Here is a 57,671-nt window from a genome sequence, read left to right as displayed (position 1 = left end):
CGCCCGCAATTGCCCGTCGGCCGCGGGCTGCGCCGTCCAGCGCAGTTTGGCGGGAGCTTTGAGGGTGGAGGTGAGCGTCCATTCGATGTGCGGGCACAGCGCGGCCGGCGACGAGTGGATGTAGACGACACCCGACGTCGCGTCGGCGAACTGACTCGATGCGCGCACCACTAACACCTCCGGCTTCGACGGGGACGTCTTCCCCAACGACCCTCCGAGCCGGCGTTGCCCGAGTTTACTGGAGTGCCCGGTGTTACGGGTGTTACTTATTCGACGTGTCGCGAGTCCGCGCGTGTCCGATGTGGCAACCAGGCAGATCCGCGCGATGCCTAGCCGAACTCGGCGATGACGGCATCGCTGAGAGTCGGCCACGCCACACGGGCCCAGTCACCGAAATTCTCATCCGCCAGCGCGAGACACGCCATACCGACGGCCGGATCGACCCACAGGAACGTGCCCGACTGCCCGAAATGCCCATAGGTGCGAGGCGAATTCGCGCCTCCGGTCCAGTGCGGGGACTTGTGGTCGCGGATTTCGAACCCGAGCCCCCAGTCGTTGGGACGCTGCGAGCCGTAGCCGGGAAGAATTCCATTGCGATCCGGGAATTGCACTGCGCTTGCTTCGCCGAGCAATTCCGCACTCACCAAACGCGGGTTCAGCAATTCCTCAGCGAAGCGCAGCAGATCTGCTACCGAGGACCGTGCGGCATGTCCGGCCGCACCGGCCAGCACCGACGAGCGCATGCCCAGCGGCTCGAAGACCGCCTCGTGCAGGTAGCGGTCGAACGCGATCCCGGACTGCTCGGCCACGAAGTCGGCCAGCACCTCGAAACCAGCGCTCGAATAGATCCTCCGCGCCCCAGGCCGCGCCACCACCTGCGTGGTGTCGAACGCATACCCCGAGGTGTGCGCCAGCAGATGCCGCACCGTAGACCCCTCCGGCCCGGCGGGCTGATCGAGTTCGACGGCCCCCTCCTCCACCGCCACCAGAACCGCGTACGCCACAAGCGGTTTGGTCACCGAGGCGAGCGCGAACACCCGATCCGCATCCCCTTCCCGGTCCACCACCCCCTTGCCGTTCACGACCACACCCGCGGCCGCATGCCGGACCGGCCACTGTCGAATCTGCTCCAGCGCTCGCACCCTTCGAGCCTACGAGTTCCACACCGGCGCGGGGGCGCACGGGTGCGGATTCAGTGTCGCTCGTGCGCCGCGTCGTGGTGTCGGGCCAGCAGGGAACGCCGGCGCGCGAGGGTGGCGATCTCGTCGTCGAGGCGAGCGAGGCCGTCCCGGATGACCGCGCGGGAGTGGTCGCAGTGGGCGAAGCCGGTCTCGGTGACGCAGGGCAGCAGGGCGTGGATGGCGGCGGTGTTCAGACCCGCGTCCAGGAGTTCGCGAATACGCGCCACCCGGGCGACGGCGGTCTCGGGGTAGACGCGGTAGCCGTTGGCATCCCGGCGGGCGACCAGCAGCCCCTGCTCCTCGTAGTAGCGCAGCAGCCGGGGGCTCACGCCGGTGGCGCGCGACAGTTCTCCGATCAGCACGTCGGCCCGCCGTGGGTGCGGCGCGGTGGTTCCGAGTGCTGTGTTCCCGAACACCGTGGCTTGACCCTCACATCCATGTCAATCCCTAACGTCGCCGCCATGACGACGATTCCACTCACCACCACCGTGACCGGCTCCGGACCCGCCATCGTGCTCGCGCACGGTGCCAGCGGCGGCATCGAGGCCAATTTCGGATCGCTGATCCCTTTGCTCGCGACCGACCACATGGTCATCGGGTCGGACTACCCGGACGACGACACCCCGTTGGAACTCGACGCGCTGGCCGATGCACTGGTCGCCGCGGCCGTCGAGGCCGGAGCCGAGGAGTTCGCGATCATCGGCTATTCGCTCGGGACCGCGGTGGCCGTGCGGGCGGCGATACGGCATCCGGAGCGGGTGCGCGGGCTGGTGCTGGCCGCCGGATTCGCCCGCGCCGACCATCGGACGGTGCTCACCATGCACCAGTGGCGGCAGACCCTGGCCGCCGGGGATACGGCGGCCTTCGCGCGGATCGCGCTGCTGGGTGGATTCGCCGCCGACTTCGTCAATTCACTCTCCCCCGAACAGCTCTCGGCCGTGCTCGAGCAGACCGCCGCGGGGGTACCGGGAGGCACCGCCGCCCAGGCTGACCTGGTGACGCGGGTGGACACCACCGCCGACCTCCCCCGCGTCCGGGTGCCCACACTGTCCATCGGCGCGCGCGACGATCTGCTGATCGATCCGGCGGGCGCACGCCGATTGGCCGCCGACATTCCCGGAGCGGAGTACCTCGAAGTGCCCGCCGGTCACGTGCTCATGGTGGAGCGGCCCGATGCCTGGCACAGTGCCGTACTCGACTTCGTGCGGCACCGGATCCCGGTGCGCGCCTGAGATTCTCGTCGGCGCGCCTGAGATCGTCGTCGCGACTACGGCCGCGCGACGGTCGAGTCGGGGGTGGCAGCGGCCGTCAGCCGGGAGCGGGGGCGGCCGTAGCCGAAGTAGACGAACAGGCCGAAGGCGGTCCACAGGGTGAATGCCAGCCAGGTGACGCCGGGTAGGCGCAGCAGCAGCCAGGCGCACATGCCGACGCCGAGGACCGGGACCAGCGGCACCAGGGTCCGGAAGGTGCGGGGCAGGTCGGGCTTGGTGCGGCGCAGCACCAGCACGCCGATGTTGACCAGGCCGAAGGAGACCAGGGTGCCGATATTGGTGGCATTCACCAGTTCTCCGAGCGGAACCAGTGCGGCCAGCACCGACACCACCCCGCCGACGATGAGGATATTGAGGGTCGGCACCCGCTTGCCGCCGACCCGCGACAGCACCCGCGGCATGAGCCCGTCGCGGGACATGGAGACCAGGATGCGGGTCTGCCCGTAGAGCACGGTCAGCACCACCGAGGCGATGGCGATCACCGCACCGGCCGCCAGCACGGTCGCGGGCCAGCCCGCACCGGTCACCCGCTCCAGCACGGTGGCCAGCGAGGCCCCCGAACCGCTCACCTCGTCCACTCCGACCGCGCCGACCGCGGTCAGCGCCACCAGCACGTACACCACGGTGACGATGCCGAGTGAGATCACGATGGCGCGCGGCAGATCCCGCTGCGGATTCTTGGCCTCCTCACCGGCGGTCGAGGCGGCGTCGAAACCGATGAAGGAGAAGAACACCATGGACGCCGCCGAGGTGATGCCCGCGATCCCGGCCGGAGCGAAGGGCGCGAGATTGCCGGAGTCGAAGGCCGTGATCGCGACGACCACGAAGAAGACCAGCACGGCGATCTTGAGCAGCGTGGTGAAGGTGGTGACGCGGGCGCTCTCCTTGATGCCGTCCAGCAACACGGCGGTGGCGATCAGCACCACGACCGCGGCGGGCAGGTTCACGATCCCGCCCTCGCTGGGCGCGGCGGCCAGCGCGTCGGGAATCCGCCAGCCGATGGTGCCCGCGAGGAATTCGTTCAGATACGCACCCCAGCCGACCGCGACGGCCGCCACCGAGACGCCGTACTCCAGCAGCAGGCACCAGCCGCACACCCAGGCGACGATCTCGCCGAGGGTGGCGTAGGTGTAGGAGTAGGCCGAACCCGAGACCGGCACCGCACCGGCCAGCTCCGCATACGACAGCGCCGAGAACAGCGCCGCCAGCGCGGCGAGCGCGAAGGACACCACCACGGCCGGTCCCGCCAGCGGTGCGGCCTCCCCCAGCACGACGAAGATGCCGGTGCCCAGTGTCGCGCCGACCGACAGCGCGATGAGCGAGATCAGCCCGAGACTGCGCCGCAGCTGAGAGTGCTCGCCGTCGGCGGCCAGCTGTTCGACGGGTTTGGTGCGCAGCAACGATGCGGTGAATCGACTGAGTCCGGGCACGTGCCGCCACGCTACCCGGTGATAACCGGCCGGTTACCATCGGTTGCACCATGAGTGAGATTCCCCAGATCCACGGCGAGGTGGACACCGGCTTCGGCCCCGTCGCCGACGCCTTTCGGCGCAACTTCACCCGGCACGGCGAGATCGGGGCGGCGGTGGCCGTGTACGCCGGTGACCGACCGGTGGTGGATCTGTGGGCGGGGTATCGGGATCGCCGGCGCTCGGTGCCGTGGGAGCGCGACACCATGGCCCCGGTGTTCTCCTCCACCAAGGGCATGGCGGCCTTCGTCATCGCCGCGGCGGTCTCGCGGGGATGGCTCGACTACGAGACGCCGGTGGCCGAGTACTGGCCGGAGTTCGCCGCGCACGGCAAGGAGTCCATCACCGTCCGGCAGCTGATCGACCACCAGGCCGGGCTGGCGGCGCTGGACCGCACGGTGCGGCTGCGGGAGCTGGACGACCTCGATCGGCTGGCGGGGATCCTGGCGGAGCAGAAACCGTTGTGGCGGCCCGGAACCCGGCACGGCTACCACCCGATCACGGCCGGTCTCTACCAGACGGAGCTGATCCGCCGGGTGGATCCGCGCGGGCGCACCCTGGGCCGGGTCTTCGCCGAGGACTTCGCCGCGCCACTGGGTCTGGACTTCCACATCGGGCTGCCCGAGCAGGTGTCGATGGACGGCATCGCGACGCTGTCGGGCACCCGCGGCCTGGACGTGCTGCGCTACGAACGCGATCTGCCGGTGCGCATCGGCATTCAGCTGGCGGTGCAGCGCGGCCTGTCGTATCGGGCGCTGAGCAGCCCCCGCACCGGCGCTCCGGAGCGCGCGGCCCGCCGGGAGTTCCTGTCCAAGGAACTGCCCGGTTCCAGCGGTGTCGGCACCGCCCGCTCGCTGGCCCGCGTGTACGGTGCGGCGGCCGCCCGCACCGGCGAGCTCCCGATCGACCCGGACCTCATCGACCGGCTCGGCGCCGCCGACACCGCCGACGACGTACCGGCCGACGACCTGATCCTGCTCACCCGCAGCCGCTACCACCTCGGCTTCCGGAAGTCTTGCGGCGCTTTCCGTTTCGGCACCGACAAGCGCGCCTACGGCACCACCGGCCTCGGCGGCTCGTTCGGATTCGCCGATCCGGCGACGGGTCTCGGCTTCGGCTACGCCATGAACCGGCTCGGCCTGGCGGTGCTCGACGACGCGCGCGCCCGCAATCTGCGCACGGCGCTGCGGGCCTGCGTCGCCTGATTCCGGCTCAGGCGCGCACGTCGTGGACGTGGTGGACCAGGTCGTGCAGGAAGTAGCGACCCAGGGTGTCGACGGTGAACTGGGAGCCGTTGCTGCGGCGGGCCACCCGCGCGCGCTGGTCGGCGGGCACGGATTCGTAGGCGCGGGCCGCTGATTCGGCGGCGGCACCGAGTTCGGCGGCGACGGCGGCGGGGCTCTGGGTCGCGTAATCGTCAGCCTCGGCGGTGATGTCCTGATCCCAGTTGGCGAACATCGGAATGCCCGCGTCGACGGTGACGCTCGGGTCGTAACCGGAGATGACCGGGCCGGGGACGGCGGCCGCCGCCAGTGTGATGCCGAGGCGGTGGGTCATGATGCGGCACACGTCGCGCACATGGGCGGCGTATTCCAGGGTGGACCAGGTCGATTCGTCCGGGCGGACCCGGACGTCCGGGCGTTCGAGCGCCGCGGCGAAGCGGTCGGCGCTCTCCCGCACCAGGCCCGGAACGGCCTCGTAGGGGGTGGCGGCGGGGTCGAATCCACAGTCGGCGCAGGCGCGTTCGAGGACCCAGGTCCAGTCCTTGGTATCGGGAACGATCGGCATGCCGAAAACTTATCCTGGCAAAAGTTTTTCGGCCACTAATTTCCTGCCACCTGTCGGCAAGATTCCGACAGCGCGGCTCACTCCATCAGCCGGTGCGCCTTCTCGAACAGTTCCAGGGTGATGGCGTGCAGGAAATCGCCGACCTGCTTGGGCGCCTTCCCGGCGAAGGCACGGGCGTGGGTGCCCTCCAGCACGATGCCGAGCTTGAAGCAGGCCAGCACCGTGTACCAGGTGACGTCGCTCAGGTCGCGGTCGGAGAACCGGCCGTAGTGGGCGGTCATCTCCTCCGGCGTAGGCAGGCCGCCGACCGCGCCCAGGCTGCCGACCAGGGCCGCGCCCGTGGTGCCGGGTTCGGGGCGGGTCGCGATCTGCCAGCCCAGGTCCAGCAGCGGGTCGCCGATCGTGGACATCTCCCAGTCGACCATGGCCACCACGTCGGGGCCGTCGAAGGAGAACATCATGTTGGCGAGGTGGCAGTCGCCGTGCAGGATGCCGGGCCGCCACCGGGCGGGACGGTTGCGGTCGAGCCAGTCCCCGACGCGCTCCACGCCCGGGATCTCCGGCCCCGGGTAGCCCGCATTGGCGCTGTAGGAGTCGAGCTCCTTCAGCCAGCGCGGCACCTGACGTTCCAGGAAACCCTCCGGCTTGCCGTAGTCGCTCAGCCCGAGCGCCTCATGGTCGAGGGAGCCGAGGCGGGCGATGGCCTCCACCGCCGACAGACCCATCTGCCGCCGCACCTCGGGATCACCCGCGTGCAGCTCGGGCAGTTCGTTCTGCGGGTTGAAGCCGACGACCGGCTCCATGAGGTAGAAGGACGCGCCGAGCACGGAGTCGTCGGGGCAGGCGGCGATCACCCGGGGCGCGCGGATGCCGGTGCCGTCGAGCGCACCGAGAATGCGCGATTCGCGATTGATGACGGAATTGCTGGCCGCTCGCAGATGCTTGGGACCGCGCCGCAGCACATAGTCGCGGCCGCCGCGACGGAAGCGCAGCATGATGTTCTGGGTGCCGCCGCCGAGCGGTCGCACATCCTCGAATTCCCCGCCGGGCAAGCCCTGCTCATCCATCCACTTCCCGATGATCGCGAAGTCGACGACATCTCGATCCACTGCGACCGGCTGCACTTCAGACATGCCCCACATTGTGCCGCAGCCGTCCAGCACAACTGAAGGCATATGCCAGCAGAAGTGGCGGTGGCCATGTTCACGCAGGTCGAAGTGCGGAGTTCGATACCCGGCGGCGTAGTCTGCCAGGCAAATGCGCACGCTCCTGATCGACAACTACGACTCGTTCACCTACAACCTGTATCAGCTGATCAGTGAGGTGAACGGGATCGAACCCGTGGTCGTGCGCAACGACGAGGTCGACGATCCGGCCGAACTGGACCTGGAATCCTTCGACAACATCATCATCTCCCCCGGACCGGGCCGACCGGATGTGCCGCGCGACGTCGGCGTCTCGACGGCGCTCATCGCCCGCAGCGAGCTACCGCTGCTGGGTGTTTGCCTGGGCCACCAGGGCATTGTGATCGCGGCGGGCGGGGTGGTGACGAGGGCTCCCGAACCCCGGCACGGCTATCCCGATCGCGTCACTCACGACGGGCGGGATCTGTTCGCGGGCGTACCGCAGGACTTCACGGCCGTGCGGTACCACTCGCTGTGCGCGGCGCGGCCGCTGCCGGAAGCCCTCGAGGTCACGGCGACCACGCCGGACGGGGTGATCATGGGGGTGCGGCATCGCGGCCGGCCGCAGTGGGGGGTGCAGTTCCACCCGGAGTCCGTCGCGAGTGAGTACGGGCGCGCGCTGCTGCGGAACTTCGCGCGGCTGACGGAGGCGGCCGGCGTCCGTGCCCCCGGCCGGGGCCAAGTCGCGAGCCCCGGCGCGGCACGGTCCGGCTCCGATCGTCGACTCGGCGGACACACCGCTGCTTTCGGCTCGCGCGCGGCGGCCGCATCGGAAGACCACGACGTCGTGTCCCCGGAAAACCGTGCCGCACAGCGCCTGCCGGAGACGCACGCGGCGACCGTCGAGTACCGGGTCGAGCACACGACCATCGAGCGTGCCCTGGACGCCGAGGCGGTATTCCTGCGGCTGTACCGGGATTCGGAGACCGCGTTCTGGCTCGACAGCGAACATGTGGAGCCCGGGTTGGACCGGTTCTCCTTTCTCGGGGACGCCTCGGGACCGCTGGCCGAGGTGGTGCGCTACCGGGTCGGCTCGGGCAGCGTGGAGGTGGAGTCGGCGGGCGGCCGACGACAGGTCGCGGGCGGGGTGCTGGACTATCTGTCCCGGGAGCTACGTCGTCGCCGCATCGAATTCCCTCCGGTGCCTTTCGATTTCGTCGGAGGCTACGTGGGGTACCTCGGCTACGAGATGAAGGCGGACTGCGGGGCGGCCGCGGCGCACCGCGCGCCCGCCCCGGACGCGCAGTGGGTGTTCGCCGACCGGCTGATCGTCGTCGACCACGAGGCGGGCCGCACCCATCTGCTGGCGCTGGCCGAGCCGGGCGCGGAATCGGTTCGGGCCGCGCGGGATTGGCTCACCGCCACGCGCGCCGTCGTGGCCGCCCTGCCCACCTGGGAGAACCCGCCCACCCTGGACCTGGTCGCGGAGGAGCGGACGGTAGCGCCGCTGCTCACCCGGGGGCGGGAACGGTATCTCGCCGATGTCGCGGCCTGCCGGGAGCAGTTGCGCGCGGGCGAGTCGTACGAGATCTGCATCACCGACAGCGCCTATCTCCCCGCCGATTCCGACGGGCTCGACGTCTACCGCACCCTGCGCCGCGGCAATCCCGCCCCGTACGCGGCCTTCCTGCGCTTCCCGGGACTGGAGGTGGCCTGTTCCTCCCCCGAGCGCTTCCTCAAGATCGACCGCACGCGCACGGTGGAGTCCAAGCCCATCAAGGGCACCGCGCCGCGTGGGCTCACCGCCGCCGAGGACGAGCAGCTGGCGGCGGAACTGGCCAGCAGCCCGAAGACCCGCGCGGAGAACCTCATGATCGTGGATCTACTGCGCAACGATCTGGGCCGGGTGTGCGAGATCGGCACCGTGCACGTGCCCAAGCTGATGGCAGTCGAGACGTATACCACTCTGCACCAGCTGGTTTCGACCGTTCGCGGCACCCTGCGCGCCGACCACGACGTGATCGACTGCGTCCGCGCCTGCTTTCCCGGTGGTTCCATGACCGGGGCACCGAAGCTGCGCACCATGGAGATCATCGACGGCCTCGAGACCGAGGCCCGCGGCGTCTACTCGGGCACCATCGGCTTCCTCGGTCTGGGCGGCACCGCCGATCTGAATATCGTCATCCGCACCGCGGTGCGCCAGCACGGCCGCTGGCGGGTGGGCGCGGGCGGGGCCGTCGTCCTGGACTCCGATCCCGAGGCCGAGTACCACGAGATGGTCTGGAAGGCCGCCGCCGCGCTGCGCGCCCTGCCGGGTATCGGCGTCGCACCGCGCGCACCGCTGCCCTCCGCCTGAGGGCGGCTCGACCGGTCGCGGCGAACTCGCCTACTTCCGCCGGTCGCGACGCGACTTCGGTTCGGGCGGGGCGGGTTCGGCATCCTCGCGGGGAGCACTGAACCGCCCGAGCAGAGAGACGCCGGGAAGTCGGGACAGCCGGGTGAAGACGTCCTCGCCGAACGCGATCATGGCCTCGAGTCGCGGGAGCAGGCGGTCGTAGGCGGCGAAGGCCGGATCGGCCAGTGCGAGCGTCCGGTCGAGACGGTCGATGGTGGCATTGAGCCGGTCGATGGCGGTGGCGAGGTTCTCGATGAGGTCGGGGAGCTGGGCGGCCAGTTGCACGGAGGCCGGCGGGAGGCGCACCGCGGTGTCGAAGGCGGTACCGGCGGTGAGCTGGGCGGCGTCGAGGACCTGGCCCGCGGCGTGCTGGGCCGCTTCCACCGCGGACTGGGCGGCGGCGATGAGGTCGCCGGGGCTGGCGGCGCGCTGCTGGCCCTTGCGGCCGGACCCCTTCGGGTTGCTGCCGGGGTCCTTCGGAGTGGTCATGCCTCCACTGTGCCGGAGCGGCGGCGAAAGTACATGTAAGACCGCCCGGTTCTATTCGGCCGGGTGGTGTGTCGGAGCGACATGGCATAGTTCGATCACGATGAAACTGATCAGGGGTGGCCATGCGCCGGTGCCGACATCGCTTCTGACCGTTGTCCTTTCGTGGCAGTCGGAACACGAGGTGGACGCGCACGCCCTGTTACTCGCCGACGGCGGCCGGGTGCGCTCCGACCGGGACTTCGTCTTCTTCAACGCGCCCCGCCACATATCCCAGGCGGTCACCCTGGACCAGGCGCCCGCCCCCGGCACCGCGCGCCTGTCGGTCTCCCTCCCCCGTACCGAATCCGACGTCACGCGCATCGTCCTCACCGGCTCCGTGGACGCCGACTCCTTCACCGAGATCCCCGGTCTCGTCCTCACCGTCTTCGATCACAGCCGCCCGGTGGCCTGGTTCGAGATCGATGCCGCGGAATCGGTGCGGGCCATGATGTTCGGCGAGTTCTACCGCCGCGACGGGCAGTGGCGTTTCCGCGCCATCGCGCAGGGCTGGGCCAGCGGGCTGGCGGGCATCGTCACCGAATTCGGGGTCGAGGTCGACGATGCCGGGGACGCGCCGGAACGCACGGATGCCGCCGCCGCGGCGCGCCACGAGCTGGCCGGGGCACCCGCGGGGGGCTCCGCGCCGTGGGAGCGGCGGATGCGGCCGGGATTGTCGTTGGAGCGGGAAGCCCGGGAGATTCCACCGCTGCTGCTGCCACCGCCGCATCCGGAGCGAGCGGACTGGCACGTGGATCCGGAGGACCCCGCACGGCTGCGCTGGTGGGACGCGGCGCAGTGGACCAGTTCCGTGCGACCGGTGCCGTCCACCGACGCGCGGCACTGCCCGCGGTGCGGGCGGACGCGGCGCTGGCGGCTGTTCGGGCGGCCCGCCCCGTGCCGGGAGTGCTCGGACCGGATCGAGGAGTATCTCGAGGGCTGGGTGCAGCGAGCCGCACGGGTGCTGCGGACGACCGGGACACACGGTGCGGACTGGGAGGCGCTGTGGACGGCGCTGCGCTATCAGCGCATCGAGCAGGCGCTGGGGCTGGAACGTCTGCGGCCCGTCGGGCACGACCATGTGGAACGCCTGGTCGCGTTCGCCTTCGCCGACGGGGTCATCGAGCAGACCGAGCGCGACGCCTTCGACGCGGCGGTCGGCGAACTGGCCCTGACCGGTCCGCTCATCGAGGATCTGCGGCGGCGTATGCAGCGCGGGCATACGCTGTCCCGGCTGCGGGCCGGGGACCTGCCGGTGGTGCGGGCGGTGGGCCTGCACCTCGATCCGGAGGAGAAGGTGCACCTGGATGTGCCCGCCATCCACATCCGCCAGCTGTCGCGCGGCCCCAGGCACAGCGAGGGCAGGCTGATCTGCAGCAATAAGAAGCTGCGCTTCGTCGGCACCGACACCGGCATCGAAATGCCCTGGGCGCGCGTGGTCTCGGTGATCTCGGAGAACGGTCGCGTGGTGCTGGCCGCGACCTCGGCACGCGGCGGGGCGACCTTCGACGTGGCCGATCCGGACTACACGGCCGCCAGCCTGGAGGGCGCGCTGCGGGTGGCCAAGCGCCTCGCCCTCACCCCGGGGCAGCGCGATACCCGCAGCATCCCCCAGGAGGTCAAGGCGGAGGTGTGGCAGCGCGACGGCGGCAAGTGCGTGGAGTGCGGCGACAGCCACTATCTGGAGTTCGACCACATCATCCCGCTCAGCCGGGGTGGGGCGACCAGTGCGGCGAATCTGCAGATCCTGTGCCGCGCCTGCAATCGCTCCAAGGGCGCTCGTATCTAGTTGTGCTCGGCGGTCCCGGCAACCGCCCGTAACCAACCGGTTGGATCGTTAGACGGTCGCGCCCCATTGCGCTGGCCTCGACGTCATTGGCGAGGCGGTGGTCCTCCGATTCCGGCGGCCACGTCGGCGGTATGCCGAGGAAGCCTGTTCTGTTGTGATGTCCATCCTCATCCACGCACGGATGAGGTCACATCCGGGGAATTACCGAATCCAGCCCGGATATTCAGCCCCGGAGAATACGTAGTACCACCGGTTCGGTACAGAACCGTTCCCGTGCCTCCACCAGCGAGGGCAGCTCGGTGTCCGACAATCCGCCCTCGTCCACCACGGTGCATGTGCTGTCGGTGATGCGGGTGCCGTCGGTGTCCAGGCGCACCCGGGCGGTGACGACGGGGATCAACACGTCGTCCGCGAAGCGCCAGAACCCGACCGACCAGCTCAGCTGGGCGTCGCGGGCGGTGGACGCCACGTAGCCGTCGGCGGTGGTGTCGATGGCGACGCCGGTGAGTTCACCGGCCCGCCGCAGCTCGGTGGCCGCTCCCGACGCGCGATAGACGGCGTAGCGGGTATTCGGCGTGGCGAGGTGGAGCGGGACGATCAGCTCCTCGCGACCGTCACCGTCGATATCGCGCAGGCTCGGATCGGAGGGATGCCGGATATCGTGCTCGGCGAGTGTCTGCGTGGCGGTGCCGTCTGGCCCGGTGACCTCGATGGTCGCGTCGGTCCGCCCGTCCACGGTGGTCCGCCGGACCGTGTAGGCGAGGCCGACCGGATCGCGGGAGCGCAGGCGGCAGTCCGGCGAGTCGGCGGGCACACCGAGGTCGCCGCACGCGGGCGGCCCGTCGGGTGCGGGCGCACGGGAGACCGTCCGCGGCTGCCGCACCTCGGCGACCCCTGAGCGCTCCGAGACCGGTTGGGCCGTATCGGATTCGGCGCAGCCCGCGAGGACGGAGGCGGTCAGGGCGATCAGGTAGCCGACCGCGGAGATCCTCCCCATAGGGCGAGGATAGGGCGTCCCACCATCGCACCGAGCGATATCGCCCCGACCCGCGCGGGGGCAGCACCGCGCGGCACAACATGACATCATGTGCACAACTGCGCACTCATTGGCTTATAGTGGGCGGCGTGATGGAGGTTCTACGGCACCGGCGATTCCGCCGGCTGTTCACCGCCCAGGTGGTGGCGCTGATCGGTACCGGCCTGCTCACGGTGGCCCTCGGCCTGCTGGCCTACGACATCGCGGGCAGTCGGGCCGGCGCGGTGCTCGGCACCGCGCTGGCCATCAAAATGGTGGCGTATGTCTTTGTGGCCCCGGTGATCTCGGCTCTGGCCGAACGGGTGCCGCGCCGACCGCTGCTGGTCTCGGCGGACGCGGTGCGGGCCGGGGTCGCGCTGCTGCTGCCGTTCGTGACGCAGGTGTGGCAGATCTACGCGCTGATCTTCGTCCTGCAGGCCGCCTCGGCGACCTTCACGCCCGCCTTCCAGGCCGTGATCCCCGCGATCCTGGTCGAGGAGCGGCAGTACACGCGCGCGCTGTCGCTGTCCCGGGCGGCCTATGACCTGGAGTCGCTGCTGAGTCCGGCGCTGGCCGCCGCCCTGCTGACTGTGCTGGGCTACCACCTGCTGTTCCTCGGGACCGCGGCGGGTTTCGTGGTATCGGCCGCCATGGTGGTGGGCACCGCACTCCCCCGGCTCACCCCGGTGCCGACGGCACAGTCGCTGCCCCGCCGGATCACCGCGGGCGCACGGGCCATGCTGGCCCTGCCCGCGCTACGCGCCCTGCTGGTCATGAATCTCGCGGTGGCCGCGGCGACGGCGTTGGTCGTGGTGAACACCGTCGTGTACGTGCGGGAACTGCTGCACGGAACGGCGACCGGGGTGGCGGTGGCCTTGGGCTGCTTCGGATTCGGCTCCCTGACGGTGGCCGTGGCCACGCCCCGCCTGCTGGCGGCATTCGGCGACCGGCGGCTCATGCTCACGGGGACGCGGTTGCTCGCCGCCGGATCGACCGCCGCGGCCGCGCTGACACCGCTGTTCGACTGGCCGCTGCTGGCCTGCACCTGGATGGCGCTGGGGGCGGGCACCTCCCTGGTGAATACACCGGCAGCCCGGCTGCTGCGGGCGGGATCCCCACCCGGCGACCGGGCGGCCGTGTTCACCGCTCAGTTCTCACTGTCGCACGCGGCGTTCCTGCTCACCTACCCCATCGCGGGGTGGGCGGGTACGCTCACCGCCGGGTTGATCCCGGGTCGACCGGGCACGGCCTGGGCGGATCCGGCCGGCGGGCTGTTCGTGGCGGCGGCCGTACTGGCGGCGATCGCTACACTTGCGGCTATGGCGACCGCCCGGTTGTGGCCGGTGTCCGCACCGGCGGGCACGGGAGGGCCGGTCTCGGCAGGAAGGTGAGCTGATGGCGCGCAAAGGTATTCCGGCCGCGGAATCCGCTGCCAGCCTCAGCCATCCGATCGCGCCGGACCAGGCCCGCCTCGATGCCGCGACCTCGACCTTCCGCATGCTCTCCGATCCCACCCGGCTGCACATCCTGTGGATTCTGGCCGCGTCCGAGGCCGATGTGACGGCGCTGACCGAGGCGGTCGGGGCCAATCGCACCGCGGTCAGCCAGCATTTGGCCAAACTGCGCTTCAGCGGCATGGTGGACACCCGCCGCGAGGGGCGGCGGATCATCTACCGGCTGCGGGACGGTCATCTGGCGCGACTGGTGCGCGAGGGGCTCAATCACGCCGATCACGTGGTGACCGGCGAACCGCCGCACGAGTAGCGGGTCCGCGCTCCTGATCAGTGGGACGAAGGGTCGCGGCGCCGCGCTCACCCGCTCGACCATATGCCTATTCGAAATACTCGAGACGAATGGGCGAGAGGGCGAGCATGCACTCCAACAGCGAGGCGGACGGCCGGTACGACGTGGTGATCGTCGGGGCGGGGTTCGCGGGGCTCTACGGGGTCCACCATGCGGTGCGGGCGGGTCTGACCGTGCTCGGCATCGAGGCGGGCGACGATGTGGGCGGCACCTGGTACTGGAACCGCTATCCGGGCGCACGCTGCGATGTGGAGAGCGTGGACTACTCGTACTCCTTCGATCCGGAATTGCAGCAGACCTGGACGTGGACCGAGCGATTCGCCGCGCAGCCGGAGATCCACGCCTACCTGCGACATGTGGCCGAACGCTACGAACTGCGACGGCACTACCGGTTCGGCACCCGCGTCACCGCCGCGGAGTTCGACGAGCCCACCGCCACCTGGGCGGTGCGCACCGATCGCGGCGACACCGTCACCGCCCGCTTCGTCGTCTTCGCCACCGGCTGCCTGTCCGAACCCATCCGCCCGAATATCCCGGGGGCCGACACCTTTCAGGGCGTCGAGCTGTTCACCGCCCGCTGGCCGGAGGCGGGCGCGGACCTCACCGGCAAGCGGGTCGCCGTGATCGGCACCGGCTCCTCCGGCATCCAGGTCTCGCCGCTGCTGGCGCGCGAGGCCGCCGCCCTCACCGTCTTCCAGCGCTCGCCGAACTACAGCGTGCCCATGCCCAACCGGCCGTGGACCGAGGACGAACAGCACGGCATCCGCGCCACCTACGCCGAACGCCGCGCGAAGTCCTACTACGCCCCGGCCGCCACCCCGCACACCGGTATCCAGACCAAGGCCCTGGAGCTGAGCGAACCCGAACGCCTGGCGGCCATGGAACAGCGCTGGAACGAGGGCGGCGTGCTGTTCAACAAGGTCTTCCCGGACCAGAACAGCGATCTGGCCGCCAATGACATCGTGCGGGAGTTCGCCGAGGCCAAGATTCGCGCCAAGGTCACCGACGCCGCCGTCGCCGCCGATCTCATTCCCACCGACCACCCCATCGGCACCAAGCGCATCTGCACCGACGTCGGCTACTACGAGATGTTCAATCAGCCGCACGTCGACCTGGTGAATCTGCGCCGCGAGCCCATCGAGGAGATCACCGCCACCGGCATCCGCACCGGCGAACGGTTCCTGGAGTTCGACGCCATCGTCTACGCCACCGGGTTCGACGCCATGACCGGCGCGCTGCTGCGGGTGAATCCACGGGGCGCGAACGGGATTCGGCTGCACGACGCCTTCGCCGACGGCCCGACCACCTATCTCGGCTTCGGAATTCCGGGCTTTCCCAACATGTTCAGCGTCAACAGCGTCGGAACCCCGTCGGTGATGGCGAATATGGCGCTGCACTCCGAACAGCAACTGGACTGGGTGCTAGCGCTCATCGACCACTGCCGCGCCACCGGCGTCACCCGGGTGGAAGCCCGCCAGGAGGCCGCCGCGGAGTGGACCGCCCACCTCACCGAGGTGGCGGAGGGCACCCTGTTCGTGCGCGCCAATTCCTGGTACATCGGTGCCAATGTGGATGGTAAGAAGCGGGTGTTCATGCCCTACATCGGCGGCTTCGGCAACTATCGCCGCCGCTGCGACACCGAGCGCGAGCACGGCTACCCGGGCTTCGCGCTGAGCCGCTAGCGGTCAGCCGGACAACGGCAGCCGAAGTTCCACCGACGTCCCCGTGCTGCCGGTCTCCAGCCGGACCTCCGGAACCAGAGCCCGGACCAGTCGCAGGCCGCGGCCGCGCACCTCGCCCGGATCCGGTCGCGGTGGTCTCCACCGGCCGTGGTCGGTCACCACGAGGTGCACCGCGGACCGGGTCGCCCAGCCCTCGACATGCACGGTGCCCGGACGGTCCCGATAGCCGTGTTCGATGGCGTTCGAGCACACCTCGGTCACCGCCAGCACCACATCGTCCACCCGTTCCGACGCCATCCCCGTGGTCGGCAGCCAGTCGCGCAGCGCCCGGCGCACCATCACCAGGTTGCGGGGCTCGGCGGGCAGCCGGACGCGCAGGGGCGTCGATGGTTGCGCTTGCCGCGGTCGCTGGATCATCATCGACACGCCGCCTCCTGTTCCGCCGTTGCCGGCGAGTCGCACCATCTGTCCTAGTCGCTCCTTGGTAGCAATACCCGTGCAACTCACGGCTATTCGACCCGTTGTGGGAGGATTGAACACACGGCGGATGGGTACGCACGCAATGGCGCGCGGCCAGGAACCGGCCGCCCGCGTAGTACCTGGGCAGCCCTGGAGAAAGGACTCGACGGTGACCGAGAGCGGGACGTCCCGAACACTGTCCGTGGCGGTCCACGAGCACGATGGCACGCTCGTGGTGACCGCGAACGGTGAGATCGACATCGCCTCGGTCCCCGAGCTGCAGTCGGTGCTCGAGGAGACCCTGGCCACCGGGCGCGTGCCGGTGCTGGACATGTCGGGGGTGGGTTTCATGGGTTCGGTGGGGCTGAGCGCCCTGCTGGTGGCGGCCGAGGCGGCCAAACCGGCCCGGCTGCGTGTGGCCGCCAGCCCGCAGGTGCGCCGTCCCATCGACGTGACGGGGCTGGACGAGGTGGTGGCGCTGTTCGACACCCTGGACGAGGCCCTCGCCGCCGGGGAGCTCGATCTCTCGGTGTGACCGGGCTGCCCCGGCCGGTCAGTGCCGGGGCAGCCGGACCACCTGGACGAAGAATTCGTCGATCTGCTTGATCGCGGCCATGAACTGGTCCAGATCCACCGGTTTGGTCACGTAGGCGTTGGCGTGCAGCTGATAGCTGCGCAGGATGTCCTCCTCCGCCGCCGAGGTGGTCAGCACGACCACCGGAATGTGCGCCAACTCGGGATCGGTCTTGACCTTGCCGAGTACCTCCCGCCCGTCATATCTGGGCAGGTTGAGGTCGAGCAGGATGAGGTCGGGGCGCGGGGCGTCGGCGTGCTCGCCCTGACGGTAGAGGAAGTCCAGCGCCTCCTGCCCGTCCCGCGCGACGTGCATCGTATTGCCGATCTTGTTGTCCTCGAACGCCTCTCGCGTCATCAGCTCGTCGGCAGGATCGTCCTCCACCAGCAGGATATCGATCGGACGGACGACCTCGTTCATGGCGATACTCCTTCTTCGGCGGTGATCGGCCGGTCGACGGTGGATTCGACCGCCGCGACCAGCGTGAAACGGAACCGGGTGCCACCGGTGTAGTCGGTGTCGATCCCGATGTGACCACCGTGGTACTCGACGATTTTCTTGCAGATTGCCAAACCGATTCCGGTACCGCCGTATTCACCGCGCGGATGCAACCGCTGGAAGATGACGAACACCTTGTCGGCGAACTCCGGCTCGATGCCGATGCCGTTGTCGGTCACCGTGAACGACCAGCCGCCGTCCGCATCCGCCACGCAGGTGATCTCGACGACCGGTGCGCGATCGGCGGCACGGAACTTGATGGCGTTCCCGATCAGGTTCTGCCACAGCATGGTCAGCAGCACGGGTTCACCGACCAGCTCGGGCAGCCGGTCCGGGCGGACGACGCGCGCCCCGCTCTCCTCGATGGCGGTGGACAGATTGGCCAGCGCGCGGTCGAGCGGATCGTCCAGTCCGATGGGTTCGGTGCTGGTGATCACCCGACCCACGCGGGAGAAGGCCAGCAGGTCGTTGATCAGCACCTGCATGCGCTTGGCCCCGTCCACCGCGTAGTGGATGTACTGCTTGCCGCGCTCGTCCAGTTGGCTGCCGTAGCGCTTCTCGATCAGCTGACAGAACGAGGCGACCTTGCGCAGCGGTTCCTGCAGGTCATGGGAGGCGACATAAGCGAACTGCTCGAGTTCGGCATTGGAGCGGCGCAGTTCCAGAGTCTGGCTGTCCAGGAACGCGCGCTGCTCCTCCACTCGGGCCTGCTGTTCCCGGGAGGACTCCAGTTCGGCGAGGATGCGGCGGCGCATATCGTCGACCGCCGTCGCCACCGCCGCCACGTCGGCCGGACCGCGGGCGTCGATGCGGTGGGCGAAGTCGCCGCCCGCCACCCGCTGCGACGAGTCGGTGAGTTCCCGCATGGGCCGCACGATCAGCCGCCGGACCAGGACGATCATGGCGATGCCGGTCAGCAGGCAGACCCCGATCATGACGCCGAGGATCGCGTTGCGCACGGTCCTGGTCCGCGCCAGCGCCGCGGAATCGGTCGCCGCCATCTCGTTCAGATGCTCCTCCTGGGTGGTGAAGCGGTCGCGGAGCTGGTCGAAGATGTCCTTCCCCTGCGCGGCCGTGACATCCCCCAGATCGCGCACCGCCGCTGCGGAGCCCGCCGAGACCAGCGGTTCGGCGTAGGAGCCGCGCCAGCCCGCAGCGGCCTGTTCGACGGCGGCCAGATCCGCGATCGCCACCGGCCGATCGCCCACCAGCTCCCGAAGCCGCTGGGCCGCTCGGCCTTCCTCCAATCTGCCGTCGTAGTAGGGCTGGAGGAAGCGTGGATCGCCGGTGATGGCGTAGCCGCGGATACCGGTCTCCTGGCTGATGAGCGCGTTCTGCAGGCGAATGGCCTCGTTCTGCGCGGGCAGCGCGCTCGCCACCAGCCGGTCGGTCACCTCCGTGGTCTCGGCGACCACCTGGGCGACGGCCAGCGCCGCCAGTGCCACCACGAACAGCAGACTCGCCAGGACCACGTGCAGCCATGCCTGTGCCGTCAGCTTCCCCACCGGTCCGGAGGGTCGCTCGGATGCCATCAGTCGCGGTTCTCCCTGTCGTCGGCCCAATGCAGATACAGCATGGCCACATCGTCGTCGAGTCCGCCCGATGCGGCGGCCAGCGATTCGACCTGGCCGATCAGCGCGTCCAGGAAGGCGTCGGGGCTGTCGGCGCGGATGCGGCGGGCCAGGTCGAGCAGGCCGTCCTCGCCGAGCCGGTCGCCGTGCTCGTTCACGCAGCCTTCGAACAGGCCGTCGGTGAGCAGGGCGAGACCGCAGTCGGCGGGCAGGGCCGCCGTGTGTTCCGGCCAGTCGGCCCGACCGGGCAGGAAGCCGAGCGCCGGACCACCGGGCGTCTCCAGCCAGGAGACCTCGTCGCCGCAGCGCAGCAGCATGCCGGGATGGCCCGCGCGCAGCACCCGCACGGTGCCGTCGTCGGGACGCAGTTCCAGGCTGGTGGCGGTGGCGAAGGTGGACGGGGCGGTGCGTTCGGCCAGCAGCACCTGTTCCAGCAGCCGCAGCTGTCGCGTGCCGGTGACGCCGCTGAGAATCAAAGTGCGCCAGGCCAAGCGCAGCGCCACCCCGGCGGCGGCCGCGTCCGGGCCGTGGCCGGAGACATCGCCGATCACCGCGTGCACGATGCCGTCGGCATCGGCGACCACATCGTAGAAATCGCCGCCGAGCAGTGCGTGCGCTCGACCGGGCCGGTAGCGCGGGACGGCGGTCACGGCACTGCGCGCGGGCAGCAGCGGGGTGGGCAGCAGTCCGCGTTCCAGCCGGGCGTTCTCCTGCGCCCGCATCTGACTGGCCTGGAGGGCGGCGCTGGTGTGCTCGGTCTGTTTGCGCTGAATCGCGTATCGCACCGCGCGCCCGAACAATTCGGGTTCAACCCGGCCCTTGACGAGATAGTCCTGCGCCCCGGCGGCGACGGCGGCCAGACCGGTGTGCTCCTCGTCGAGCCCGGTGAGCACCACCACCGCCACATCGGCGCGGCCGCGTACCCGCGACAGCGCCTCCAAGCCGTGGGCGTCGGGCAGGTGCAGGTCGAGCAGCACGCAATTGGCCGTGCCCGCACGCAATTCCGGATCCGCCTCGGCCAGCGAGCGCACCCACCGCAGGGTGCATCCGGGCGCGCCCTCGGTGACCAACTCCTCCACCAGGAGGGCGTCGGCGGGGTCGTCCTCGATCAGGAGCACCCGGGGCTGGGGCCACACCCGGTCGGCGACCAGGCTTTCGAAGGGCTCACGCCGCACGGGCACCGCCGACGGGTACGGGGAAGGGGCGAGTGCGCCGGGTGGTGCGGCGTCCGGTGGTGCGGCGGAACAAGATCATTGCCTCCGATCGACCCCTGCGGGCAGGGTGGGCATGCGTCATCGACGCCACGGCCGGTTTCTGGACCGAACGGCCCTCGAATCGTAGCCGATCCAGCAGATCCACGGCAGCGACGCAGGTGAGCACCGGCGCGGCGGCATTACCTCGAAGGTAATCGACTCGCACACCCGCGTCCGGCAGGCTCGAGGTCATGACCACAACGATCGACACCGCCGGGACCGCCCTCTTCCACCGGTCCATGCCGTTCACCGAACGCCTGGGCGTGGAGGTGCTCGACAGTCGCCCCGATCTGGTGCGCAGCCGTCTGGCCTGGGAGGAATCCCTGTGCACCCTGGGCGGTGTGCTGCACGGCGGCGTGCTGATGGCCCTGGCCGACTCGACCGGGGCCGTCTGCGCGTACCTGAATCTCCCCGAGGGCAAGACCGGCACGACCACGGTCGAGTCCAAGACGAACTTCCTGCGCGCCGTCCGCTCCGGCTATGCCACCGCCACCGCGCGCCCCCTGCACGCCGGTCGCGCCTTCATCGTGGTGGAGACCGAGATCCACGACGACGCGGGCGATCTCGTCGCCAAGGTCACCCAGACCCAGGCCGTGCGCTAGGCGCTGCGGCGGCCGTGCAGACCGTAGCGCTCGCGCGCCGCGGCGGGGCGGATGCCCGCGTCCACCAGGCGCGGGTGGTCGAAGCCGCCGGTTCCCCGCATCCACCTCGGGAGTATGGCGATGCGGCCGCGAAGCAGCCGCCTGACCCCCACTACCTGGCGAAACCCGGTGGCGTCAGATGTATCGACACATCGTTCACGGTCACCTCGGGAGCCGTCAGGCGCGCCCGGACGTACCCGCCGGTCGCGTCGTCGGTGGTCCAGACGCTCACGCTCGGCCCGCACCAGGGCAGCGCGGTGCGCTCGATCGCCTCCTCCACGTCGGCGACCCGCATCACCGGCAGCACCGGTCCGAGCGTCTGCTGCGTCATCACCGCCATGGCCGGATCGGCATCGGCGAGGACCGTCGGCTCGAAACGATTGCCCGTACCCGCCCCGCCGATGCGCACCGACGCACCCTTGGTCACCGCGTCCTCGACCTGTCCGGCCACGAATCGGACGTGGGCCGCGGAGGTCATGACATAGGGGTCGGTGTCCTCGGGGTCCTCGGCCCCGAAGGCCGCCACCTCGGTACCGAGTTTGTCCAGAAATGCCTCGTAGACCGCGGATTCGACGAAGACGCGCTCGATGCTGTGATACCCCTGCCCGCATTCGGCGAGACCGCCCAGGGCCACCGCGGCGGCGGCGCGATCGAGATCGGCGTCGGCGAGCACGATCGCCGTGGATTTGCCGCCCAGCCCGAGTCGGCACGGAATCAGCCGACTCGCGGCCCGCAGCGCCACCACCTTGCCGGTATCGGCCGAGCCGGTGAAGTGCACGTGGTCGACGGTGTCGAGGACGGCGGGTCCGGCCTCCGGACCGAGCGCGGCGGTGAGCACCGCCGGTGCGCCGATGCGAGCCCATCCCGACACCACCTCGTTGACGGTCAACGGCGTCACACTCGACGGTTTGACGACCACCGCGCAACCCGACAGCAGCGCCGGAACGGCGTCGAAGAGGCTGAGCGCCAGCGGATAGGTCCAGGGCGCGATCACCCCCACCACCGCGCAGCGGCGGTAGGAGATCGACAGGTGCACCCCCAGCGTAGGCATGCTGTGCGCCCGGGGGCGTTGTACGCCAAGGAATTCCGCGCCGTGGCTGCGGTGGTAGTCGATGGCCTCGACGGCCAGGTCGAATTCCCGCCGCGCCGCCGAAACCGACTTTCCGGTTTCGCTCGCCAGCAGATCGGTGATGGCGTCGTCACTGTCCAGTAGCCAGTCGCGGAATTGCGTCAGCCAGTGCAGGCGACCGATGACACCCATTGCACGCCAGGGAATCTGGGCGGCCCGGAGGCGATTCACCGCGGTGTTCACCTGCTCGGGCGAATCCACCCAAACAGTTCCGACCGGTCGGCCATCATCCGGGGAATATACGGTGATCGAAGATTCCCGGACGGTTTTCGTATGCGGCATTCCAGCTCACTTCAGACGAATCGGGAATGGAAGTGCCGCACCGCGATCGGGTGAGTCGGGGGCACACTGGGCGACTACCGGGGCGGATGACCGCCGCTCGCGGTGCGGCATAAAGTCACCGTACGTTCGCCGGGTACGCCCGAACAGCACACAATGGGCCAGGAACCGGCGAATATCGGCCGCACCGGCGACCGAATCGTCACCGAATCCGAACCACCGGCAGGGCGGATTCTGAGACGATTTCACCATGGACACGGACAGGGCGGACCAACCTACTCGATTGCGCTCCATCGTCGGTGCGGCCCTGTTGGCGGACTTCGCGAGCACCCGGGGGCTCGGTCTGCCCGAGGTGCTGCGCGATACCGGCATCCGGGAGAGCGATCTGAACGAACCCACTGCCGAGATCACCCTCGGTCAGGAGGTCGCACTCATGCGCAATGTGGTGCGCGGCGTGGGTGACGAACCCGGTCAGGGTTTGCTGGCCGGACTGCTGTGCCATCCACCCAGCATGGGTGTGCTGGGCTTCGCGCTCATGACCTGTCCGACCTTCGGGCACGCGGTGGATATCGCCACCCGCTACGCCGACCTGTCCTTCACCGCCGCCCGGCTGTCCACCCGCCGGATCGGCGACGAGTTCTGGGTGCTGCGCGACGACCAGGCGCTGCCATCCGATATCCGCACCTTCGCGCTGGAGCGGGACCTGGCCGCCGTCGCGACGGTGCAGCAGGACCTGCTGTCCACCAAACTCCCCGTCGTACGCGTGGAGGTCACCGTCGCCCCGCATCCCATCTACGAAATGTTCGGGGCCATCTTCGGCGTGGACGACATCCGCTTCGACGCCGAGACCAGCTACCTGGTGATTCCGTCGAGCACACTGGATATGCCGCTCCCCCAAGCGAATACCGCCACCGCCCGCTACTACGAGCAGCAGTGCGCCGATCTCATGGAGCGCCGCCGCAGCCGCGTCGGCGTCAGCGGCCAGGTCCGCAAACTGCTCATCCGCCGCGGCGGCGTCGCCGATCAGACCCACATCGCCGCCGACCTCGACATCAGCGTCCGCACCCTGCGCCGCCGCCTCGCCGACGAGGGCACCACCTTCCGCGAACTGAGCAACGAGACCGTCGGCATGCTCGCCGAGGAACTCCTCGTCGCCGGCCTCACCGTAGAGCAGGTAGCCGACCGCCTCGGCTACTCCAGCGTCTCAGCCTTCGGCTCGGCCTTCCGCTCCTGGAAAGGCCAGTCCCCCGGCCACTTCGCCCGCATCAACCGCGGCCGGGCGACGGTCCGGGTGGGCGCCTGATCGGACAGCCTCCGCCTGGCCCGGCGAATCTCCACATCGAGCCCGAGGACCAGCGCTCGGAACCACCCGAGAAAAGCTGGTCCGGCCCGGTGGATACCGCGATCCGAAGTGCCCCCGGCCGGGCTCGAACCGGCAACCGACGGATTATGAGTCCGCAGCTCTAACCCATTGAGCTACAGGGGCGTGCTTCGGCACATTAGCAAGCGCGTCCGCAACCGCCAAACCCAACACCAGGTGGAGCGATTCCGCGCTCGACCTGGTCGATCCAGTAGCAACCGACTGAGCTACCGCCGTTACCGATTCCCTTTGTGGATATCGGCATTCCAGCCTTTCGACCGGGGAAGGTCCGTAACGGTGTCACCGCTGTCCGACGGGGCGGGCGGTGTCCTGATGACGGTCTCTCGTTTCCGTCCGCTGCTGGCCGGCGTTCGGGTCGAGTGCGAACCGATATGCCTGGACCACCCGGCCCGGTCGCGGCTGATACACCTTCACCCCCGATCACCCCTAGATTGAGAACATGGCGCAGTTTACGCGTTCGTTGAACAGCGCCCGGTGGGTTTCGAACTCTGCCCGAGAAGCGACTGACCAGGAGGAATGATGGCGAGCATGTTCACGAGGGTGTTGCGGGCCCATCAGTGGCTCTACGAGAAGAGTGGTGGGGTGGTGGGGCATCGGCTGTTGTTCGGCAACCCCACGTTGCTGCTGCGGACGGTGGGGCGGAAGACGGGGGTGGAGCGGACGAATGCGTTGACCTATGCGCGGGATGGGAAGGATTATCTGGTGACCGCGTCGAATGGTGGGTCGCCGCGGCCGCCGGGGTGGTTGGCGAATGTGAAGGCCAAGGGGGACTGTGAGATTCAGGTGGGAACCACGCGGATTCCGGTGACGGCGCGGGCCACGTATCCGGAGGATCCGGAGTACGCGCGGCGGTGGGCGCTGGTGGACGAGGTCAACAAGGGGAGGTACACGGCATATCAGAAGCAGACGTCGCGGCCGATCGCGGTGGTGGTGCTCAGCCCCCACTGATCGGACAAATTGGACACGAGGCTATGGGGCGGCTATCCTCGGCCGCGAGGGGAGTACTTCCCAAGCATCACTCCGGTCAGTACGGATCGCGCCGTCGCGATCCCCGGATGATCACCCGCGGCTCTCGCGGGTGAAGGAGACCTCGGCTGGTTATCCATGTCCGAGGAGTCCCTGTGTCCAATTTCTCCGTGCTCGCCGCCTCCACGAGTGTCGAATCCGTTGGTACGCCCGGTTTGTGGGCGTTGACCATTGCCGGCGTACTCGGCCTGCTGGTGCTCGATTTCGTGCTGACGCGGCGACCGCACGAGGTGTCCATGCGGGAGGCGATGGGATGGACCATCTTCTACATCGCCCTGCCCGTGGCCTTCGGCGTATACCTGTGGGCGAGTAGGGGTTCCACGCCGGGCGTGGAATTCTTCACCGGCTATCTGCTCGAGAAGTCGCTGTCGGTCGACAACCTGTTCGTCTTCATGCTGCTGTTGACGGCCTTCGCCGTGCCCGCGGCGCTGGCGCAGCGGGTGCTGCTGTTCGGCATCGCGGGTGCGCTGGTACTGCGCGGCATCTTCATCGCGCTGGGCGCGGCGGCGCTGGCCACGCTGGACTGGGCATTCCTGCTGTTCGGGCTGATCCTGCTGGTCACCGCGATCAAACTGATCCTCGACGCCATCGGCGGCGGCGAGACCGAGGTCGACGTGAACTCCATGAAGTCGGTGCGGCTGATGCGCCGGTTCATGCCGGTGACCGACGGCTACCGAGGCACCCGGCTGACCATCGTGGAGCACGGCAAGCGCGCCCTGACCCCGCTGGCGCTGGTGGTCGCCGCCGTCATGGCCACCGATCTGGTGTTCGCGGTGGACTCGGTGCCCGCCGTCTACGGCGTCACGGGTGACCCGTACCTGGTGTTCGCCACCAACGCGTTCGCGCTGCTCGGTTTGCGCGCACTGTATTTCGTGCTGCACGCGGCGCTGACGCGGCTGGTGCACCTGGTCTACGGTCTGGCGATCATTCTCGCCTTCATCGGCGTGAAGCTGGTGCTGCACTGGGCGCACGACATCTGGAGCGGCGTGCCGACCATCCCGACCCTGGCGTCGCTGGGCGTGATCGTGGCGGTGCTGACGACGGTGACGCTCACCAGCCTCTACGCCACTCGCGACCGCGCGGGCGACAAGGCCGAGCTCGCCGGTTGACGAGCGCCGGTGCGGGACGGCCCGCGCCCACCCCGGGAATTCCCGTGTGGTGCCGCGTCGCCGCGCCGTCGTACGGTGAATCGTGTTGCGTGGACTCGGTAATCGCCCTCGAATCGACCGGATCAACAGCGCGGTGGACGCACTGGAGTTGCCGGACGCGATCTTCAAGACCTGTCCGTGGCAGCCGCGTGAGCTGGTGGAGACCGGTCTGCGGCAGTGGCTGCGGTGCTGCGGCGCGGCACTGCGGGACGACCAGGTGATCGGCATGCCGTCCCACGCCGTGGACGAGGCGTGGCACGGGTTCATTCTATGCACGCTGCGCTATCAGCGCTTCTGCGACACCGCGTACGGGCGGTTCCTGCACCACTTTCCGGAGGGCGAGGGCTCCCGGGGCGCGGTCGTCGACCCCATGGCGGAGCAGCTCGGCCGGACGGTGGTGGCCTGGTCGATGGTCGCCCGGCCGGGTGAAAGCTGCGTGCTGTGGGATCTGGATTCTCGAGTGGGCGTCGCGCGGCCGTGGGGTATTCCCACGGAGCGCATCGCCCTGATCGAGGAATCGCTACGGCTGGATTCGCGGTAGCGGCGCGGCTGACGGTTCAGCTGCCGCCGCCACCGCCACCGCAACCACCGCCGCAGCCGGAGCCGGAGCCGGAGCCGGAGCTACCGCTACTCCCGGAATCGCCTCCACCCCAATCACTGCCACCATAACCGCTCCAGCCCCCGTACCCGCTGCCACCCGCGTAGCCGCCACCCGCGTAGCCGCCCGAGCTTCGAGACCTGCCCGCTCGCGCGCTCCCATGGCTGTATCGCTGCTGCCGTGCCTTCTCCGAGTTCCGCTTGCTGGACCGGATGAACATCGCGATCACCGAGCCCACCAGCAGTACTGCCACCAGAAATATGAACAGATCCATATCGATCCACTCCCCCGGGTGCCGACATCTTCGACTGTCGGATAGCAGAACGCTACCAGTCCCGGCGGACACCCCGCAGACCCATTTTTCGGGGTGATTGAACCGCGAGGCTCCGGGTACGGCGGCTATTCACCGCCTCCGCCCCCGCCCCCTCCTCCCCCACCGCAGCCCGAGCCGCCATCACTGTCGGACCCGCCGACATAGCCGCCGTCCTTCCCACCGACGGCACTGCCTCCCTCCCACTTGCTCCGGCGACGCGTCCGCTTCGGCAGCGCCCCGGAGGTCCGCCCGAGCCACGCGATGAACAGCCCCACGGCCAGCAACAGCACGATCGCCGCTATCAGTACGTCCATGCCCGAACGCTAAGGCGTGACCGTCTGTGCCGCTACCATTTTCGGCTCAGCACGAGAGGCTCGAAACGACAGGCTCAACACGACAACGGCCGGTCCGCGAACGCGAACCGGCCGTCTCCCGGACACCCACCGGGAGTTCGTGCGCCGCGCGGCTAGGTCAGCTTGACCCGAGCAGCGAAGAAGCGGGCGATGGCCGGGGCGAACCGGTTGAAGCGATATTGCAAATGCGCCTCGGGGGTCACCGGGACCACGGCACGTCCCTTCTCGACGGCCTTGACGATCTGGGCGGCGACCTTCTCCGGGCCGTAGCGCCGGGCCGCGTAGAGCTTGTCGTAGCGCTGCTGCTTGGCGGCTTCCTCCTCGGCGGAGACACCCGAGAAGCGGGTGGTGGCAACGATATTGGTGTGCACGATGCCGGGGCAGATGGTGTGCACGCCGATGCCCTTGCCCGCCAGCTCCGCGCGCAGGCAGTCGGAGAACATGAAGACGGCCGACTTGCTGGTGGAATAGGCGCTGAAGCCGCGCTGCGGGGTGTAGGCGGCCATGGAGGACAGGTTGACGATATGCCCGCCGAGTCCGCGCTCGGCCATGGCCTTGCCGAAGGCGCGGCAGCCGTTGACGACGCCGTGCAGGTTGATGTTCAGCACCCGGTCGAATTCCGCGGCGGGCGTGTCGAAGAAGTCCCCGGCCTGGCCCACCCCGGCATTGTTGATCAGGATGTCGGGCACCCCGTGCGCGGCGATCACGGCGGCGGCGTGTTCGGCGACGGCCGCCTCGTCCGCCACGTCCAGTTGGTAGGCGTGTGCCGTACCTCCTTCGCGCGCGATGAGCTCCGCGGTCTCCTTGGCGGCGTCGAGGTTGATGTCGGAGAGCACCACCTCGGCTCCCTTGCGGGCGAAGGCGAGCGCGGTCTCCCGGCCGATGCCGCTGCCGCCCCCGGTGATGACCAGCAGCTGATCCTCGAATTCGCGCTGCTGCCTGCCGACTTCGGCGCGTCGCAGCGCGCGGACGGCCTCCCCGGTCCGCAGTGATTCGATCATCTCGGTGGTGGCGGTGGCCAACAGTTCGGGGTGGGAGAACGGCAGCCAGTGTCCGCCGCCGACCTCGCGCCGGAACAGGGTGGGGGCCCAGTCCTGCTCGTTGTCGTAACCGGCGGGCCGCACCGCCACATCGCGGCGCGCGATGATCAGCTGCACCGGCACCTCGGTGCGGCGCTCCCGCGGATCGGCCAGGCGGCGCGGAATGTTCGCGCGGTAGATGCGCATTCCGTCGAAGAAGTCGCGCCGGAACTCGGGGCCGAGCGTGATGTTCACGGGCGAGGTCTCGTTCATCAGCCCGACGAAACGCGACCACATCTTCTCGGTCCCCAGCGGCTTGAGCACCACGCGCGGCACCCCGGGGGTCATGAAGAGTCCGGTGTAGAGCGAGGACAGCAGCTGCGTGAACGGCCCCCACACCTTGCCGCGCGAGAGTTCCCCGCGCACCCACGCGCCCAGGTGATCGAGGTTGGGGCCGGATACCGAGGTGAAGGAGGCCACGCGCGCGGCGGCCTGCGGCTCGCACACCGCCTCCCACACCTGGACCGAACCCCAGTCGTGGGCGAGGACGTGGACGGGCCGGTCCGGGCTCACCGCGTCGGCGACGGCGAAGAAGTCGGACGCGAACCGCTCCAGGCGGTAGTCCTCGGTGCGGTCGGTGCGGGTGGAACGCCCGTGGCCGCGGGTGTCGTAGGTGACCACGTGGAAGCGGTCGGCCAGCAGCGGCACCACGCGATCCCACAGGTGGTTGTCGTCGGGCCAGCCGTGCACGAGCAGTACGGTCTCGTTCGACGGCTCCCCGTATTCGTAGACGGCGATGTCGAAGTCGTCATTGCGTACCAGCCGCTGGGACGCCGGGGTGATGGTCGGTTGATCGGTCACGATCGTCTCCTGGGGTGGGGTGCTAGAGGTCCAGCACCAGTCGTTCACCGCCGCAGCGGGATACACAGATGAGCATGTCGCCCGCGGCGCGCTCGGCGTCGGTGAGCACGGTGTCGCGGTGGTCTACGTCGGTGGACAGCGCCGTCACCCGGCAGGTGCGGCAGAAGCCCTGGCGGCACGAATATGCCAGGTCGGGGCGGACTTTCAGCACTTCTTCGAGCACCGACTTGTCGGCGGGCACGTCGACGACCGTGCCGCTGCGGGCCAGCTCGACCCGGAAGGCGGTGCCGTTCACCACCGGCGGCGCGGAGAAACGTTCGGAGTACATTTCCACGCCCGGCCGCTCGGCGACCGCCTCGGCGATGACCCGGGTCATCACCACCGGTCCACAGCAGTACACCGAGGTGTCGGCTCCCGCTCCGTGCAAAAGGGCGGCGGCCGTGGGCAATCCGTGCTCGTCATCGGTGCGGACCGTGACCCGGGAGCCGAAGGACTCGACCTCGTCGAGGAAGGGGATGGTGTCGCGGGAACGTCCGACGTACACCATGCTCCAGTCCACGCCGAGCCGCTGCGCCATCCGCACCATGGGCAGGATCGGGGTGATGCCGATGCCGCCCGCCACGAAATGCACTCGGCTGGCGGAGGATCCGTATCCGGGCAGGACGAAGGGGAAGGCATTGCGTGGCCCGCGCACGGTCACCGGCGTGCCGACGGGAAGCGCCTCGTGCACCTCCCGTGAACCGCCGAGCCCGTCGGGGATGCGCCGCACCGCGATGCGGTAGCTGTGCCGGTCGGCGGGGTCGCCGCACAGCGAGTACTGCCGCACCTTGCCGGAGGGCAGCTCCAGGTCCAGATGCGCACCGGGCCGCCAGGCGGGCAGCTCACGACCATCGGGGGCGGTGAACATGATGCTGACGACGTCGTTGTCCCGCGCCTCGACGCGGCGTTCGGTGACGATCAACCGCGTGCGCCGGTCGTCCACCCGGCCCTGCGGGGCCTTCCGGTTGACCACCGTGGTCCAGCGCAGCCGGGTTTCGGCGATCAGGTCCAGCACCCGGGTGGCGCGGTCGCTGCGGGGTTTGCCGAAGAGGTCGAGCGGCGCGGCGGTGGGCACCGGACGCGATGCCGTCACGACGCCGCCCGGCGCGCCGCCGGGGACTGCGCCAGATAGGCGATGGCCTGCGCGGTGGAGCCGACCGTCTCCGGGCTGTATCCCGGTTTGAAGGTGGACAGCGCGCTCACCAGCAGCGACGGCACACCGGGCAGCGCACCCCGCCACATGGCGGCGAAGATGCGTCCGACCAGCCGCGGGTAGCGATGATTGGGCAGCGACTCGTCCTGGTGCACAAGGTATTTGGTACCGCGCAGCAGCAGCGCGATGAAGATCGGGAAGACCATCAGCATGAGCGCGCCGCGACGCACGTAGCCGACCTCGAAGTATTCGGCCACGTCGTGGGCGACCATGCGGTGTTCGACCTCTTCGGCCCCGTGCCAGCGGAACAGGTCCAGCATCTGCGGGTCGGCGTCGAACCGCTCCAGGTCGGCATTGATCACCCAGTCGCCCAGGAAGGCGAAGAAGTGCTCGAGGGCCGCGATCACGCCGAGCCGCTCCACCAGATGCTGGCGGGCGGCGGCCTCGGTGTCGAACTCGCGCGGGCCGAGCGTCTTGCGGAAGAGGTATTCTGCCTGCCGCACATAGGGTTCCACGTCAATGCCGTGTGTCTTCAGCACGTTCTCGAGTACACCGTTGTGGCTTTCGGCGTGCATGGATTCCTGGCCGATGAAGCCGATCATGGCCTCGCGCAGCTTCTCGTCCCGCACCAGCGGAAGGGCCTCGCCGAAGGTGACCAGGAACATGCGCTCCCCCTCGGGCAGCAGCATGCTCAGGGCGTTGAGGACATGGGAGGCGACCGGTTCGCGCCGCATCCAGACGGGCTCGGTCGCGGCCCAGTCGAACTGCACGTTGCGTGCGTTGAGGGCTACCTCACCGGGATCGGTCGTCGCCGCGCGGCGGCCCATATTCGGAAGTAGCTTCATCGATACTCCTGGTCATCGTCGTACCCGCGACCGGGGGTGATACCCGCGACCGCTGTTGCTACGTGAGCGTAGCAACAGTCTAGCCGTTTATGCGACTACGAGTAACAGCTAGTTATCCCCCGCGCGATGACCAGGGCACGACGATACCGGCACTAGGGTTCGAATCATGACCGCGCAAGCCCCGCAGATCGTGGTAATGGGAGTGGCGGGCTCCGGGAAGACGACCGTCGGAACCCTGCTCGCCCACGCGCTGGGCGTCGAGTACGGCGAGGGCGACGATTTCCACCCCGAAGCCAATGTGGCCAAGATGGCATCCGGCGTACCGCTGGACGACACCGATCGCGCACCGTGGCTGGACGCACTGGCCGGATGGCTGGCCGACCGACGCGGCACGGGCGCGGTGTTGACCTGCTCGGCGCTCAAACAGGGTTATCGCGATCGACTGCGCACGGCCGCGCCCGACCTGTTCTTCGTGCATCTGGCCGCGCCTCGAGACGAACTGGAGCGCCGCCTCACCTCCCGCAAGGGCCATTTCATGGGGGCGCGGATGCTCGACTCCCAACTCGCCGTCCTGCGGCCGCTGACCGACGACGAGTCCGGGATCACCCTGGACGCCACGCTGCCGCCGGCCGACCTGGTCGAGCAGATCCGCACGGCCCTTCCCACGACGGTCGCATAGGTCCCGGCGAGGTGGGTAGCTCCTCGGTGACCCCCGAGGAAGGAGAACCCCGTGCAACAGCCCGTGATGACCACACTCGACACCGAGCAGCAGCGGATCGCCGGTGAGGCACTGAGCGGCACCGTGGTGGACCTCATCGACCTGACGCTCATCGCCAAGCAGGCGCACTGGAACGTGACCGGCCGCAACTTCCGCCCGCTACACCTCGCGCTCGACGAACTGGTCGCCTCCGCACGGACATTCACCGACGATGCCGCCGAGCGCGCCACCGCCATCGGCGTCAGCCCGGACGGCCGCGCCCGCACGGTGGCCGAGCAGGCCGCGACCACCGGCTTCCCGGCGGGATGGGTGCGCGACACCGACGTGATCGACAAGATCACCGACAACCTGACCGAGGTGATCGGCCGCCTCCGCCAGCGCGTCGACGCCACCGAGAAGGCCGACCCGGTCACCCAGGACGTGCTGATCGACATCACCGCCCGGCTGGAGCAGTTGCACTGGATGTGGCAGGTGCAGCGGGAGGAGTGAGGCGTCCGCCGCTTCACACCGTCAGCAGGGTCCGCCCCACCGCGGTGCGCCCTTCGATCGCCGCGTGTGCCGCCGATGCCTGGTCGAGCGGGAAGGTCTGGCCGACCACGACCTCCAGCCGCCCGGCCGCCACCTCCGCGAGGGCGCGGCCGAGGGCCGGTTCCCAATCGATATCGGAGTTGGTGAGTTCCAGCAAGCCCACGACTGTGACATCGCGGGCGGCCGCGTCCTCATCATCGAAATCCGCGAAACCGCCTGCGGCATTGCCGAATCCGATTACGCGTGCACCGCGAGCCGTGGTCGACTGCGACTGGCGACCGAGATCGCCTCCGGCGCCGTCGAAGACGATGTCGACACCCGCCCCGCCCAGGGCGGACCGCACGCGGTCGGTCCAGCCCGGCTCGGTGTAGTCGATCACCGCGTCGGCTCCCAGCCGTTGCGCCAGTTGGAGTTTCGCCTCGCCCCGAGCAGCAGCGACGACGGTCGCACCGGCCGCCTTGGCGAGTTGGACCAGCAGGGTTCCGACGCCTCCCCCGGCGGCGGTGACCAGCACCCGGGAGCCCGGAGCGATATTCGCCGCCTCCGCCACGGTGAAGGCGGTTCGACCGTCGTGCACCAGCGCGGCCGCCTGCGTGAAGTCCACGCCCTCGGGAATCTCGGCCAGGGACTCCGCCTCCGCCACGGCCCGCTCCGCGTAGCCGCCGACCGGTTTGCCGCCGCCGACGGCACTGGCCACGGTCTTGGTGGCGACCCGACGCCCGACCCAGCCGCCGTCGACGCCTGGACCGACCGCGCTCACCACGCCCGCGACCGCGCCACCCGGCACGTACGGCAGTGCGACCGGAAAGAAGCCCACTCCCCCGCCGCCGCGCAGCACCACATCGAGGAACATCACATCCGCCGCCGCCACATCGACGACCACCTCACCCGGACCGGCCACCGGATCGGCGATCTCGGTCACCGTCAGCACCTCGGGACCGCCGAACGACTTCGCTTCGACCGCTCGCATTTCCCTTACCTCCCTGTTGTTCTCAGGTATCTCCGACGACCCCCATCCTGAAACCTGAAGATTGATTGAGGTCAAGCCCATCGCACCGATTTCGCATTGGGCGAACGATCGGTTAAGCTAGCGGGGCTTCCGAGATCGCGAGATCGAAGAACAGTCCTGGCCCCGTCGTCTAGCGGCCTAGGACGCCGCCCTCTCAAGGCGGTAGCGCGGGTTCAAATCCCGTCGGGGCTACAGCGCAGGCTCCCGGTCGAATCAGACCGGGAGCCTCCTGCTTTCCGGCGACCCGTTGTCCGCCGGAAGGTCACGGAAACCGCTCAAACCGTCCGCCGTCGTCCCCGGTACGTACAGGCGCAAGCGACGTTCGCATCGGCCCCCTCCCCCGAGGTACACCGGAATCGGGAGGACACGCCATGGGCACCAACCGATCCTGGGACACCATTACCGGCGCGCTCGACCGGGTCAGCGGCCCCGGCCGCACCAGCGGCGAATGGACCCGCTACCTGTGCCCGGTGCACGAGGGTGACGGACGCCGTCACCACCCCTCGCTCGGAGTCGTCTACGACCGGAAGAAGAGACGCACCGTGGTGCGCTGTTTCGCCGGATGCCCGGACGAACGGGTACTGGAACGGCTCGGACTGCGGGTGCGCGACCTGTTCGACCGACCGCTCCCGCACGCCGGACGCACCCCGCGACCGTGCCCGGAACCGTCGCTCGCCGATCGCGCCCTGCTGGCCGCCGGACTGCCGCTCGCGACGCCCTCCCGCGATCTGGGACGCCCACTCGGCGCGCCCCGTCGGGTCGCCGTCTATGTGTACGAACGGCTCGACAGGCGGCCGGTGGGTCGCGTCCACCGCATGCACATTCCCCATGAGCGCGGCCGGGCGAAAACTTTCTGGCAGCAGCGCATGACCGACAGTGGTTGGCGGCGCGGCGGATTCGCGCGCATTCCCTTCCACCTGCCGACGATCGTGCCCGCGGTTCGCGCCGGTGCCGACATATTCGTCTGCGAGGGCGAACGGGATGTGCTCACCGCCCGCCACTGCGGGGTGTACGCCACCTGCAATGCGGGCGGCGCGCTCGGCTGGCACCCCGAACACGCGACCTGGCTGCGCGGGGCGCGGCGGGTGATCATCGTCGCGGACCGGGACGCGCCGGGCTACCGGCGGGCCGTCCGGGTGGCGACGACACTGATGGGCTCGGTCGCGGAACTGCGCGTGGTCGAGGCCCGGGACGGCAAGGACCTCACCGATCACTGCGATGCCGGACATCAGATCAGCGAACTCGATCCGGTGCCGCTGCTGGACGCCCACTATCGACGACGCCGCTAGCTATTGCTCACCCGGAATGGCCGCGAGGATCAGCACCAGCAGCGGCGGTGCCGCCGCGAGCGCCGCACAGACCGTCAGATAGAACCATTTGTGCTCGAACAGGATGCCGACGAACTCGCGCAGCACCGCACTCGGCAGGTAGTACAGCGCGGTCGGTGATCCCACCACCGCGGCGTCCAAGCCCATGCGCCGCGCCAGAATCGCGGTACGCAGGGCGTGGAAATTGCTCGTCACCAACAACATTCGGGTACTGATTCCACGCTCGGCGAGCAGTTGCCGGGTGAACAGCAGGTTCTCGCGCGTGGTCGCGGAACGGTTCTCCCGCAGGATGGCGGCGTCGGGCAGTCCGCGGTCGATGAGGTAGCCCGCCATGGCGTCGGCCTCGGCCAGCTCCTCGTCGGAGCCCTTGCCGCCGCTGGTGACCAGCAGTGGCCGGTACCCGGAGGCGACCTCGGCCGCGTACACCTCGAGTGCCTTGTCCAGACGGCCGGCCAACAGCGGCGGCACCCGGGAGCCGATCAGCCCCGAACCGTGCACCACGATCGCGCCCGCACCGCGCCCGGCGGGCAGGCGCAGATAGACGAACGAGTACAGCAGGAAGGCCAGCAGCAGGAAGCCGATGAAGCTGACCACCAGCGTGCCCGAGGCCAGCACCACCGCCAGCCACAGGTTCCCGCTGACGAGCGCCACCACGAACAGCACATACGGTGCGACGAGGGCGATACCGAGTCCGAGGGACAGCAGGTTCGCCACCCGCCGACCCTCCCGGCGCGCCATGTGCACGCCGTTCGCCATGAGCAGACCGGCGAGTACGAGCACCAGCAGCGGCGACAGCATCACCAGCAACGCGGCGAGAACGGCGAGCATGCTCTCGGAGTCGTAGTCCACCACGCCGATCACACTGAAGATGAGCGCGGCGAGCAGCACCACCCCGTTGACCAGCCGCCGCGGCTCCCGGACGATCAGGACAACGAATACCCCCAGCAGAGCGAGACCGAGCAGCAGCGCTATCACTCCGCCACGGTAACCGCGCCCGAGCTCGCGGCCCCGGCTCGGCGCGCCGCACCACGGAACGGTCACCGGGAATTCGCGCGGCCGCATACCCGGCAATAACGGAGCGTAAGCCGCATAGCGGACAACATATTCCAACTCGACCGAAGAAAACCGGAATCCGACCTAGGCTCGATTCCAGCAACCCCGCGTGTGCTGATCATTTGCTATGCGCTCGTACAGGGATCGGCTATCGTCGGGAAGGCCGGTCGGGAATCGTGTCGACCGGTAGCGGTCAGGAGGTGCTGTGGTCACGATCATCGGCGGCGGAATCGCCGGAACAGTCCTGGCTGGATCGCTGGCCTGCCATGAAAGGACGGCCCGGGTATTCGAGCGGCGCACGCCGGGCGGCGACGGGTCATTCCTCGTCCTGGACCGGCATGCTCATGATGTGCTGGCGGAACTCGAAGTACCGTCTACCGCACTGATGGCGGCGTCGTATCCAGTCTCCGGGTTCCGCTTCCACTACCTGGCACCGGGCCGGGACCAACTGAACAGCCGCGGGCATCGGCTGTATCGGCGACCCGAACTCATGCGCGCGCTCATCGAATTCGCGCGCGGGTCGGGAGCCGATCTGCATTTCGACACACCGGTCACCGATGTCGACCCGACCAGCGGCACCGTGCGCAGCGGCAATCATGTCGTCGCCATCGACGATCTGGTGATCGCCGCCGACGGCGTCGACTCCGTGGGGCGCACCCGCCTGGAACCCGAACGCACCCCCGAATACGCCGGGCAGGTCATCTTCTACGGCACCACGATCGGACCCGTCCGCCTGTCGACCGAACCCTCGGTCCTGCACTTCGACGGCCGCCTCGGCGCGGGCATCCTGCCGACCAGCAGTTTCGGACACCTCTGGAACGACGAGGCCGCCTTCTGGTTCGCGCGCCTGACCCGACCGCCGATACCTCAGCGGGAGACCGGATTCCATCCGGTCTCGGTCTGGGCCGAGCACATTCGCGCCGCCGCACCCAATACCGACATCATCGACCAACTGCTCGATCACACCGAGACCCTGCATGTCTCCAATGCCCGCACGGTCCCCTTCGACACCGCGAAGCCGCCGCAGCCGCCACTGATCCTGTGCGGTGACGCCGACCACGCCATCACCCCTGCCGCCGGGCGCGGAGCCTGCGAGGCCATCGACGATGCGGACGCACTGCATCGCGCCATCCTCACCGGGTCGGATCCGGCCGCGGCCATGGTCGTGCGGCGGCGGCGCATCGCGGCCGAGCGGGAAGAGGCGCAGCGGCTGTACGCACGGGCGCGCTCGTAGGGAGCAGGGCGTACGTTCTCCCGGTGGAGAGGAGTCGGTCGTGCGGGTACTGGTGACGGGGGCCGAAGGCTATGTAGGGCGGGCGGTCGTCGCGGCATTGCGGAGCAGCGGATTCCAACCGGTCGCGATGGTACGCAGGCGGCCGACTGCCACCTCGGAAGCGGTGCGCGAGCTGCCGACGGAGTGCGCGGATATCCGGATCGCCGAGCTGCTCGACGCGGCCGCGGTACGGGAGGCCGTGGAGAGCGTCGATGCCGTCTGCCATCTGGCCGGACTGGGGCGCGCCCGCGAGTCGCTGACCGATCCGCTGCGATATTTCCGGGTCAACACCGGGGGAACGGTCACCCTGCTGGAGGCCATGGCCGATGCCGGTGTGCGCCGAATCGTGCTGGCCTCGACGGCTTCCATCTATGGATCACCGGAGCTGCAACCCATGGGCGAGGCACTGCCGGACGCGCCGCCGCACCCGTACGCGAGCAGTAAGCTGGCGGCCGAACTCGCCGTCGAAGCGCAGGCGAGCACCGGTCGGCTCGCGGCGGCCGTGCTACGGCTGTCGAATATCGCGGGCGGTGCGGATCCCGACCCGACCCGGCTGATTCCGCGCGCCCTCGCGGCCGCTCTCGACGGCACTCCCCTGACGATCAACGGCGACGGCACCGCGGTTCGTGACTACCTCCATGTGCGCGATGCCGCAACGGCTTTCGTGGCCGTGCTCGAGCATCTGCCGCTCCGGGGACCATCACGCCGCTACAACATCGGCAGCGGGAAAGGCTCGAGCGTTCTCGATGTGGCCGCCGCCGTCGAGCGCGTCACCGGACGCCGCGTCCCCCTGGTCCACGGCCCGGCCGTGCCCGAACCGCGCACGCTGATCATCGATCCCAGTCGCGCTGTCGGTGAAATCGGCTGGGCACCACGTGCTTCCGATCTCGACGCGCTCGTTCAGGACTGCTGGGAACAGCGTCGGAGGTAGGCCGCTGCCTCGTGTGGCCGCCACGGCGGCGCCGCTGGCTCTGTGGCCACCACGGCGGCTCAGTGCCGCCGGCCGCCCCACAGCCGATGCCACCAGCGCGTCGGCGCATCGGTCCGGTCGCGGCTGGGTTCGTCGGAGTCGGCGCGGACGGTTCCGATAGCTGTTTCGGTCGCCGTCACCCGGTCGCTTCGCCATCGCGCGACCACCTCGTCCGCATCCACGGGCCGGATCGGCACGGCCGGTCCGACCGGCATCCGCAGCCACTCCACAATGCGCCGATTGAGTTCTCCGACCGTTTCGCGCACCTGAGCCTCCGAGTTCGCGTCGCGCACGCTCTCGTCGATCCGCTCGATATCCCGCCGCAGCAGCAGCGCGGGCGGCAGCAGCGCGTCCCCCGAAACCCCCTCCCGTTTCAGATACCCGTGCAACCACCAGTTCTCGTCGACCGGCGTCCCCTCCCCCGGGATCGGCTTCCCCGCTCCTTCCAGATCGTCGAACTCACCGCGCTCGGTCGCCTCCCGAATCTGCCGATCGATCCAGGATTCGAACCCCATCCCCGCCGGTTTCCGCTCAACCATGCGAGCCTCCCGCTCAGGCGCGCTGCATGCGCGCCCGCACCTCGGGCCGTCGCAACGGCGGCACGGTCTTGGGCGGCACCCGCCGCTCCGGCAGCGCGTCCAACAGTCGTTCGGTGGCCGCCGCGATCTCCGCCACGGCGGCATCCACCGCCGCCCGATTGGTGTCGGACACGCTCGACAGCCCGCCGACCTTCCGCACGTATTGCAGCGCGGCGGCATTGATCTCCTCCGGCGTAGCCGCCGGTTCCAGCCCTCGCAGGGCGGTGATATTTCGGCACATAACCCGAGGCTAGCGCGCCGCACCGACACCCGGCAGCCCGTGATTCGAACTGCTCGGTGCCGGTCGGCGCGACCTTCGCTATTCGAGTGCGACCCGCGCGCCTCCGGAGAACATCGAGTCGTGGAACTCGATGGCGGTGATCCGGGTACCGACCGGGGATATCGAAGATGATCGTCTTCGACACCGGCAGGCCGGGTTTTTTGAGCCCGGTATCGATGGTCGATTCCGCCTTGAACTCCCGCACGGGGTAAACCGGCGGGCGCCCCCGAGGTGCTCCTTGCATTGCATTTAGCGGGCTGGCAAACGGGTTGCAGCGCCACCAGAGACCGCGCCCCTGACCGCGTCGATCTCGTCCGCATTGATCACCAATGCCACGATCTCAAGATCGTCCGGCCGTCCCATCTCTACGGGTGCCACTGTGGTCCACGCACTTGTCTCGTCATCAGGGACCGCTCAGTAGTTGCGGGTGTGAGGTGCTTGTTGAACCTACGACGCCGTGGCCGGGCCGGGCAGATGCGCCAGAAACTCACTGGGTTGGCCGTGCCAGGTCACCACGAGCTGTTCTCTGGCGCGTGTGCACGCAACGAAGAGTAGGCATCGCTCCCGTTGGATATCCAGGCGATGTTTGTGTTCGTCCTCGACCGCGGGGGTTACTGCTGCAGCCTCTGGTACCTGCTTAGCGCCGATACCACCGGTGATCAGGCAGCGGAATTCGAGGCCCTTCATGCGGTGCATGGTGGCGACGGCAGTACCGGCGAGATGGCGGTTCCGATCCAATAGCACCGCGTCGAGATTGGCTGCTCGGAGCGCCTTTTCGATTCGACGGCCGTACCACGCGGCACGCACTGCGATTCCGATCTCCTCCGGTGCAACTCCGTGATCTACCCAGTCCCGCACCCTCTTGACGATATGTTCTATTTCGGCTCTAGCGGTATCGAATCCGACGACTATGGGGGAGCGTCCGTGGACGTCGGAACGGCAGCCAGCGATGGAGTCGAGGCCCTCCATCATGTCGTCGACCTGTTCACCGCGCAGGAGCGCTAGACTCCAACCAAGAATTTCGGCGGTGGTGCGGTAGTTGATGGGGAGGCGGCGGCTGCGGCCCGAGACGAAGACGCCGACTTCGCGGAGGGTCACTCTGTTGTCATAGATGCGTTGATGAGTATCACCGGCGATGAAGATGTCGTCGGGAGCGTGGGCCACGGCAGCCCGGAGCACTCGCCACTGGTTGGGGCTTAGGTCTTGGGCTTCGTCGACGAGGATGTGGCGGTACGGCTTGGCGGGACTACCAGCGAGTAGGCGGGCGGCCTCGCGGGCTACGGTTTCGTGGGTCCAGCGGCGAGTCTCGGCGAGTTCCTCCTCGAAGGCGGATACCGCGGTCCAAACGCGGATCTTCTGTTGGGGTCCAAGGCGTTTGCCGCGACCCGGACGTTTGGCTTCCTGGTAGCCCATCAGCGTGGTGAGCTGTTGCGCCAGAATGACATGCCGCCATTCTTCGGCAAGAAATGCTGCGGACATGCCGGTTTCGAGGCGTTCGGTGATCTCAGTCCACAGGGCCGCCTGTTCTTCCTGGTTGAGGATGGTCAGGCGGCCATGTTCGGCACTGACCACCTGATGGGCGAAGCGGTCGACATGGGTGAAGGTTACATTCGAACGGGACCAATTGCCGTCGACCAGAATGTCGAAGTCGTCCTCCATGGTGCTAGCCAGATTTGCCGTGAAAGTTGTGACCAGCAACTTTCCTTCGCTCCGTTCGGAGAGCCGGCGCGCACGATGGAGCACGACGACGGTTTTACCTGTGCCAGGGCCGCCGGTCACCCGGGCGGGACCGGTGAACACAGCGTTGGCGAGCGCACGCTGTGTCGGGTGAAGGTAGATGCGCCAGAGGGCGAATGGGTCAGCGAAAGCGGCCATCAGTTCATCCGGTCCACCCACCAATGCCACACGGTCAGTGCTGCGGTGGATGGCGGAGTCCAGGTCGGTTGCATCCAAGGCGGTGCCGACGGGGACATCCACACCGAGATGCGACCACACTTCGTCCGGAGTGTAGCTTGCGGCCAACCCGTACAACACTTCCCACTGGGTGGTGGGCAGATAGCGTTTGGCGGCTTCCAGTTGATCCACGTCGGTCAGGGCGCGAGCGAAGGGCAATGTGGTCTCGTCGATGCCAAGGCGAGTGAGATCACAGTCCTTCACATGGGCCAGCAAGCGCGCAGGCGTGTGTTCGGCCGATGCCTCGAAAACCCGCAGCGCCTCGGACATGGCGTCGTCGTCGCGGATCTCGATGCGATGGTCGGCGTGATTGACCGAAATAGAACGGCGGCAGGCCCACTGATAGGCGTCATCGTGTGGAAGGACCTTCAGCAGCGTGTACAGGTCGCCGGACTCCGGAGCGAGCACGATGCCACGCCAGAAGTCGTCGATGCGCACCGAACGGTAGCGGCTGTTGCGTGCGTTCTTGATCTTCTCCAGGTGCGCACCGGTGTTCTTGGTCGACTCGAACTTCGTGAGGAGGTCGACGGTTCGCTTCTGAACCGGGGGTTCGAGTTTGGCGAAGTCGAGCATGAAATCGCGGTGGATTGCGAGCTGGGCCATGTTAGTTCCCCATGTCCTGGGCGACGGGCACCCGCAAAGCGTGACGGCGGCCGTGGCCTGGTGGAGGGTCCAATAGTGAGCAGAAATTCTCTCCGTCATGCAACGGATGATCGAGATCGACACCGGCATATGCCATCCGGTCGAAGGCTTCCAGAACCAGCTCCTTGGTGCGGTAGGTGCCATACTTGGCTATCTCGTTGTTCTTTAGTCCACCGCCTGAGTCGGACTGGAAGGTCTCGAGGATGTACTCCGCATCGACGCGATCTATCCCATACAGGTGGAAGAAGTACGCATCCAACTCGGCCCGAATTTTGGTGCGGCGGTGCTCGTCCCAGCGAAAGGGTGGGGCGTTGTCGTCGAGGTCTCGAGCCAGACCCTCCATGTCGTAGGCAGTGTAAACGAGTTCGAGAACACGAGGCGTGATAAATGCCGTGTGCGGCTTCAGCATGGCCGGGGTGGGGACTGGAAGCTGCTTCCAGATAAACAGCTTCATATGCGCATCGCTGATCTTCTGCCGACTTACGAAGTCGAATACGAGAGAGCTCTGCACAGCGATCAGTGCAGCGACAAGGTTTGGTGCCACATGTGAGAACATCAAGGGGAATGTGTGCATGGCAGGGGTACGCGGAATAAAGGCTGGGATGGCAGTTCGCTCATTTGTTGATGCAGTCACGTCGCACCATCCGCACAGCCATTCCCTCGTCCAGTGCACGTCATTCAGCCGCGGCGCCAGGCCAAGCGCCTTGATCTCCTTGCCTCGCCGTTTGACTGGGATTCTTTCCTCTGCTGAGATCCAGTTTAGGGAAACGACGGAACGCTCGGGATCGAGGAGGTCATGATCGTTCAAGTACCGGGGTTGGTTCTGCCTGTTGACAGCGGTCGCACTCTTGACGACATCCGCAGCTCGATGGTTGAAGAAGTCGACCATCTTCGCCTCGTACACGGGCAACATCCGCTTCCCGTCCCGTTCGAATGTGTTCCCTTTGAGTTCCCAACCATCACGAAGGAGGTCGTCACGATCGCGTAATAGGTCGCCGTCATTGGCATTTCTGAAAAGATACTTGAATTCGATGTGCCATGGATTGCCACTACCCGGACTCTCGTCACGCAGCACCGGAAACCGTTGATATATAGCGATTGCGAGATCGGCATCGCGGCGTGATCGAAATATTGGAAGAGTTCCAGTGTTCGGGCTTAGAAGGTCGATTTCTTTAGAATCGAGAGGAAAGACCTTGCTGGTATCATCGAGATTGCCAGCATCCGTTAGAAAGAAGGCGAACTGCGCTGCGGACTCATGGAGACCCCTGCCGAGCAGTGAAAGTAGGCAGAACTTCTGCCGGGAATCTACACCGGGGAATATCTTCGCCCTATTCTCGAAATCGTAAAGGGCTGCGAGAGATTCTCGCCTAGTGAAGTCGCCGAATAGGAATTGACCTCCTGCACTTGTAGCGATAGCTGTCGGAACAATGCACCCGAAACGCCCACCAGGATCAACGATGGACGAGAACCGCTCCACAAACAGCTGGTCGGCCTGGAGTTTTGTAACCCCGCCTGCGGTGAGACTCTTAGCGCACAGCGGAAATGTACCCGAGGTTGCCGCGAACATCGAAGTCGACTTCAATCTGCGTCGCTCGCCCTGGTATTGAACGGCGGCTTCAGGATTCTCCTTCTCCCAGTCTGCGATGCGCCGCCCACGAGCCGTTCCCGAGAGCGCGGCAATCGAAGGCTCTACGCCATCAAAATACTTCTTGTCCTCCCACTCGAGTCGTTCCCATGGGGGGTTCCCCAGCACGCAGGAGAAGCCACCAGACCACCCTGTGACTGGGTCGACGTCGACTTCGGAAGCATCCTCGGGCACAGTGAAGATCTCGGGAAACTCCAAGTGCCAATGGAAGAACCGGTACCGGTCACGCAGTCTCCTGATCTCGTCATGGGTTGCTCTTGGAGCGGATTCCTCGTGCGGATCCTGTAAGGAGAGAAAGACATCTTGCGTTATGGTCAGCGGTGCGTCATGAGTCTTGTGCCACATGAAGGCGGCGCACCAAGCGTCCGCGATATGGAGCGCATGCTGAAACTCCGCCGACGTTCCCCATGCCGCATAGGCGGCCTCTTGCTTCCGAACCTGCGTGAGATGTGCTGCAGGAGCGCGGGTAATGCGCCTGACGTCGGACGCGAAGGATGTATTGCTGACTTTCGGCCCGTTATTCAGGTCCCAAAGCCCGCCCTGGCCCTCGTGCGCCTTCCGGTTGAGTGTTTCCCAGGATTTCGAGATTTTCGGGTCGTCGCCCTCAACAGGTTTGAATGCCTCGTCTGGGATGCCATTACGCAGGGTTGCCGGTGTTGCACCGATCAGTCCATTACCGTGCTTGATGTGTGCGTCCAGGAAACCAAGGGCCACACCAGGTTCCATAGCTTCCAGCCATAGAGAGACTTTTGCGAGGTCAACCGCCATGGGATTTAGGTCGACACCGTAAACACATCGTCCTATGACTTCGTGCAGCGCGTGACGCACCGTGGGAGGAGTCGGCTCAGGGTTGTTCTCGCGTATGGCAGCGACTCGTTTTGCGATGCGGCGGGCAGCGGCAACGAGAAAGTGACCGGAACCACAGGCTGGATCACAGACGGTGATCGATAACAGTTCGGCGACGACCGCCTCAGCCGGGTCGGTTTCACCTGTAGCTCTCGCCCTTTCAAGGCCACGACGCTGGGCGTCGTCAATAACAGGGTTGAGTGTGGAATCGAGCAGCGGATCGATGAGAGTTGTTGGCGTATAGAACGATCCGGTCTTCTTACGGTCGTTACCCAGCCGGTTGACAAGCTCGAAGGTGCGATCGACGGTACGCTGCGGCACCAGTTCCAGCAGCGATTCGTACACCGATCCGAGTTCCTCGGCGTCCATATTGCGGTAGTCGACGGGACGCCAGCGTCGGGTGTCCTCATCCCACACCCGAGCCAAAGCGCGAACCGCGTCCAGCAGATGCTGGTTCGACATGACCAAACCGCGCAAGGGACGGTCAGCTGGACGATCGTCGAAAAGGCCGCCCAGCCCAGGCAAGCCGAGCTCGGGTCGGCCGTTCTCGTCGCCGAGTGCATCGAAGGTGATTGTCAGCGCACGGTACAGGTCAGTGTGCGCGGTGCCGCGGCGATTACGTGCTTGATCCCGCAGGCGTTCGGTAGAGAAGTAGCGCCGGTATCGTTCTCGTGCTTGGGATGTGGCGTCGGGAGTGTGTAGAAGGTCGCGGTCTTCAATGACGAACAGGAAGATCAGCCGGTATACCAGTCGTAGCAGTGCCGTGCGCAGCGCCTCATTGTCGACCGTGCGGAGCGCCTCGTCGTTCTCCGGACGTTTGAGAAAACCGGTGCCCAGCGCGACGATCGCGTCTTCCACACCCTTCCGGTACTGGTCCAGCGCCCGCACGCCGGTTTCGATGGCCTTGAGACGCCACTTCTCCAGCCAGCACGTCGATGCGGGTTCACCCTCTTGGACGGTGAAGCGGGAGACGTGCAGCAATCGGAACAACAGCACGAAATCGCTGAACAGCTCGCCATCGAAGATGGCTTCGAGATCGAATTCGACGTAGGCGGCGGTGGCGAACGAACTGGAGTCCCGCAGCAGCCGTAGTTGGCGTCCATTGGTGAGGATGCCCCACAACTGGGACTTGGAGCGGTTCAAGCACTCTTGCACCAAGGATTGCGCTGGCACTGAGCTGCTGCCGGACTTCTTGTCCAGCTTGGTATTCCACGCGACGAGGTGAATCGGGACGTGATTCCAGTGGTGGCTGATGGCGAAGTGCTTCTCGCCGTCGTCCGATGCGATGCCGGCCGGGCCGACAGCGGAGAGTTTGCCGAAGCCCAGTTCGCCGAACAGCGGCTCGAGCCAACCCGTGACCGCGATGCCTCGCGGGTCGGCGGGTGCTTCGGCGTCGCGGGTGGAGGGAAGTTCCTTGCGCAGTTCTCGCCATGCGGACTTCAGGTAGTCCCAATGGCGTTCGGCTTCGTCGCGCACCGACTGCATGCCGACGACACCGTAGTCGACAGGTTTGGAGCCGTCGACATCCTTGCCACCGGCGATGCGGTTCAGCATCTCAACTGGGAGGAGGCCACCGACAGACTGCACCGCCGAAAATCCCCGTTCACGTCCCGTCGCCATCAGGCTTGTCCCTCCATCTGGGCTGGAAGATAGACATACACGCCGAGAATGTCGGCGCCTGGCTGTGCCTGTACTTCGACGCCGCCGATGATCTCGCCGTAGGCGGAGCGGACCCGCCGATGTGAATCTCGCAGGCGTTCGGCTAGTTCCACGCCCTGGGCATCCAGGTAGGAGCCGACCTTGTCGGGGAGGCCGTCGAGGATGCGGGTCATGGTGCGTTCCCCGAGCAGCGGATCGGTATTGGCGGCAGCCTCCGCGGCCAGCAAGGCGGTGGCCGCATCGGGGGTCAGCCACGCCGCCTCCGCGGCAGCACCTTCGAAGCCGAAAACCCTGGTGTCCTCGGCCACCAATTCTCTGCTGCCGCTTCGGGATCGCAACGACAGATGGAATCGGTAGCGGACCACCAGTACCGTGGTGCGGATGCTGACCGCGGCGGTGCGAATCACTCCGCAGCGTCGGGCGGGGCGGCGGGTGTCGTCCGCGGTCACTTCGAGGGCCGAGTTGAGCACGTAGGTGGCCAGTGCTGCGACAACGGGGTCGGTGCGCACTAGTGCTGCTTCCCCACGCGTGACCGCTGCGTTGGCACGGAATGGCAGCGTCTTGCCGTTGGACACAATGCCTGCCCCGACCGCGGCGTCGAGGGCGTCGCGCACACCGAGCGGGCAACTGGACAGATCTGCGGTGAAACCGCTTGCTCCGTCATCCCGAAGGACCGCGCCCAGCATGGTCAGGGCAGTGCGAACGAATTCCCCGACCTCCCCGGGGTCACCCAGCGCGTCTCGAGTGGCGGCCACCTCCCGGGCTACCTCGTCGAGATGAATGGCGTTCTGGGCGAACCGGGAACGGGAGGCTTTCTCCCGCTCCGCGGTTGAGATCCATTCGTGTTCCAGCTCATCGGCCTTCGCTTCGACCTCGCCCAGCAGTTCGTCGATGGCGAACAAGCCCTCCTGCTGCCGGTCCTCTCCACGCATCAGCACCCATTCCCAGATGGCATCGCTGACCGCAGCCGACTGCTCATCGGGCACCGATACCGAAATGCCGAGTGAGTCGCGGATGCGGCGGTGCTTCTGGATGAGCACGTCGAGGACCTTGCCGTCGATGCCGTTGTCGCTGCCGTACATGGTGATGACCTTGACCTGGTCACGGCGCTGCCCATAGCGGTCGACCCGACCCTCTCGCTGGTCGTGTCGTGTCGGATTCCAGGCCAGGTCGTAGTGTACGACGGCGTCGAAGGAGTTCTGCAGGTTGACGCCCTCGGACAGACAGTCGGTCGCGACCAGTACCCGGCGGGCAGCCGGCTCGTCGCGGGTCAGATCTGCCAACTCCTCGATGCGCTGGATACGCTGCTGCGGGGACAGGGTTCCGGTGACTGCGCGGACATGCGTGTTCCTGCCGAGCTTGAGGTCCAGATATTCCGCCACGTATTCGGCGGTGGGGATGAAGCGGCAGAACACAATGGGGTGATAGCCCTCCTTCAGCAGGGCTTTGACATGTTTGATGAGAACGTCGAGTTTGCGATCGGTCTTCGGGCCTTCCAAACTCTCGGCCCGTTCGGCAAGTTCTGCGAGCCGGTTGACCGTTGCTTCCATCGCCGCGCCCGGAGCGACATCCATACCTTCCAGCACGTCGGCGTCAACAAAGTCGCGGGCTCCAGGGGCGCCGAGTTCATCGGCCTCTTCCGCCGTTGCCGCGAGCACCGCGGCCGAACGGGTGCGCAAGGTCTGAGCCGCAGCGCGCGGCGAGGACACCAGTGACCGCAGCAATGCGATAGCCGACCACCAGGCGATACGAGCTTCGCGTTTGCCATGCTCACCGGCGGAGACTACCCGGTCGCGGGCGTAGGCGATGGCGTCGTCGAGCAACGCGCGGTACTCGGGCGACAATCGGTAGGGTTCGTTGAGAATGAGCCGATCGGACGGGAACGCGGTTTCCTCGTCGAGATACTTGCGGATGTCGGCGCGGCGGCGCTGAACCAGGTGCTGGGCCAACAGGATTCGGCCCGGTCCCTTGGTGATGTCGAGGGCAGCGAAATCGGGTCGCAGCAATCCCAGCAGATTCCGGAACGTGGATTCCTTGCCGCTGTGCGGAGTCGCGGTCACCAACACCAGGTGCCGGTCGGTGCGGGCGATCTTGTCCAGGAGTTCGAACCGCAGCTGGCGTTCGCGGGCGCCGGTCTCGTCGGAGGCCACACAGGTGTGGGCTTCGTCGACGATCACCAGGTCCGGGCAGTGTTCGACGAATTCGTCGCGGTGGCGGGTGGATTTGATGAAGTCTGTCGACACCACCACGTGCTGATACTTCTGGAACAGCGATTGTCCCAGCTCGAGTCCGCGCTCCAGCCGCGGAACCGTCGACGACAGCACCAGTTCGGCGTCGAGCCCGAACTTGCTGCGCAGCTCGTCTTGCCATTGTTCGGCCAGGGCGGGTGAGCAGAGCACGGCGATTCGCCGGGCATCGCCTTGGGCGAGAAGTTCTGCGGCGACCAACCCGGCCTCGACGGTCTTTCCGATGCCCACGTCGTCGGCGATCAGCAGCCGCACCGTGGACTGTCGCAGTGCCATCAGCAGCGGAAGCACCTGATAGGGCCGCGGTTCCACCGCGATTCCCGCGAGTGACCGGAACGGACCTGCACCGGAACGGAATCCGACCCGCAATGCGGTCCGCAGCAGTCCGGCTGCGTGAGCATCACCCAGGTCAGATGCCTCGGGGGGTGGGAATGCGGCGCTGGAGACCGTCTCGAATCCCGGAAAGACGGCAGCGATTTCATCGTCCGCGCCACCGAGCGGACGCAGCACGAGCATGTCGGCTTCGGACGCGGGCAGCACCACCCAATCTCGTCCCCGCGCCGACACCAGTGATCCGACCACGAAGTTGTGTGTCATCAGCCCTTCACTCCAAAGTAGCGGGGATACTTCCGGACAACCTCGGCCCAGTCATCGTCATAGCGGACACGGACCACATCCCAGCCCAGATCGAACAGACGCTCCTCGGCCGACTCGTCACGTTCGGCGATGGAGGCGTGATCGTGCACCGGACCGTCGATGAAGACTGCGACATTGCCGCCGGGCAGGAAGTAAACGAAGTCGGGGCGGGCGAACGCCCCGGGTACCACTACCTGAGCGTCATCGGGTAGCCGAAACCCATTGTCCTTCAAATATTTCGCAAACTTGGTCTCCAGGGTGGATTCCGCACGGCTCACCAGGCGACGCTGCTGTTCGGTGCGGGACTCCCCGGGACCGGTGGACCGAGTCTCGGCCGCGGCCAGAAGCTTCAGTAGATCACGTGCCGCATGCCGATCGATCTCTGCGTGATACGGCTGATTGCCGTAGGTGAGCAGGCAGTCGTAACAGCCACGCGCACAGGCACCTTCGGTCCCCGGGCCGCGCAGATCGTTGCCGTCGGCGTCGAAATGGCAGATCTGCAGTGCTTCCCGGGCAGCATCTCGCAGAGCATGACGTTCCGCTTCCAGTCGCCGCAGCACACCCGCGCCGCCCTCCGCCGCTTCGGTGAACAAGATGCGGTCACGCGGTCCGGTGTCCGGTGGAAGCAGTTCGGATTCCAGTTCCGAATCCTCCAGCTCGAATCGTGCCTCGATACCCCGCTCCAGGGCGAACATCACCGACAGTGCGACCGACCGTTCCACAGGCTGGGCCAAGGTCAGCACCACGATATTGCGACTGTCCTCGACATACGGCAGAACGCGCTTCTTGTGCCGCTGGTTGCCGTCGGCGTCGGCGACCCGCAACTCCGAGGTATCGCCGGCGGCATCGGCGGCATCGGCTTCGTTCATCCAGCTGCCGTCTGCCGGATCGAGCCAATAACCGTACGGCTCATCTTCTTTCGCGCGCAGTCGGCCAACATTGGTGATCCGAACCGTCGCGGAATCACCATAGGACACCGTGGCAATTCGCTGATCTCCGTCGACTACCAACGCATCTCGGCGGCCCGGTCGCGCTCCGTGCCGGTTGAACCGGTAGGAAGTCATCAACCGGAATCCTGCCCGGCGCCGCTCCTCCTCGTCGGAGGTGATGCGCTCACGCAGTTTGGTGTACACCGTATGCAGCTTGAGGAGTCCGGTCGTTGCCTCAGGCAGCGGCGCTTTGCACATTTCACAGCGATCGGCGCGATCCTCGGCCGGATGGTGATAGCCACAGTTTGCGCAGCGTTTGGCGGCGCTGGTAACCACGTCGGCGCCCGTGCCTGATTCGAGCTGAATCCGGTCCACCTGGTAGCGGGCACCTTCGTGGTAGATCAGCGCGCCGGGCCCGAATTCGCGGATAGCGACGAAGCGGGACCGTTGCAGGTAGTCGCCGTCCCCGAAACCGCGACCGGACGGGATGTAGGCCGCCAGGGGCAGGCGTGGGAACGAATAGCCGGGCAGGAAGCCCTCGCTGGCCAGATACCGATACGGGTTGAAGTCGGACAGCACCGACTTGCTCTCCGGACCTTCGTTCTTCAGTAGATCCAAGCGCGTCTCCGCCTCTTTGCGACGGCTGGCCGCCAACTGCCGGTCGCGTTCGGTGAGCGTGTGGTCGAGACGGCGGCGATTCTGTTCGGCCTGGTCGACCAATGCAGCCCGATACAGGATCCGCCACCGCCCGAACGCATCGTCGAACTTCACCTGGGCGTGTTCGATGCACTGTTCCAACCACTGGTCGTCCCACCACGTCGTCTCCGTGGAGAACGTCGACAGCAGCTCCCCGAACGCGGTCCGCGCGGCGTGCATACTGCGCTCCCGCACGTCCCGGCGCGTGATCTTCTCGAGCACATGATCGTGCAGCGGCAACCCAGGGTCCGGGTGACGAGCATCCTCGTCGTAGCCGATATCGATCACATTCGGTATCGCCCGGCCCAACGCCAAGCCGGTTTCGGCCAGCCAGATGGCCTGGATATGTGACCGGACCAGGTCCTCGTTGGCGAGATCCAATCGCGGCGGCTGCACTTTGCCCGCCACCATCCGCTCGGAACGGCGGAAGTAGTAGTGGTCATGGCTGTTGCCGTTGGCACAGTAGGTGACCACCAACGCCGGCTGCCCTTGACGACCGGCACGTCCGCTGCGCTGCACATAGTTCGCCGGTGTTGGCGGCACATTTCGCATCAGCACGGCATTCAGCGAGGCGATGTCGACGCCGAGTTCCATGGTGGGCGAACAGTACATTACCGGAAGCTCCGCGTGCCGGAACGCGTCCTCTCGCTGTTCGCGCTTTCCGGGGTCGATCTGTGCGGTGTGTTCGAGAGCGTGCAGGCCGGCCAATTCGATGGCGGTCTCCCGGTACAACTGCCGGAAGAACCGGTTGACCCGCGGCCCGTCACCGCTGGCGTAGGTGCGGTTCACCGGATCGTGGACACCGGATTTCCCGGGGCCTGCCCGCCAGACCATCGCGGCCGCGGAGACACGGTAGCCGGTGCGCGCGGACTCGCGGCGAAACCGGGCGCGGCCGGTGCGCGTGGGTTCCACGGTCACCTGGGTGACCAGGCCGGCGTCTGCCATCACCGTCAGCAGGTCGGCGATGATCACCTGCAGGTCGGCGGTTTTCAGATCGCGAAAATGCTTACGCCGCAGGTATTTCGCGAATTTTCCGCGCCCGGAGAGGAACAGGCCCGAACGGTCCATGCCGGGCTTGGACCCCTGTGGATATGCGGTGCCGATGCGGGGCCGATCGCTGTCCGACAACGCCCAGTTGTCACGGAGTCGTTCCTCACTGGCGCGTTTGAGGGTGTCGAAATCGTCGCGGAAGTGCTGGACGTCGATGGCCAGCCCCCAGCGCATCTGGTCGAGCAGTACACGCATGATCTCGGCGCGCTGTGCGCCGTCGGCGTTGCGGAGCGGAGCGCAAGCCTTGATCCACCGGTCCTGTTCGTCGGCAGTCCATTCCACATCGGGATAGTCGATGCGCAGCAGGCCGGTCTGTTCGAGATTGGGCATGGTCACCCGCCAGCCGCGCTCCAGATCCAGGTAAAGGCGGAACGCGACGGTGTCGCGCAGGGTGCGGGAAGCGTTGCGCGCCAGGGTCGGTGCGGGGTTGGGAACTCTCACGAAATCGGCGGGCTTCAGGCCCAACGCGTTCGTGACGCGTGCGGCCAGCTCCTCGTGTTCGACGCCTTCGTCCCCGGCATCCGTCAACGCGCGGTAGAGGGCCCCCCGCAGCTGCGCGACCTGCACGAAGTCGTTGAAATGGCCTGCTTGTAGTGCGGCGTCCTGCCGGTTGTCCACAAAGGACAACAATTTCCGCGCCTTCTTGTCGAGAGCGTCGGCCGGAACCGCCTTGAGCGCCCGCACGATCGACGCGGACACCAGTGACGTCGCAGACGATCGCGCTTCCTGGTCGAGTGACGCCAGGCGCGCGAAATCACGACCTCGAGTCTGCTCGTAGCTGACGCCGCAATGCAGGCAGAACAGGAACGGCGACGGAATGAACACCGCATGTAGCTCACCCGCGTCTTCGGTTCCGAACGGATCGACAGTGACAGGACGCGGCACGCGCGGCAGATAGGACTTTCGCACCGTGTCCTCGCCGTCCTTGTCCGGCTCGAGCCAGGATTCGGGTAGCCGCCGATTCTCGATCGCCTCGGCCACGGTGCGCGGCCAGGACTGCTCCGGATCGATGTATAGATGGCCATCGGTGCGGTCGCCGCCGGTCGCATCGATGTTCTTGCGCGGTTGGTAGACGTAGCGGCCGTCCCGACGGGTACGGAACACCGCCAAGTACTCCTGGCCGCATTCTCGGCAGAAGGCCAACGGCAGGAAGATCTTTCCGGTTCCAGGTTCCTCGAGTTGGTAGTCTCTCGTCATCGAGCGTGAACGCGGGTCCTCAAGGGTGACGTACACCGTATCCCCTTTGGACAGGAACTGATGCAGCCGGAACGCGAACAGCGGACGTTCGGTCACCGGATGGTTCACCTGCGAACCCGCCTCGAGAGTCTCACGAATCGCCTGGGCGCACAGCTCGGCAGACAGGCCGCTGTCTTGCGCCAGTTCCGCGGCGGCGGCCTCGATCTTGGCGGGCCGCTGCCGGACCACGCGCCCGGACTCCTTCTCCTCATCCAGACCGAAATAGGACTCGATCCAGCGGGCGAGCGGGTCCTTGACAAGGCTGGAGTAATCACGCGGCGCGGGGGAGGAAAGTCGTTCGGCCGAAACCGTTTCCGGTGCCGCATCGGTGGCCCGCACCAACGTTTCACCGATCACGCGTTCAGGAGCAATTGTGGAACCGAACAGCGTGGATGCCACGCCTGCGACTACCTGGCGCTGGTCATCGAAGGAGCCTTCAGTCGACATCGTCGCCGACGTGCCGATGCATTGGAGAGCGTCGGCCTGGCACGCTTCACGAACTCGCCGAATCAGCAACGCCACATCCGCGCCTTGGCGTCCTCGGTAGGTGTGCAGTTCGTCGAAGACGAGAAACTCGAGCCCCTTGGCCATGCGGATCAGCGACTTGCGCTCTTCCGGGCGAGTCAGCATCAGTTCCAACATGACGTAATTGGTCAGCAGAATGTCCGGCGGGTTATTACGGATCTCCTCCCGCTCGATCTCGTCCTCCTGACCGGTATAGCGGGCATAGGTGACCCGTTCCCCACCCTCGCCGTAACCGTCAGTGAGAAACTTCTTCAACTCCTCCCGCTGGCTGTTGGCCAAGGCATTCATGGGGTAGACGATGATCGCGCGCACCCGCTTGCCGGTGTCGGAGTCGTCTCTCACCCGCAATACGCGATCGACGATCGGCACGATGTAGGACAGAGATTTGCCCGAACCGGTACCGGTCGTGAGTACATAGGACTCACCAGACTGAGAGGCTTCGATCGCTTCGCGCTGATGCTGGTGCAACGTGAGGGGAGTTCCATCGCAGACGGTGCCGTCGACAGTCTTGTCCCGCTGGAAGATTCGTACGCATTCCTCGTGCAGGACACCCGCACCCGCCAGCTCGAGCAGGTGGCCGCCGGAAGCGAAGAACGGGTTGAGTGAAATCCAGGGGTCCGGCCACTGAGACTTGGCTTCCATGTCCTTGCGGACGAATTCCTTGACATCGGGGTCGCGGATGATCAGGCCGCCCTCGTTGAAGGCTCGGTAGTCATCAATCAACCGTCGGTGCAGGCCGAAGACATCCATGCCGAGGCCGGGCGCCGGCTCGGGTATCTCCGCATTCCTAGCCGGAACACTCTCCTGCGCGACCGGTTCCGCCGACAACGCGGAGTAGATAGCCGGATCGAAATCGTGCCAGCCAGATACCTGGTCGTCGCCGACGGCAAAGGAAGTGAGAGCCTCACTGACGGTGCGTGCATCTTCGGGACGCTCCGCTGGGTCCTTGCTGAGCAGCTGTTCGATGAGGCGGAGCAGCCCGGAGGGGACCTCGGAACGTTGCGGGCCGATCGGTGGCACCGGATCGTTGATGTGCTTTCTGGTCAGCTCGTATGCCGAGACAGCGTGGAACGGCGGTACGCCGGTGATCATCTCGTAGAGAACGCATCCCAGCGCGTACAGGTCGGCCGCCGGTGTCACTGTCCGTTCGGCGCGGCATTGCTCGGGAGCCATATAGCGGGCAGTTCCCACCGCCACACCAGTGCTGGTCAGACGGTCGTCGACGTCGCCGATGATTCGGCCCATCCCGAAATCCAGGACTTTCACCGCGCCGCCGCGCACCAGCATCACATTGGCGGGCTTGAGATCTCGATGCACGACGTCCGCATCATGTGCTGCGGCGAGTCCCGCGGCGATCTGGGCTCCGATAGCGGCGACCCAGCTGGTCGGAAGTGGGCTCTGCTCATCGATCAGTTCCTTGAGAGTCCGACCGTCCAGGAATTCCATGGCGAGATAGGGGTTTCCGCTCTCATCGATACCGCCGTCGACAGTTCGTACGAGGTTGGGATGGACAAGTTTGCGCATGATGCGGATCTCGCGATCGAACCTGTCGAGAAGCTTGAGATCGGCGTCGGAATCGAAGCTCTGGCCGTATCGGTTCTGTCGGACAAGTTTCACCGCGACAGGCGCGTCATCGACAGCCTGGACATCCTCGCCACGGTGCACCTCCCCCATGTTGCCGCGGCCGATCGGGCTGGTCAGACGGAATCGTCCCGCGATCATTTTCGAGTTCACCGGATCTCCTCGTCGGCGACAGGCTTGAGATTTCCACTGGTGAGGCCATCGTGAGCCAGGCGCGCTGCGTGCTCAGCGACTTTCGCCAGGCGTTCGGCGGCGTGCTGCACCGCCTCGAGGCGCCGGAACATCGCGCCATACGCCTGCTGCGTGTCCATATCGAGTTGGGGCACTTTCGCTGACCTGGGATCCACGCGGAAGCTGCCGCTGGATGATGTGCTTCGGCGAGTATTCGACGAGCTGCGGACAAATCCGCTCAGAAAGTCCGCGTCGACCTGATCCGTATGTGATATCAAGGCCTTGTCATCGGCCGATACCAGCCCGTGGCGAATCAACTCGCCCACATCGAGAGCCATCGCTCGATCCCACCCGGATGCTGCCGCCAGTCGGGGCAGCGCATCTGTCAATTCGCTCAGCAACCGTTCGAATTCCGTTCGTGCCGAGGCATATTGGCCCCCGATGTCCCCACCATGCGGAACAACATACCGCGAGGGCGTCAGGTCTACCTCGTCATCGAGCAGAGCTACCGGCGACACTGTCACCGCGCGGTCCCACACTTCGGCCATGTCGATGTCGCCGTCCTCGTCGGACAGGTCGAGCATTCGCACTCCGGCATCGGCCGGGGTGCGGCGCAAGACCCAGACGTGGACCGGCAGTGCGTTGCCCGCCACCGCGCCGGCAGGCAGCTGAAGGATCGCTTCGACGTGACCGCCACGAATCATCTCGGCACGAATTCTCTTGCCGGAACGGCGATATGCCGCCGCCAACGGCAATGCGACGATCGCTCGACCGCCGGGAGCCGCGTGGGCGAAACAGTGCTGCAGCCATGCGAGCTCGCCTTCGGACTTCGGAGGTATACCGAACTCCCAGCGGGTGTCAACCAGCAGATCGTCACGACCCCAATCGGTCAAGGTTCGCGGAGGATCGCAAACAACCACCTGGGCTTTGAAATCCGCAAAGCGATCGTCTCGCAAGGAGTCTCCAGTCTCAGCATGGAGAGGGATGTGCGCGAGGGCTGCGCGGTGAACCAGAAATTCAACCGCGGAGCGACGCGAATCCTGCCCGACCCGTTCGGTATTGCGTGAGCCAACGGCGAGCAGCAGGTCACCCTGACCGCATGCGGGGTCGAATACGGACGTCGCATCCTCACCGACCAGCTGCGAAATCACACCGACCAGCAAAGGCGTAGAGATGAGTTCGCCGCTGCCGCGACCGGCGGAACCGACGTACCGAGCGGCGAGATGCGACAACAGATCAGTCGAGCCACGGTCGATACCGAGCCGTTGCACCAGCGCTGTCGTCGCAGCCGACAGTTCGCCGGCCCCCGGCTCCCGCAGCTCTTTCCCTACGGCCGCGAAACCAGCAACCATGTCGTCGCCGAACTGGGATCTCAGCCCTTGCCATAGCGCGACTTCGTCGGAGACATCCCGGCCTCGGCCGGTGCGTTCAAGCCAATCCTTGACCTCGGACAGCGAGAACAACGGCGCTGTGGCCGTCCCTTCGACTCCGTCTGGAAAATCCGGGTAGCGCCGCCGCCAGTTGGAAACAGCCGCCCGTGTCACGCCCGCGAGCCGAGAGATCTCTACCAGAGAGATCAAGGGCTCGCCTGTTGCCGTCACAACCATGAGTGTATCCAATCCGTTAGCGGTAGATCAAAAAGTCGTTGTGTTGACGATGTTAACACGCTAGTGTCGTGCCATGGCGTGAACATCTGCGGAGGGTGCTCAGCAAATCAGTAGTGCTCAAACGATTGAGGAAGGCAGTTCGAATGGCAGCCCGCACATCGGCAGTGAAACGTACGACGTTGTACCGCTTTGCTGAGGGAACCAAGCTCGTTGAGGCAGTGCGCAGACCTCCCCGCGGCTTCCATACCCGTCAGGTGCGAGTCGGGCACGCAGCCGGCCTGCTGGTAGACGGCTCCTTCGAAACGCCCAGCAAATGGGCTGGTGATGTGTCGCTGCTGACCGATACGGAGGTGTCGCTGCGTAACCAATTGCCGGGCGCTGTTCTGGTAGTTGAGACCTCACCCAACGACCTGTGGGCGCTCACCTGGGGAATTGGATTTCAGCTGCTCGAAACCGAGCGCATCGACTTCCGGTTCGGATCTCGAATCGTCGCACGCACAGCGCTGGCCCGCGAGATCAAATCCATCACCAAGACCATTCTCGACCATCGAGCCCGCACCGACCGGAGCTCGCTACCCAGCGGCAGCACCATGTGGGACCTCGGCGTCGACGGTTACGGAGAAGTGATCAGCCGGGTCGACGCGAAGGCGAGAATCCCTGGATTAACCTTCGGTGACAAGGACATTCAGCTGAAGGCCGCTGATTCCCTCAGCCTCCCGCTGGCAAAGAATCCCGACGAACTCGTTCACGATCTCACCGTGCTGCGAGATGTGCTCGATCAGCCCGTCCTGCCGGGACTGGAAAGCGTCGAACAACTGGTGGCGCTCAAGGCCAAGGACCCGCTGGTCTCTCAACTGAACGAGCGTCTGGTGAACCGACTACTCGGCGCTTCCGACGAGCCCATCGGCCTCAGCTGGCCGCATGAGCGCCTGGACGTGTACGGCCCGGTGGTCAGCTGCAAGGCAACTGGATTCGGCGACCGACAGACCCAGGTCTTCGACGGCCTGCCCACCATCGAGGGCGTGCTCAAATGGTTCACCGACCTGACGCCCGCCACAGTCCAGCATCGACTCACGTCGATTACCCTCGAGCTTCACGGCGAGGCCGCTCCTACGTCCTGCACCGCTGTGTCGTCGCCGGTCAAAGTCCGAAACTGGCTCACCTTCGAGGTACGGGACGGAGCACGACGGTACTGCCTGCACGACGGCACCTGGTACCGCATGGACGACCAGTACCTTGAGCGGATCGACGAGCGTGTGGAGGACATCCTCTCGCAACCCGCCGGAATCACGCTGCCTCCGTGGCCGAGCGGAAGGGATGAGGACGGATA

General features: G+C 67.1%; 45 protein-coding genes, 2 tRNA genes and 1 pseudogene (2 of these 48 cut by a window edge). 20 read left to right on the top strand and 28 right to left on the bottom strand.

The genetic code is table 11. The features are described 5' to 3' along the window. The 3 genes from QJS31_RS06470 to QJS31_RS06460 form a co-directional block, all read right to left on the bottom strand. Positions 1-168: the start of a DUF3145 domain-containing protein gene (locus tag QJS31_RS06470; RefSeq protein ID WP_306356185.1), read on the bottom strand. It extends 378 nt beyond the left edge of the window; the window shows 168 of its 546 coding nt (coding positions 1-168); the start codon lies at positions 166-168; its stop codon lies beyond the left edge, outside the window. A gap of 161 nt (positions 169-329) precedes the next feature. Beyond that, the gene (locus tag QJS31_RS06465) at positions 330-1,142 is read right to left on the bottom strand and encodes a serine hydrolase (RefSeq protein ID WP_282775941.1); all 813 of its coding nucleotides are present in this window, start codon (positions 1,140-1,142) and stop codon (positions 330-332) included. Positions 1,143-1,192: 50 nt separating this feature from the next. Then, entirely contained in the window at positions 1,193-1,543 is a 351-nt protein-coding gene (locus QJS31_RS06460; protein ID WP_143980031.1) for a MerR family transcriptional regulator, read from the bottom strand. Between the two features lie 99 nt (positions 1,544-1,642). On the opposite strand from QJS31_RS06460, the gene QJS31_RS06455 reads away from it, so the two are divergent. Beyond that, positions 1,643-2,413: an alpha/beta fold hydrolase gene (locus tag QJS31_RS06455; RefSeq protein ID WP_282775944.1), complete on the top strand. Its 771-nt coding sequence runs from the start codon at positions 1,643-1,645 to the stop codon at positions 2,411-2,413. A gap of 35 nt (positions 2,414-2,448) precedes the next feature. Here the strand turns inward: QJS31_RS06455 and QJS31_RS06450 are convergent, their stop codons facing one another. Then, positions 2,449-3,882 carry an amino acid permease gene (locus QJS31_RS06450; RefSeq protein ID WP_372341575.1) on the bottom strand — a complete coding sequence of 478 codons (1,434 nt, stop codon included), beginning with the start codon at positions 3,880-3,882 and terminating at the stop codon, positions 2,449-2,451. Positions 3,883-3,932: 50 nt separating this feature from the next. On the opposite strand from QJS31_RS06450, the gene QJS31_RS06445 reads away from it, so the two are divergent. Then, positions 3,933-5,126: a serine hydrolase domain-containing protein gene (locus QJS31_RS06445; protein WP_282775946.1), complete on the top strand. Its 1,194-nt coding sequence runs from the start codon at positions 3,933-3,935 to the stop codon at positions 5,124-5,126. Between the two features lie 7 nt (positions 5,127-5,133). On the opposite strand, the gene QJS31_RS06440 is transcribed toward QJS31_RS06445, so the two are convergent. Together QJS31_RS06440 and QJS31_RS06435 are read right to left on the bottom strand one after the other, a co-directional pair. Beyond that, on the bottom strand, positions 5,134-5,709 hold the full coding sequence (locus tag QJS31_RS06440; protein ID WP_282775948.1) for a DinB family protein: 576 nt from the start codon (positions 5,707-5,709) through the stop codon (positions 5,134-5,136). 77 nt (positions 5,710-5,786) lie between these two features. Beyond that, positions 5,787-6,851 (bottom strand): phosphotransferase family protein, encoded by a 1,065-nt coding sequence (locus tag QJS31_RS06435; RefSeq protein WP_306356363.1) that lies wholly within the window; start codon positions 6,849-6,851, stop codon positions 5,787-5,789. 115 nt (positions 6,852-6,966) lie between these two features. Here QJS31_RS06435 and pabB point away from each other — a divergent pair, with 115 nt between their 5' ends. Further along, the gene (gene pabB, locus QJS31_RS06430) at positions 6,967-9,189 is read left to right on the top strand and encodes an aminodeoxychorismate synthase component I (protein ID WP_306356184.1); all 2,223 of its coding nucleotides are present in this window, start codon (positions 6,967-6,969) and stop codon (positions 9,187-9,189) included. A 30-nt stretch (positions 9,190-9,219) separates the two neighbouring features. Here the strand turns inward: pabB and QJS31_RS06425 are convergent, their stop codons facing one another. After that, positions 9,220-9,717: a hypothetical protein gene (locus tag QJS31_RS06425; RefSeq protein ID WP_282775953.1), complete on the bottom strand. Its 498-nt coding sequence runs from the start codon at positions 9,715-9,717 to the stop codon at positions 9,220-9,222. 130 nt (positions 9,718-9,847) lie between these two features. On the opposite strand from QJS31_RS06425, the gene QJS31_RS06420 reads away from it, so the two are divergent. Then, positions 9,848-11,542 carry a TerD family protein gene (locus tag QJS31_RS06420; protein WP_282775954.1) on the top strand — a complete coding sequence of 565 codons (1,695 nt, stop codon included), beginning with the start codon at positions 9,848-9,850 and terminating at the stop codon, positions 11,540-11,542. Between the two features lie 223 nt (positions 11,543-11,765). Here QJS31_RS06420 and QJS31_RS06415 read toward each other — a convergent pair whose 3' ends face one another. After that, complete coding sequence (locus QJS31_RS06415) at positions 11,766-12,539, bottom strand: hypothetical protein (RefSeq protein WP_282775956.1); 774 nt, start codon at positions 12,537-12,539, stop codon at positions 11,766-11,768. A 131-nt stretch (positions 12,540-12,670) separates the two neighbouring features. Here QJS31_RS06415 and QJS31_RS06410 point away from each other — a divergent pair, with 131 nt between their 5' ends. The 3 genes from QJS31_RS06410 to QJS31_RS06400 all read left to right on the top strand — a co-directional run bounded on the left by QJS31_RS06410 (position 12,671) and on the right by QJS31_RS06400 (position 16,042). Next, positions 12,671-13,948: an MFS transporter gene (locus QJS31_RS06410; RefSeq protein ID WP_306356362.1), complete on the top strand. Its 1,278-nt coding sequence runs from the start codon at positions 12,671-12,673 to the stop codon at positions 13,946-13,948. Between the two features lie 4 nt (positions 13,949-13,952). Further along, positions 13,953-14,321, top strand: coding sequence for a metalloregulator ArsR/SmtB family transcription factor (locus QJS31_RS06405; protein WP_029932698.1), 369 nt, complete (start codon positions 13,953-13,955; stop codon positions 14,319-14,321). 89 nt (positions 14,322-14,410) lie between these two features. After that, a complete protein-coding gene (locus QJS31_RS06400) occupies positions 14,411-16,042 on the top strand; it encodes an NAD(P)/FAD-dependent oxidoreductase (protein WP_306356183.1) in 1,632 nt (543 codons plus the stop codon). A 3-nt stretch (positions 16,043-16,045) separates the two neighbouring features. Here QJS31_RS06400 and QJS31_RS06395 read toward each other — a convergent pair whose 3' ends face one another. Beyond that, on the bottom strand, positions 16,046-16,507 hold the full coding sequence (locus QJS31_RS06395; RefSeq protein ID WP_039811622.1) for an ATP-binding protein: 462 nt from the start codon (positions 16,505-16,507) through the stop codon (positions 16,046-16,048). A gap of 163 nt (positions 16,508-16,670) precedes the next feature. Between QJS31_RS06395 and QJS31_RS06390 the strand changes: the two genes are divergently transcribed. Beyond that, entirely contained in the window at positions 16,671-17,036 is a 366-nt protein-coding gene (locus tag QJS31_RS06390; RefSeq protein ID WP_244961709.1) for an STAS domain-containing protein, read from the top strand. Positions 17,037-17,054: 18 nt separating this feature from the next. On the opposite strand, the gene QJS31_RS06385 is transcribed toward QJS31_RS06390, so the two are convergent. Genes QJS31_RS06385 through QJS31_RS06375 form a run of 3 tightly spaced genes read right to left on the bottom strand, consistent with a single transcriptional unit; the run spans position 17,055 to position 20,319 of the window. After that, entirely contained in the window at positions 17,055-17,495 is a 441-nt protein-coding gene (locus QJS31_RS06385) for a response regulator (RefSeq protein ID WP_029932702.1), read from the bottom strand. Next, entirely contained in the window at positions 17,492-19,105 is a 1,614-nt protein-coding gene (locus QJS31_RS06380; protein ID WP_306356182.1) for a CHASE3 domain-containing protein, read from the bottom strand. Before QJS31_RS06380 ends, QJS31_RS06385 begins: the two co-directional genes overlap by 4 nt. After that, positions 19,105-20,319, bottom strand: coding sequence for a PP2C family protein-serine/threonine phosphatase (locus QJS31_RS06375; protein WP_306356361.1), 1,215 nt, complete (start codon positions 20,317-20,319; stop codon positions 19,105-19,107). The genes QJS31_RS06380 and QJS31_RS06375 overlap by 1 nt, the downstream gene beginning before the upstream one ends. Before the next feature lie 269 nt (positions 20,320-20,588). On the opposite strand from QJS31_RS06375, the gene QJS31_RS06370 reads away from it, so the two are divergent. Continuing rightward, complete coding sequence (locus tag QJS31_RS06370; RefSeq protein WP_282775965.1) at positions 20,589-20,999, top strand: PaaI family thioesterase; 411 nt, start codon at positions 20,589-20,591, stop codon at positions 20,997-20,999. A 151-nt stretch (positions 21,000-21,150) separates the two neighbouring features. On the opposite strand, the gene QJS31_RS06365 is transcribed toward QJS31_RS06370, so the two are convergent. Next, positions 21,151-22,449 (bottom strand): aldehyde dehydrogenase family protein, encoded by a 1,299-nt coding sequence (locus QJS31_RS06365; protein WP_282775967.1) that lies wholly within the window; start codon positions 22,447-22,449, stop codon positions 21,151-21,153. 247 nt (positions 22,450-22,696) lie between these two features. Between QJS31_RS06365 and QJS31_RS06360 the strand changes: the two genes are divergently transcribed. Then, entirely contained in the window at positions 22,697-23,749 is a 1,053-nt protein-coding gene (locus tag QJS31_RS06360; protein ID WP_282775969.1) for an AraC family transcriptional regulator, read from the top strand. 109 nt (positions 23,750-23,858) lie between these two features. Here QJS31_RS06360 and QJS31_RS06355 read toward each other — a convergent pair. Beyond that, positions 23,859-23,932: transfer RNA gene (locus QJS31_RS06355), tRNA-Ile, on the bottom strand. A 414-nt stretch (positions 23,933-24,346) separates the two neighbouring features. Here QJS31_RS06355 and QJS31_RS06350 point away from each other — a divergent pair. The 3 genes from QJS31_RS06350 (at position 24,347) to QJS31_RS06340 (ending at position 26,542) form a co-directional block, all read left to right on the top strand. Beyond that, positions 24,347-24,775 carry a nitroreductase family deazaflavin-dependent oxidoreductase gene (locus QJS31_RS06350; RefSeq protein WP_306356181.1) on the top strand — a complete coding sequence of 143 codons (429 nt, stop codon included), beginning with the start codon at positions 24,347-24,349 and terminating at the stop codon, positions 24,773-24,775. Positions 24,776-24,948: 173 nt separating this feature from the next. Further along, complete coding sequence (locus QJS31_RS06345) at positions 24,949-25,962, top strand: TerC/Alx family metal homeostasis membrane protein (RefSeq protein WP_306356180.1); 1,014 nt, start codon at positions 24,949-24,951, stop codon at positions 25,960-25,962. A gap of 82 nt (positions 25,963-26,044) precedes the next feature. Continuing rightward, on the top strand, positions 26,045-26,542 hold the full coding sequence (locus tag QJS31_RS06340) for a hypothetical protein (protein WP_306356179.1): 498 nt from the start codon (positions 26,045-26,047) through the stop codon (positions 26,540-26,542). A 456-nt stretch (positions 26,543-26,998) separates the two neighbouring features. On the opposite strand, the gene QJS31_RS06335 is transcribed toward QJS31_RS06340, so the two are convergent. The 4 genes from QJS31_RS06335 to QJS31_RS06320 all read right to left on the bottom strand — a co-directional run bounded on the left by QJS31_RS06335 (position 26,999) and on the right by QJS31_RS06320 (position 31,182). Continuing rightward, positions 26,999-27,226 carry a hypothetical protein gene (locus tag QJS31_RS06335; RefSeq protein ID WP_306356178.1) on the bottom strand — a complete coding sequence of 76 codons (228 nt, stop codon included), beginning with the start codon at positions 27,224-27,226 and terminating at the stop codon, positions 26,999-27,001. A 152-nt stretch (positions 27,227-27,378) separates the two neighbouring features. Then, the gene (locus QJS31_RS06330; RefSeq protein ID WP_306356360.1) at positions 27,379-29,148 is read right to left on the bottom strand and encodes an SDR family oxidoreductase; all 1,770 of its coding nucleotides are present in this window, start codon (positions 29,146-29,148) and stop codon (positions 27,379-27,381) included. Positions 29,149-29,167: 19 nt separating this feature from the next. After that, on the bottom strand, positions 29,168-30,277 hold the full coding sequence (locus tag QJS31_RS06325; RefSeq protein ID WP_282775976.1) for a PDR/VanB family oxidoreductase: 1,110 nt from the start codon (positions 30,275-30,277) through the stop codon (positions 29,168-29,170). Continuing rightward, entirely contained in the window at positions 30,274-31,182 is a 909-nt protein-coding gene (locus tag QJS31_RS06320; protein ID WP_282775978.1) for a metal-dependent hydrolase, read from the bottom strand. Before QJS31_RS06320 ends, QJS31_RS06325 begins: the two co-directional genes overlap by 4 nt. A 166-nt stretch (positions 31,183-31,348) precedes the next feature. On the opposite strand from QJS31_RS06320, the gene QJS31_RS06315 reads away from it, so the two are divergent. Further along, positions 31,349-31,861: a gluconokinase gene (locus QJS31_RS06315; protein ID WP_306356177.1), complete on the top strand. Its 513-nt coding sequence runs from the start codon at positions 31,349-31,351 to the stop codon at positions 31,859-31,861. A 66-nt stretch (positions 31,862-31,927) separates the two neighbouring features. Continuing rightward, positions 31,928-32,389: a Dps family protein gene (locus QJS31_RS06310; RefSeq protein WP_372341581.1), complete on the top strand. Its 462-nt coding sequence runs from the start codon at positions 31,928-31,930 to the stop codon at positions 32,387-32,389. A 13-nt stretch (positions 32,390-32,402) separates the two neighbouring features. On the opposite strand, the gene QJS31_RS06305 is transcribed toward QJS31_RS06310, so the two are convergent. Further along, positions 32,403-33,398, bottom strand: coding sequence for a zinc-binding dehydrogenase (locus QJS31_RS06305; RefSeq protein ID WP_306356176.1), 996 nt, complete (start codon positions 33,396-33,398; stop codon positions 32,403-32,405). 158 nt (positions 33,399-33,556) lie between these two features. Between QJS31_RS06305 and QJS31_RS06300 the strand changes: the two genes are divergently transcribed. Both QJS31_RS06300 and QJS31_RS06295 read left to right on the top strand, forming a co-directional pair. Further along, positions 33,557-33,629: transfer RNA gene (locus QJS31_RS06300), tRNA-Glu, on the top strand. Positions 33,630-33,808: 179 nt separating this feature from the next. Next, positions 33,809-34,726 carry a toprim domain-containing protein gene (locus tag QJS31_RS06295; protein WP_306356175.1) on the top strand — a complete coding sequence of 306 codons (918 nt, stop codon included), beginning with the start codon at positions 33,809-33,811 and terminating at the stop codon, positions 34,724-34,726. On the opposite strand, the gene QJS31_RS06290 is transcribed toward QJS31_RS06295, so the two are convergent. Then, positions 34,727-35,740 (bottom strand): YdcF family protein, encoded by a 1,014-nt coding sequence (locus QJS31_RS06290; protein ID WP_306356174.1) that lies wholly within the window; start codon positions 35,738-35,740, stop codon positions 34,727-34,729. It lies immediately after the preceding gene. Positions 35,741-36,023: 283 nt separating this feature from the next. Here QJS31_RS06290 and QJS31_RS06285 point away from each other — a divergent pair, with 283 nt between their 5' ends. Beyond that, positions 36,024-37,052, top strand: a complete 1,029-nt coding sequence (locus QJS31_RS06285) for an NAD(P)/FAD-dependent oxidoreductase (RefSeq protein WP_306356173.1) — start codon at positions 36,024-36,026, stop codon at positions 37,050-37,052. 40 nt (positions 37,053-37,092) lie between these two features. Beyond that, positions 37,093-38,022, top strand: a complete 930-nt coding sequence (locus QJS31_RS06280) for an NAD-dependent epimerase/dehydratase family protein (protein WP_306356172.1) — start codon at positions 37,093-37,095, stop codon at positions 38,020-38,022. Positions 38,023-38,081: 59 nt separating this feature from the next. Here QJS31_RS06280 and QJS31_RS06275 read toward each other — a convergent pair whose 3' ends face one another. The 8 genes and pseudogenes from QJS31_RS06275 to QJS31_RS06245 form a co-directional block, all read right to left on the bottom strand. Next, positions 38,082-38,600 (bottom strand): DUF1992 domain-containing protein, encoded by a 519-nt coding sequence (locus tag QJS31_RS06275; RefSeq protein WP_306356171.1) that lies wholly within the window; start codon positions 38,598-38,600, stop codon positions 38,082-38,084. A gap of 13 nt (positions 38,601-38,613) precedes the next feature. After that, positions 38,614-38,880: a DUF2277 domain-containing protein gene (locus tag QJS31_RS06270; RefSeq protein WP_039811582.1), complete on the bottom strand. Its 267-nt coding sequence runs from the start codon at positions 38,878-38,880 to the stop codon at positions 38,614-38,616. 78 nt (positions 38,881-38,958) lie between these two features. Next, a pseudogene (locus QJS31_RS37335) lies at positions 38,959-39,076 on the bottom strand (DUF4352 domain-containing protein); the annotation flags it as partial. 290 nt (positions 39,077-39,366) lie between these two features. After that, complete coding sequence (locus tag QJS31_RS06265; RefSeq protein ID WP_306356170.1) at positions 39,367-41,475, bottom strand: UvrD-helicase domain-containing protein; 2,109 nt, start codon at positions 41,473-41,475, stop codon at positions 39,367-39,369. A 1-nt stretch (position 41,476) separates the two neighbouring features. Beyond that, a complete protein-coding gene (locus QJS31_RS06260; RefSeq protein WP_306356169.1) occupies positions 41,477-45,625 on the bottom strand; it encodes an Eco57I restriction-modification methylase domain-containing protein in 4,149 nt (1,382 codons plus the stop codon). Then, positions 45,625-48,507: a helicase-related protein gene (locus tag QJS31_RS06255; RefSeq protein WP_306356168.1), complete on the bottom strand. Its 2,883-nt coding sequence runs from the start codon at positions 48,505-48,507 to the stop codon at positions 45,625-45,627. The genes QJS31_RS06260 and QJS31_RS06255 overlap by 1 nt, the downstream gene beginning before the upstream one ends. Then, complete coding sequence (locus tag QJS31_RS06250) at positions 48,507-54,716, bottom strand: protein kinase (RefSeq protein ID WP_306356167.1); 6,210 nt, start codon at positions 54,714-54,716, stop codon at positions 48,507-48,509. The genes QJS31_RS06255 and QJS31_RS06250 overlap by 1 nt, the downstream gene beginning before the upstream one ends. After that, complete coding sequence (locus QJS31_RS06245) at positions 54,713-56,353, bottom strand: N-6 DNA methylase (protein WP_306356166.1); 1,641 nt, start codon at positions 56,351-56,353, stop codon at positions 54,713-54,715. The genes QJS31_RS06250 and QJS31_RS06245 overlap by 4 nt, the downstream gene beginning before the upstream one ends. A gap of 131 nt (positions 56,354-56,484) precedes the next feature. On the opposite strand from QJS31_RS06245, the gene QJS31_RS06240 reads away from it, so the two are divergent. Next, positions 56,485-57,671, top strand: the 5' portion of a protein-coding gene (locus tag QJS31_RS06240) for a DUF6119 family protein (protein ID WP_306356165.1). It continues 424 nt past the right edge of the window; 1,187 of the gene's 1,611 nt are visible here — the first part of the coding sequence; it begins with the start codon at positions 56,485-56,487; its stop codon lies beyond the right edge, outside the window.

Source organism: Nocardia sp. CC213A (assembly GCF_030766805.1).
In the GTDB taxonomy this organism is placed as follows: domain Bacteria; phylum Actinomycetota; class Actinomycetes; order Mycobacteriales; family Mycobacteriaceae; genus Nocardia; species Nocardia otitidiscaviarum.
Note: the sequence above shows the minus strand (reverse complement) of the source record. Positions and strands in the feature narration are given on the sequence as shown.

Bases quoted from the DNA above. Each gene is read 5' to 3' on its own strand.
- QJS31_RS06265 (WP_306356170.1), bottom strand. From the start codon at position 41,475: ATGGCCCAGCTCGCAATCCACCGCGATTTCATGCTCGACTTCGCCAAA.
- QJS31_RS06335 (WP_306356178.1), bottom strand. From the start codon at position 27,226: ATGGACGTACTGATAGCGGCGATCGTGCTGTTGCTGGCCGTGGGGCTG.
- QJS31_RS06270 (WP_039811582.1), bottom strand. From the start codon at position 38,880: ATGTGCCGAAATATCACCGCCCTGCGAGGGCTGGAACCGGCGGCTACG.
- QJS31_RS06385 (WP_029932702.1), bottom strand. From the start codon at position 17,495: ATGAACGAGGTCGTCCGTCCGATCGATATCCTGCTGGTGGAGGACGAT.
- QJS31_RS06320 (WP_282775978.1), bottom strand. From the start codon at position 31,182: ATGAAGCTACTTCCGAATATGGGCCGCCGCGCGGCGACGACCGATCCC.
- QJS31_RS06260 (WP_306356169.1), bottom strand. From the start codon at position 45,625: ATGGCGACGGGACGTGAACGGGGATTTTCGGCGGTGCAGTCTGTCGGT.
- QJS31_RS06370 (WP_282775965.1), top strand. From the start codon at position 20,589: ATGACCACAACGATCGACACCGCCGGGACCGCCCTCTTCCACCGGTCC.
- QJS31_RS06380 (WP_306356182.1), bottom strand. From the start codon at position 19,105: ATGGCATCCGAGCGACCCTCCGGACCGGTGGGGAAGCTGACGGCACAG.
- QJS31_RS06305 (WP_306356176.1), bottom strand. From the start codon at position 33,398: ATGCGAGCGGTCGAAGCGAAGTCGTTCGGCGGTCCCGAGGTGCTGACG.
- QJS31_RS06310 (WP_372341581.1), top strand. From the start codon at position 31,928: ATGACCACACTCGACACCGAGCAGCAGCGGATCGCCGGTGAGGCACTG.
- QJS31_RS06455 (WP_282775944.1), top strand. From the start codon at position 1,643: ATGACGACGATTCCACTCACCACCACCGTGACCGGCTCCGGACCCGCC.
- QJS31_RS06400 (WP_306356183.1), top strand. From the start codon at position 14,411: ATGGGCGAGAGGGCGAGCATGCACTCCAACAGCGAGGCGGACGGCCGG.
- QJS31_RS06360 (WP_282775969.1), top strand. From the start codon at position 22,697: ATGGACACGGACAGGGCGGACCAACCTACTCGATTGCGCTCCATCGTC.
- QJS31_RS06275 (WP_306356171.1), bottom strand. From the start codon at position 38,600: ATGGTTGAGCGGAAACCGGCGGGGATGGGGTTCGAATCCTGGATCGAT.
- QJS31_RS06350 (WP_306356181.1), top strand. From the start codon at position 24,347: ATGGCGAGCATGTTCACGAGGGTGTTGCGGGCCCATCAGTGGCTCTAC.
- QJS31_RS06255 (WP_306356168.1), bottom strand. From the start codon at position 48,507: ATGACACACAACTTCGTGGTCGGATCACTGGTGTCGGCGCGGGGACGA.
- QJS31_RS06425 (WP_282775953.1), bottom strand. From the start codon at position 9,717: ATGACCACTCCGAAGGACCCCGGCAGCAACCCGAAGGGGTCCGGCCGC.
- QJS31_RS06440 (WP_282775948.1), bottom strand. From the start codon at position 5,709: ATGCCGATCGTTCCCGATACCAAGGACTGGACCTGGGTCCTCGAACGC.
- pabB (WP_306356184.1), top strand. From the start codon at position 6,967: ATGCGCACGCTCCTGATCGACAACTACGACTCGTTCACCTACAACCTG.
- QJS31_RS06365 (WP_282775967.1), bottom strand. From the start codon at position 22,449: ATGCCGCATACGAAAACCGTCCGGGAATCTTCGATCACCGTATATTCC.
- QJS31_RS06435 (WP_306356363.1), bottom strand. From the start codon at position 6,851: ATGTGGGGCATGTCTGAAGTGCAGCCGGTCGCAGTGGATCGAGATGTC.
- QJS31_RS06295 (WP_306356175.1), top strand. From the start codon at position 33,809: ATGGGCACCAACCGATCCTGGGACACCATTACCGGCGCGCTCGACCGG.
- QJS31_RS06445 (WP_282775946.1), top strand. From the start codon at position 3,933: ATGAGTGAGATTCCCCAGATCCACGGCGAGGTGGACACCGGCTTCGGC.
- QJS31_RS06415 (WP_282775956.1), bottom strand. From the start codon at position 12,539: ATGGGGAGGATCTCCGCGGTCGGCTACCTGATCGCCCTGACCGCCTCC.
- QJS31_RS06315 (WP_306356177.1), top strand. From the start codon at position 31,349: ATGACCGCGCAAGCCCCGCAGATCGTGGTAATGGGAGTGGCGGGCTCC.
- QJS31_RS06395 (WP_039811622.1), bottom strand. From the start codon at position 16,507: ATGGTGCGACTCGCCGGCAACGGCGGAACAGGAGGCGGCGTGTCGATG.
- QJS31_RS06405 (WP_029932698.1), top strand. From the start codon at position 13,953: ATGGCGCGCAAAGGTATTCCGGCCGCGGAATCCGCTGCCAGCCTCAGC.
- QJS31_RS06410 (WP_306356362.1), top strand. From the start codon at position 12,671: ATGGAGGTTCTACGGCACCGGCGATTCCGCCGGCTGTTCACCGCCCAG.